The sequence below is a fragment of the Amycolatopsis sp. NPDC054798 genome (assembly GCF_053611505.1).
Window position 1 is genome coordinate 1 of record NZ_JBSHAM010000060.1, and the last position, 54,626, is coordinate 54,626.

At 68.3% G+C, this 54,626-nt stretch carries 51 protein-coding genes, 2 tRNA genes and 1 other RNA gene; 22 read left to right on the forward strand and 32 right to left on the reverse strand.

Features of this window, described 5'->3' with window-relative positions; all coding sequences use genetic code 11:
- Positions 1-124: 124 nt before the first annotated feature.
- From ACWGIC_RS30435 to ACWGIC_RS30460, 6 genes are all read right to left on the reverse strand, one after another.
- Positions 125-619: a YbaB/EbfC family nucleoid-associated protein gene (locus ACWGIC_RS30435; protein WP_452079352.1), complete on the reverse strand. Its 495-nt coding sequence runs from the start codon at positions 617-619 to the stop codon at positions 125-127.
- Positions 616-996, reverse strand: coding sequence for a YbaB/EbfC family DNA-binding protein (locus ACWGIC_RS30440; protein ID WP_452079353.1), 381 nt, complete (start codon positions 994-996; stop codon positions 616-618). Before ACWGIC_RS30440 ends, ACWGIC_RS30435 begins: the two co-directional genes overlap by 4 nt.
- The gene (locus tag ACWGIC_RS30445; protein WP_452079354.1) at positions 997-2,112 is read right to left on the reverse strand and encodes a C40 family peptidase; all 1,116 of its coding nucleotides are present in this window, start codon (positions 2,110-2,112) and stop codon (positions 997-999) included.
- Positions 2,109-2,423 carry a hypothetical protein gene (locus tag ACWGIC_RS30450; protein ID WP_452079355.1) on the reverse strand — a complete coding sequence of 105 codons (315 nt, stop codon included), beginning with the start codon at positions 2,421-2,423 and terminating at the stop codon, positions 2,109-2,111. The genes ACWGIC_RS30445 and ACWGIC_RS30450 overlap by 4 nt, the downstream gene beginning before the upstream one ends.
- A gap of 78 nt (positions 2,424-2,501) precedes the next feature.
- Positions 2,502-3,302: a DsbA family protein gene (locus ACWGIC_RS30455; protein ID WP_452079356.1), complete on the reverse strand. Its 801-nt coding sequence runs from the start codon at positions 3,300-3,302 to the stop codon at positions 2,502-2,504.
- A gap of 5 nt (positions 3,303-3,307) precedes the next feature.
- Positions 3,308-3,826: a MauE/DoxX family redox-associated membrane protein gene (locus ACWGIC_RS30460; RefSeq protein WP_452079394.1), complete on the reverse strand. Its 519-nt coding sequence runs from the start codon at positions 3,824-3,826 to the stop codon at positions 3,308-3,310.
- A 98-nt stretch (positions 3,827-3,924) separates the two neighbouring features.
- Between ACWGIC_RS30460 and ACWGIC_RS30465 the strand changes: the two genes are divergently transcribed.
- From ACWGIC_RS30465 to ACWGIC_RS30480, 4 genes are all read left to right on the forward strand, one after another.
- Positions 3,925-4,755, forward strand: a complete 831-nt coding sequence (locus ACWGIC_RS30465) for a glutamate ABC transporter substrate-binding protein (protein ID WP_452079357.1) — start codon at positions 3,925-3,927, stop codon at positions 4,753-4,755.
- Entirely contained in the window at positions 4,752-7,172 is a 2,421-nt protein-coding gene (gene hrpB / locus ACWGIC_RS30470; RefSeq protein WP_452079358.1) for an ATP-dependent helicase HrpB, read from the forward strand. Before ACWGIC_RS30465 ends, hrpB begins: the two co-directional genes overlap by 4 nt.
- A 77-nt stretch (positions 7,173-7,249) precedes the next feature.
- Entirely contained in the window at positions 7,250-8,164 is a 915-nt protein-coding gene (locus ACWGIC_RS30475; RefSeq protein ID WP_452079359.1) for an ATP-binding cassette domain-containing protein, read from the forward strand.
- Positions 8,161-8,919, forward strand: a complete 759-nt coding sequence (locus tag ACWGIC_RS30480) for an ABC transporter permease (RefSeq protein ID WP_452079360.1) — start codon at positions 8,161-8,163, stop codon at positions 8,917-8,919. The genes ACWGIC_RS30475 and ACWGIC_RS30480 overlap by 4 nt, the downstream gene beginning before the upstream one ends.
- Positions 8,920-8,990: 71 nt before the next feature.
- On the opposite strand, the gene ACWGIC_RS30485 is transcribed toward ACWGIC_RS30480, so the two are convergent.
- On the reverse strand, positions 8,991-9,485 hold the full coding sequence (locus tag ACWGIC_RS30485; protein WP_452079395.1) for a TetR/AcrR family transcriptional regulator: 495 nt from the start codon (positions 9,483-9,485) through the stop codon (positions 8,991-8,993).
- A gap of 108 nt (positions 9,486-9,593) precedes the next feature.
- Between ACWGIC_RS30485 and ACWGIC_RS30490 the strand changes: the two genes are divergently transcribed.
- Entirely contained in the window at positions 9,594-10,733 is a 1,140-nt protein-coding gene (locus ACWGIC_RS30490; RefSeq protein WP_452079361.1) for an FAD-dependent monooxygenase, read from the forward strand.
- Here ACWGIC_RS30490 and ACWGIC_RS30495 read toward each other — a convergent pair.
- Together ACWGIC_RS30495 and ACWGIC_RS30500 are read right to left on the reverse strand one after the other, a co-directional pair.
- Positions 10,705-11,352, reverse strand: a complete 648-nt coding sequence (locus ACWGIC_RS30495; protein WP_452079362.1) for a response regulator — start codon at positions 11,350-11,352, stop codon at positions 10,705-10,707. The two genes, ACWGIC_RS30490 and ACWGIC_RS30495, sit on opposite strands and share 29 nt — an antisense overlap.
- Complete coding sequence (locus ACWGIC_RS30500; RefSeq protein WP_452079363.1) at positions 11,349-12,896, reverse strand: sensor histidine kinase; 1,548 nt, start codon at positions 12,894-12,896, stop codon at positions 11,349-11,351. Before ACWGIC_RS30500 ends, ACWGIC_RS30495 begins: the two co-directional genes overlap by 4 nt.
- Before the next feature lie 81 nt (positions 12,897-12,977).
- On the opposite strand from ACWGIC_RS30500, the gene ACWGIC_RS30505 reads away from it, so the two are divergent.
- Positions 12,978-13,187, forward strand: coding sequence for a hypothetical protein (locus ACWGIC_RS30505; RefSeq protein WP_452079364.1), 210 nt, complete (start codon positions 12,978-12,980; stop codon positions 13,185-13,187).
- Entirely contained in the window at positions 13,184-13,912 is a 729-nt protein-coding gene (locus tag ACWGIC_RS30510) for a hypothetical protein (protein WP_452079365.1), read from the forward strand. The genes ACWGIC_RS30505 and ACWGIC_RS30510 overlap by 4 nt, the downstream gene beginning before the upstream one ends.
- Here the strand turns inward: ACWGIC_RS30510 and ACWGIC_RS30515 are convergent.
- The 3 genes from ACWGIC_RS30515 to ACWGIC_RS30525 all read right to left on the reverse strand — a co-directional run bounded on the left by ACWGIC_RS30515 (position 13,909) and on the right by ACWGIC_RS30525 (position 16,709).
- A complete protein-coding gene (locus ACWGIC_RS30515) occupies positions 13,909-14,130 on the reverse strand; it encodes a hypothetical protein (RefSeq protein ID WP_182895320.1) in 222 nt (73 codons plus the stop codon). The genes ACWGIC_RS30510 and ACWGIC_RS30515 overlap by 4 nt on opposite strands.
- A gap of 11 nt (positions 14,131-14,141) precedes the next feature.
- Positions 14,142-15,272: an anion permease gene (locus ACWGIC_RS30520; RefSeq protein WP_452079366.1), complete on the reverse strand. Its 1,131-nt coding sequence runs from the start codon at positions 15,270-15,272 to the stop codon at positions 14,142-14,144.
- Between the two features lie 240 nt (positions 15,273-15,512).
- Complete coding sequence (locus ACWGIC_RS30525) at positions 15,513-16,709, reverse strand: FAD-dependent oxidoreductase (RefSeq protein WP_452079367.1); 1,197 nt, start codon at positions 16,707-16,709, stop codon at positions 15,513-15,515.
- Positions 16,710-17,011: 302 nt separating this feature from the next.
- On the opposite strand from ACWGIC_RS30525, the gene ACWGIC_RS30530 reads away from it, so the two are divergent.
- On the forward strand, positions 17,012-18,436 hold the full coding sequence (locus ACWGIC_RS30530) for an acyltransferase (RefSeq protein ID WP_452079368.1): 1,425 nt from the start codon (positions 17,012-17,014) through the stop codon (positions 18,434-18,436).
- A gap of 217 nt (positions 18,437-18,653) precedes the next feature.
- Here ACWGIC_RS30530 and hutI read toward each other — a convergent pair whose 3' ends face one another.
- From hutI to hutH, 5 genes are read right to left on the reverse strand one after another with little or no spacing between them, the layout of a single operon-like run.
- The gene (gene hutI / locus ACWGIC_RS30535; RefSeq protein ID WP_452079369.1) at positions 18,654-19,799 is read right to left on the reverse strand and encodes an imidazolonepropionase; all 1,146 of its coding nucleotides are present in this window, start codon (positions 19,797-19,799) and stop codon (positions 18,654-18,656) included.
- The gene (locus ACWGIC_RS30540; RefSeq protein ID WP_452079370.1) at positions 19,787-21,091 is read right to left on the reverse strand and encodes a formimidoylglutamate deiminase; all 1,305 of its coding nucleotides are present in this window, start codon (positions 21,089-21,091) and stop codon (positions 19,787-19,789) included. Before ACWGIC_RS30540 ends, hutI begins: the two co-directional genes overlap by 13 nt.
- Entirely contained in the window at positions 21,088-22,284 is a 1,197-nt protein-coding gene (locus ACWGIC_RS30545; RefSeq protein ID WP_452079371.1) for an allantoate amidohydrolase, read from the reverse strand. The genes ACWGIC_RS30540 and ACWGIC_RS30545 overlap by 4 nt, the downstream gene beginning before the upstream one ends.
- The gene (gene hutU, locus ACWGIC_RS30550) at positions 22,281-23,942 is read right to left on the reverse strand and encodes a urocanate hydratase (protein WP_452079372.1); all 1,662 of its coding nucleotides are present in this window, start codon (positions 23,940-23,942) and stop codon (positions 22,281-22,283) included. The genes ACWGIC_RS30545 and hutU overlap by 4 nt, the downstream gene beginning before the upstream one ends.
- A gap of 2 nt (positions 23,943-23,944) precedes the next feature.
- A complete protein-coding gene (gene hutH / locus ACWGIC_RS30555; protein WP_452079373.1) occupies positions 23,945-25,471 on the reverse strand; it encodes a histidine ammonia-lyase in 1,527 nt (508 codons plus the stop codon).
- 170 nt (positions 25,472-25,641) lie between these two features.
- On the opposite strand from hutH, the gene ACWGIC_RS30560 reads away from it, so the two are divergent.
- The 3 genes from ACWGIC_RS30560 (at position 25,642) to ACWGIC_RS30570 (ending at position 27,952) form a co-directional block, all read left to right on the forward strand.
- Positions 25,642-26,427 (forward strand): IclR family transcriptional regulator, encoded by a 786-nt coding sequence (locus tag ACWGIC_RS30560; RefSeq protein ID WP_452079374.1) that lies wholly within the window; start codon positions 25,642-25,644, stop codon positions 26,425-26,427.
- A gap of 359 nt (positions 26,428-26,786) precedes the next feature.
- Positions 26,787-27,002: a hypothetical protein gene (locus ACWGIC_RS30565; protein WP_452079375.1), complete on the forward strand. Its 216-nt coding sequence runs from the start codon at positions 26,787-26,789 to the stop codon at positions 27,000-27,002.
- Positions 26,999-27,952, forward strand: a complete 954-nt coding sequence (locus tag ACWGIC_RS30570; RefSeq protein ID WP_452079376.1) for a hypothetical protein — start codon at positions 26,999-27,001, stop codon at positions 27,950-27,952. The genes ACWGIC_RS30565 and ACWGIC_RS30570 overlap by 4 nt, the downstream gene beginning before the upstream one ends.
- A 211-nt stretch (positions 27,953-28,163) precedes the next feature.
- Here the strand turns inward: ACWGIC_RS30570 and ACWGIC_RS30575 are convergent, their stop codons facing one another.
- A complete protein-coding gene (locus tag ACWGIC_RS30575; RefSeq protein WP_452079377.1) occupies positions 28,164-29,147 on the reverse strand; it encodes a zinc-dependent alcohol dehydrogenase in 984 nt (327 codons plus the stop codon).
- 44 nt (positions 29,148-29,191) lie between these two features.
- Here ACWGIC_RS30575 and ACWGIC_RS30580 point away from each other — a divergent pair, with 44 nt between their 5' ends.
- From ACWGIC_RS30580 to ACWGIC_RS30595, 4 genes are all read left to right on the forward strand, one after another.
- Entirely contained in the window at positions 29,192-31,789 is a 2,598-nt protein-coding gene (locus tag ACWGIC_RS30580; protein ID WP_452079378.1) for a LuxR C-terminal-related transcriptional regulator, read from the forward strand.
- 418 nt (positions 31,790-32,207) lie between these two features.
- Positions 32,208-33,815: a class I adenylate-forming enzyme family protein gene (locus ACWGIC_RS30585; RefSeq protein ID WP_452079379.1), complete on the forward strand. Its 1,608-nt coding sequence runs from the start codon at positions 32,208-32,210 to the stop codon at positions 33,813-33,815.
- Positions 33,812-34,489 (forward strand): tRNA-dependent cyclodipeptide synthase, encoded by a 678-nt coding sequence (locus tag ACWGIC_RS30590; RefSeq protein ID WP_452079380.1) that lies wholly within the window; start codon positions 33,812-33,814, stop codon positions 34,487-34,489. Before ACWGIC_RS30585 ends, ACWGIC_RS30590 begins: the two co-directional genes overlap by 4 nt.
- Before the next feature lie 15 nt (positions 34,490-34,504).
- Positions 34,505-35,236, forward strand: a complete 732-nt coding sequence (locus ACWGIC_RS30595; RefSeq protein WP_452079381.1) for a class I SAM-dependent methyltransferase — start codon at positions 34,505-34,507, stop codon at positions 35,234-35,236.
- A gap of 100 nt (positions 35,237-35,336) precedes the next feature.
- Here ACWGIC_RS30595 and ACWGIC_RS30600 read toward each other — a convergent pair whose 3' ends face one another.
- The 3 genes from ACWGIC_RS30600 to ssrA all read right to left on the reverse strand — a co-directional run bounded on the left by ACWGIC_RS30600 (position 35,337) and on the right by ssrA (position 37,721).
- Positions 35,337-36,134, reverse strand: coding sequence for a nucleotidyl transferase AbiEii/AbiGii toxin family protein (locus tag ACWGIC_RS30600; RefSeq protein WP_452079396.1), 798 nt, complete (start codon positions 36,132-36,134; stop codon positions 35,337-35,339).
- Positions 36,103-37,173, reverse strand: a complete 1,071-nt coding sequence (locus ACWGIC_RS30605; RefSeq protein WP_452079382.1) for a type IV toxin-antitoxin system AbiEi family antitoxin — start codon at positions 37,171-37,173, stop codon at positions 36,103-36,105. Before ACWGIC_RS30605 ends, ACWGIC_RS30600 begins: the two co-directional genes overlap by 32 nt.
- A gap of 173 nt (positions 37,174-37,346) precedes the next feature.
- Positions 37,347-37,721, reverse strand: a transfer-messenger RNA (tmRNA) gene (gene ssrA, locus ACWGIC_RS30610).
- Between the two features lie 177 nt (positions 37,722-37,898).
- Between ssrA and ACWGIC_RS30615 the strand changes: the two genes are divergently transcribed.
- From ACWGIC_RS30615 to ACWGIC_RS30635, 5 genes are all read left to right on the forward strand, one after another.
- Positions 37,899-38,591, forward strand: coding sequence for a sensor domain-containing protein (locus ACWGIC_RS30615; protein WP_452079383.1), 693 nt, complete (start codon positions 37,899-37,901; stop codon positions 38,589-38,591).
- Positions 38,588-39,721, forward strand: a complete 1,134-nt coding sequence (locus ACWGIC_RS30620; protein WP_452079384.1) for a sensor histidine kinase — start codon at positions 38,588-38,590, stop codon at positions 39,719-39,721. Before ACWGIC_RS30615 ends, ACWGIC_RS30620 begins: the two co-directional genes overlap by 4 nt.
- Positions 39,722-39,778: 57 nt before the next feature.
- Positions 39,779-40,420 carry a response regulator transcription factor gene (locus ACWGIC_RS30625; RefSeq protein ID WP_009073303.1) on the forward strand — a complete coding sequence of 214 codons (642 nt, stop codon included), beginning with the start codon at positions 39,779-39,781 and terminating at the stop codon, positions 40,418-40,420.
- 88 nt (positions 40,421-40,508) lie between these two features.
- Positions 40,509-40,727, forward strand: a complete 219-nt coding sequence (locus ACWGIC_RS30630) for a hypothetical protein (protein ID WP_009073301.1) — start codon at positions 40,509-40,511, stop codon at positions 40,725-40,727.
- Positions 40,728-40,844: 117 nt separating this feature from the next.
- Positions 40,845-42,146, forward strand: coding sequence for an acyltransferase family protein (locus tag ACWGIC_RS30635; protein ID WP_452079385.1), 1,302 nt, complete (start codon positions 40,845-40,847; stop codon positions 42,144-42,146).
- On the opposite strand, the gene ACWGIC_RS30640 is transcribed toward ACWGIC_RS30635, so the two are convergent.
- Genes ACWGIC_RS30640 through ACWGIC_RS30655 form a run of 4 tightly spaced genes read right to left on the reverse strand, consistent with a single transcriptional unit; the run spans position 42,136 to position 45,867 of the window.
- Positions 42,136-43,032 (reverse strand): amidohydrolase family protein, encoded by an 897-nt coding sequence (locus ACWGIC_RS30640; RefSeq protein ID WP_452079386.1) that lies wholly within the window; start codon positions 43,030-43,032, stop codon positions 42,136-42,138. The genes ACWGIC_RS30635 and ACWGIC_RS30640 overlap by 11 nt on opposite strands.
- A complete protein-coding gene (smpB, locus tag ACWGIC_RS30645; protein ID WP_037818295.1) occupies positions 43,029-43,511 on the reverse strand; it encodes an SsrA-binding protein SmpB in 483 nt (160 codons plus the stop codon). Before smpB ends, ACWGIC_RS30640 begins: the two co-directional genes overlap by 4 nt.
- Before the next feature lie 53 nt (positions 43,512-43,564).
- Positions 43,565-44,401: an oxidoreductase gene (locus ACWGIC_RS30650; protein WP_452079387.1), complete on the reverse strand. Its 837-nt coding sequence runs from the start codon at positions 44,399-44,401 to the stop codon at positions 43,565-43,567.
- Positions 44,398-45,867, reverse strand: a complete 1,470-nt coding sequence (locus ACWGIC_RS30655; protein ID WP_452079388.1) for an MFS transporter — start codon at positions 45,865-45,867, stop codon at positions 44,398-44,400. The genes ACWGIC_RS30650 and ACWGIC_RS30655 overlap by 4 nt, the downstream gene beginning before the upstream one ends.
- 136 nt (positions 45,868-46,003) lie before the next feature.
- On the opposite strand from ACWGIC_RS30655, the gene ACWGIC_RS30660 reads away from it, so the two are divergent.
- Positions 46,004-46,453 carry a MarR family winged helix-turn-helix transcriptional regulator gene (locus ACWGIC_RS30660; protein ID WP_452079389.1) on the forward strand — a complete coding sequence of 150 codons (450 nt, stop codon included), beginning with the start codon at positions 46,004-46,006 and terminating at the stop codon, positions 46,451-46,453.
- Between the two features lie 59 nt (positions 46,454-46,512).
- On the opposite strand, the gene ftsX is transcribed toward ACWGIC_RS30660, so the two are convergent.
- The 7 genes from ftsX to ACWGIC_RS30695 form a co-directional block, all read right to left on the reverse strand.
- Positions 46,513-47,406 carry a permease-like cell division protein FtsX gene (gene ftsX, locus ACWGIC_RS30665; RefSeq protein WP_452079390.1) on the reverse strand — a complete coding sequence of 298 codons (894 nt, stop codon included), beginning with the start codon at positions 47,404-47,406 and terminating at the stop codon, positions 46,513-46,515.
- Positions 47,407-47,451: 45 nt separating this feature from the next.
- On the reverse strand, positions 47,452-48,141 hold the full coding sequence (ftsE, locus tag ACWGIC_RS30670) for a cell division ATP-binding protein FtsE (RefSeq protein WP_009073292.1): 690 nt from the start codon (positions 48,139-48,141) through the stop codon (positions 47,452-47,454).
- 89 nt (positions 48,142-48,230) lie between these two features.
- Complete coding sequence (gene prfB / locus ACWGIC_RS30675; RefSeq protein ID WP_452079391.1) at positions 48,231-49,334, reverse strand: peptide chain release factor 2; 1,104 nt, start codon at positions 49,332-49,334, stop codon at positions 48,231-48,233.
- Positions 49,335-49,398: 64 nt separating this feature from the next.
- On the reverse strand, positions 49,399-49,899 hold the full coding sequence (locus tag ACWGIC_RS30680) for a PadR family transcriptional regulator (protein ID WP_116206874.1): 501 nt from the start codon (positions 49,897-49,899) through the stop codon (positions 49,399-49,401).
- A 239-nt stretch (positions 49,900-50,138) separates the two neighbouring features.
- Positions 50,139-50,212, reverse strand: a tRNA-Met gene (locus ACWGIC_RS30685).
- 535 nt (positions 50,213-50,747) lie between these two features.
- A tRNA-Met gene (locus ACWGIC_RS30690) sits at positions 50,748-50,821 on the reverse strand.
- Between the two features lie 67 nt (positions 50,822-50,888).
- Positions 50,889-53,876: a UPF0182 family protein gene (locus ACWGIC_RS30695; protein ID WP_452079392.1), complete on the reverse strand. Its 2,988-nt coding sequence runs from the start codon at positions 53,874-53,876 to the stop codon at positions 50,889-50,891.
- Between the two features lie 148 nt (positions 53,877-54,024).
- On the opposite strand from ACWGIC_RS30695, the gene ACWGIC_RS30700 reads away from it, so the two are divergent.
- A complete protein-coding gene (locus ACWGIC_RS30700; protein ID WP_452079393.1) occupies positions 54,025-54,579 on the forward strand; it encodes a PPA1309 family protein in 555 nt (184 codons plus the stop codon).
- Positions 54,580-54,626 lie beyond the last annotated feature (47 nt).

Below are 54,626 nucleotides of genomic sequence, written 5' to 3' on the forward strand. Positions count from 1 at the left end.
CTTGTCAAGGTATCTTTCCCGCCTTGACAAGCACCCGCCGTCCGTCGTCACAATCAGCTTCGGGGTGCCCCCAACTCACCGAGGCGCAATGTCGCCGCCAGGCGACGAGCCGCCGGCTGCACCCTCACCGATCCGACCGCAACGAAGCCGGATCAAAATCCTCCCACCCCTCATCCTCCACAGCAGACACACCCGAAGCAGGAGCAGAAAACCGCCTCTCCCCCACCCTCTCCGCCCGCAACCGCTGAAACTCCTCCACCGTCATCCCCGGATCATCCCCCGCCACCCGAGCCGGAGCCGCCCGCCCCGACAACGCCTCAACCAGCAACCCCGCCTCCTCCCCCAGCAACAACCCGACCCGGTTGTAACAATCCTGCTCAGCCTCAGCCATAGCAACCCGCACAACCTCAAGCACCAGCGCCGAAACCCGCGAAGGATCACCGTCCACAACAGACGGTGCCAGCCACAACCGCTTCAACGCCCCCAACGCGTCCACAGTCACTTGAACCGACCCATCCAACGCATGAGCCGACCCCCGCGCCTCCGTCATCACCGAAGCGACCTGCGCCAACGCCGCCTCCCGATCGCGCGCCAGCTCAATAAGCTCCCGGGTCTTCACAACACCACCGGCTCTTCGTCGTAAAAATCCGGATCATCCTCAGCCAACGCCGCATACCCCAACGCCGACACAGCCTCCGCCCCCAGCACCGGCGCCAAAACCTGATGCATCCGATCCCCAGCCCGCCGCTCAGCCCGCCGCGACAACTCCAGGATCTGCGAAGCCACCGCCTCCGACCCGCTCCGCAACGCAGCCCGCGTCAACGTCAACCCAGTCAACAAACCACCAGGCGCGACCTCGACCGAAACCCCACCGGCAGCAGCCTTCCCCACCACCGGCCCGGCCCGCTCGAACCGAGCCGCAGCCGCCTCCCCGGTCCGGGAAGCCTCCTCCATCACCCGCGCCACCGCGCGATCCATGTTGAATTCAGCCACCACTCACCCCGTCGGCCGGTAAAACCCAATGAACTGCTGCCCGGCGTTCGTCGTGCGGATCTTGCTGATCTGCACCGGATCCCCGGCCTCGACCATCTGCCCGTCGCCGATCACCATCGCGACGTGCCCGGACCACACCACCAAATCCCCCGGCAGCAACTGATCAATCGACGGCACCTCAGCCCCGACCGTCTGCTGCTTCGCGGTCCGCGGCAACTGCAACCCAGCGTCCTGATAGGACGTCATCGTCAACCCGCTGCAGTCGAGCCCCTGCCCGCGCGCGGTCCCGCCCCACACATACGGAACACCCAACTGAGACAACGCCGCCCGGACCGCTTTAGCCGCGGTCTCATTAGGCGCCATCACGGTTTTCCCGCCCGGCAGGTTGATCCCGACGCCACTGCCCGGCTGCGGCGGAACGGCCACCGGCAACCGCGGTTTCCCGGCGTACCCACCGCCGCCTCCACCGCCGCTGTCGCCACCGCCCCCGCCACCACCGTGGCTGACGTGCGAGCCGTTGTTGTTGAACGCCTGCGGCACCGAGGTCGTCGCGCTGCTCGCGGAAGTCGATTCGGATCCGCCCAGCCGCTGTCCCAGTCCGGTCAGCTTGCCGAGCGTCTCCTCGGTGAACGTCGCCGCCTGTCCGGTCAGCTCGCCGATCTTCGTCTGCAGCTGCAACAGGATCTGCCGGGCCGCGGCCGCCCGGCTCTCCGGCGGCTGGATCCCGTTGACCGCCGCCAGTGCCTTCATCGAAGACGCGATTTCCCGCAGAATCTGGTCCCGGACCTGATCGTTGCGGATCTCGCCGACGTGCAGCGTCTCCGCCGCCTCGGCGACCGCCCGCTCGATTTCCGCGCTCTCGTCGAGAAGGTCCTGGACTTCTTTCTCCAGATCCTTCGACGTCGCGACCGCACGCTCCGAGGTCGCCCCGGAACTGGCCTGCGCCAGGTTCACCCGCTGGCTGCCCGCGTGCTGATTGGCCTGGCCGACGGACGTCTGCAGCGCGGCATGCCCGTCGCGCGCGCCATGGATCGCCGACGGGTCGTGCTTCAGCTTGGCCGCGAACTGATTAGTGGTGTCCAGTCCGTTGCGGACCAGGTGGTCAACCGGAGCGTTCACGAAAGCCTGCGCAAAGCGTCGCCGTGTTCCTGCTCCACCGCGGCGTAATTGCCTTGGGTGCGCCGAGCGGCCTCGCCGACGTCATGCCAGCCGCCGCCGAGCGCGTGCATCCGTTCCTGCAACGCCCGCATCCGCGCGCCGTACGCGCCGGCGAACCCGGATTCGTCGCCGATCGCCGAGAACCCGTCGCCGGACAGCGTCACGTGCGGACCAAGATGCGCTTTCGCCGCGGCGCGCACCTCGTCGCCGAGTGGGTCGACCTGCTTCGCGTAGTTCTCGTACGCGCCGTCGTCGACATGAAAACCGGACACAACCCGCCCCTCCCCTGAACCCTGCGGCCCAGGTTAGCGGACGGGTTGTGCCCGGACAGGCGAATTGACCGGATCAGGTCAGCCGTTGAGAATCTTCGTCAGCCAGTCCCCGGAAGCCCGGACAGCCTTGCCGTCGACCGCGATCGTCGGCGTGCCGAAACCGACCTGGCCGTTGCCGAAGTCCTGCTGCAGTTTCGGGTCGTTCTGGATCTGCTGGAAGTCCGCCTGCAGCTGCTGGTCGTAGGTGCCGGCGTTGACCGTCTGCGCGAACTTCGCGTCGGTGATCCCGAGGTCCTGGCCGAGCTTGATCAGCTGGGCCTTGTCGTACCCGCGACCGCCTTCCGGCGGCTGGTTCTTGAACAGCGCGTCGTGGAACGCGGTGAACTTCTGCTGGTCGGCGGCGGCGAGCGCGGCGTTCGCCGAGTCGAGCGAGTAGCCCGGCGGGTCCGAGTTCTTGTTGAGCAGGATCACCATGTGGTAGCGCACGGTGAGCTGGCCGTCGTTGATCGCCTTCTCCATCCGCGGCCCGAAGTCCTGCTGCAGTTTGGCGCAGTACGGGCACAGGAAGTCGGCGTACAGGTCGATCGTCTTCGGCGCGCCCGGTTTGCCGACCGACACCGCGGTCCCCTCGCGCTTCTCGACCACGCCCTGCCCGAGCGACGGCGTCGCGCCCGGCTGGATCGCGCTGTCCTGTGTGGCGTTCTTGCTCGAGTTGATCCAGAGCACGCCGCCGATCACGAGCGCGGCGACCACCACGACGGCGACCACCACCGCGATGATCTTGTTCCGGTCGCTCCCCGAGCCCCGCGCCTGGGCGACCGACCTCGCGGCCGCCGCCTGCTGCCGGCTTTTCCGCGCGTTGCGCGCAGCTCCACCCACTGTTCCTAATTCCCTTCCGCGATGCTCTTGGGGTAGTCGTCCGGGGCCTCGGCCGGGTTCCCGGCGTTCCCGGAATCCCTGCCCTTGCCCCAGCCGAGCCAGCCGTCGACCGAGAACCACGTGCGCGGCCGGACGAGCAGCCACACCGCGAGCAGGGCGAAGCCGGTGTCCCGCAGGATCTCCTGCGGGTACTCGGTCTGCCCGGCATTCACGCGCCCGCCGCCGCCGAAGCAGCCGCAGTCGATGCTCAGCCCGCGCGCCCACGACTGCGCGATGCCCGCGACGAGCACGGCCAGCAGCAGCAGCGAGGCTCCCGCGATCCAGCGCGTGGCCAGCCCGGCGAGCAGCAGCAGCCCGAGCACCAGCTCCAGCAGCGGCAGCCCGGTGGCGACCGGGCGCACCAGCGCGTGCGGGAGCACGTCGTAGGCCTGCACGGCGATGTACGTCTGCCCCGGGTCGGCGATCTTCAGGCCGCCGGATACGAGCCATACGGCAGCCAGCCCGAGCCGGGCGAGCGTGCCGATGGTGTCGAGTACAGGTTGGGGCAGTCGGCGCACGCGCTTAGGCTAGCCGTCTGACCTGAGAACTATGTGAGCAGCCAACCGGCGAAGCGGAGGCACCGATGCGGTTACGCGCTGTGCTCGCCACCGCGTTTCTGCTGGTCAGCTGCATCTCTTGCGGATCGTCGACGGTATCGAAGGACGATCCGCTTCCCACCCGGGCGCGTGACGGCAACCACCTGACCATCGGAATCCGGTTCGACGCGCCGGGTCTTTCGCAGCGGACCGTCGACGGCAGGCTCGCCGGTTTCGACGTCGATGTCGCTACTTTCGTCGCACGCGAGCTGGGTGTCGAACCCGACCGCATCACCTGGCACGAGACCACCCCGGCCCGCCGCGAAACCGACCTCACCTCGGGCGCGGTCGACCTGGTCGTGGCCACCTATTCGATCACCGACAAGCGCAAACAGCGGGTGAGTTTCGCCGGCCCGTACTTCAGCACCGGCCAGGACCTGCTGGTACGGCTCACCTCGCCGGACATCACCGGCCCGGAAAGCCTCAACGGCAAGCGGCTCTGCTCGGTCACCGGCTCGACGTCCGCGCAGATGGTGAGGGACAAGTTCGCGCAGATGGTGAAGCTGGTCGAGTATCCGCGCTATCCGGACTGCGTCACCGCGCTGCTGGCCAACCAGGTCGACGCGATGACCACGGACGCGGTGATCCTCGCCGGGTACGCCGCGCAGAACCCGGAGCTGCTGAAGGTGGTCGGCCGCCCGTTCTCCACTGAGCGGTACGGCATCGGCCTGCGCAAGGGCGACACCGAGGGCCAGCACGCGGTGGACGACGCCATCCGGAAGATGGTGTCGACCGGGGCCTGGCGGAAGTCGCTGGAGACGAACATCGGGCCGTCGAACTATCCGTTGCCGAATCCACCGGAGATCACCGAGCAGTGACCGACCTCGCCTCGCTGCCGGACCTGCCTGTCCGCGCGGTGCTGCCGTCCGTGCTGAGCGCGCTCGACGACCACGGCGCCGCGGTGCTGGTCGCCCCGCCCGGCACCGGCAAGACCACGCTCGTGCCGCTCGCGCTGAACCGCGGCGAAGGACGCGTCGTGGTCGCCGAACCGCGTCGGCTGGCTGCTCGGGCCGCGGCCGGGCGGATGGCCGCATTGCTGGGCGAACCGGTCGGCGAGACGGTTGGGTACGCCGTGCGCGGCGACCGGAAGGTGTCGTCGCGCACGCGGATCGAGGTGGTCACGTCGGGGCTGCTCGTGCGGCGGGTGCAGCACGATCCCGAGCTGGCCGGGGTGTCGACGGTGCTGCTGGACGAATGCCACGAACGCCATCTCGACGCCGATCTGCTGCTCGCGTTGCTCCTCGACGTCCGAGCTGGGTTGCGCGACGACCTCCGGCTGCTCGCGACCTCGGCGACGGTCGCGTCCGGACGGCTGGCCGAGCTGCTCGGCGACGCTCCGGTGATCACCGCACACGCCCGCACGTACCCGGTCGAGCTGAGTTATCGCGCTCCGGCACGTGGGGAACGTCCGGAAGCCTCGGTCGCTTCGGCAGTCCGGAAAGCACTGTCCGAAGGAGACGGTGATGTGCTCGCGTTTCTCCCTGGCGCGGGAGAAATCGCGCGTACGTCGGCGTTGCTGAGTTCGCTGGACGCCGATGTCCTGCCGCTGCACGGGCGGCTTTCCGCTGCCCGGCAAGACGAAGCGTTGCGACCTCGCGACCGGCGCCGGGTGGTTCTCGCGACCGCCGTCGCCGAGTCGAGCCTGACCGTGCCTGGTGTCCGCGCAGTGGTGGATTCGGGTCTCGCGCGTGTCCCCCGGGTCGATCACCGGCGCGGTCTCGCCGGGCTCGCCACGGTGCGGGTTTCGGCCGCAGTGGCGGAACAACGCGCCGGTCGAGCGGGCCGTGAAGCGCCGGGCCGCGCGTACCGCTGCTGGCCGGAGCACGAGCAAGCGACACTGCCCGCGTACCCGGAACCGGAAATCCGCACCGCGGAACTGGCGCGGTTCGCGTTGGAACTCGCCTGCTGGTCCACACCGGACGGAACCGGGCTCGCCTGGTGGGACCCACCCGGCGAAGGCGCGCTTGCTGCCGCGCGAAGCCTGCTCCGCACGCTCGGCGCGACGACGTCTGACGGCACTGTCACGCCGCGCGGGCAGAAGATGGCCGACCTCGGCTTGCATCCCAGGCTGGCGCGCGCGTTGCTGGACGGCGCTGAGGTCGTCGGAGCCCGCGCTGCCGCGGAAGTCGTTGCGCTGCTTGATTCCGGAGCGACGCTGACCGATGTCGAAGCCGAACTGCGACGGCTCCGTTCCGCGCACGACGACGCGGCCCGCCGATGGCAGCGGGACGCGAAACGGTTGGCGGCCTTGGTCAATTCGCCGTCGAAAACTTCCCCGGACGCCGCCTTAGTCGTCGCCCTCGCGCATCCGGAACGCTTGGCGCGGCGGCGCACTGGGTCAGCACCGGTGTATCTGATGGCCAGCGGCACCGCGGCCGAACTGCCCAGCGGCAGCGGACTGGGCGACGCCGAATGGCTGGCCGTCGCCGAAGCCACCCGCGACCCGGGCCGCGTGCACGGCACCATCCGGCTCGCCGCGACCGCCGACGAAGCGCTGGCGATTCAAGCCGCGCCAGCTTTGGTGTCCGAAGTGGACGAAGTGCATTGGGATGGCGATGTCGTCGCCCGGCACGTCCGCCGCCTGGGTGCGATTGTGTTGTCGGAGAAGCCTTTGCGCAACCCAGATCCACAGCTCGTCCACGACGCGGTGGTTGCCGGGCTCCGCGCTGAAGGTCTTGGCTTGCTGCGCTGGAGCCAAGACGGAACCCGGCTCCGCGAACGTCTGGCCTTCCTGCACCGCGTGCTGGGCGAACCGTGGCCGTCAGTGTCCGACGAATCTCTTCTGTCCGATGTAGACACTTGGCTGGATCTCTCGCGAGTCCGCCGCCGGGCCGATCTGGCGAACGTCGACGCCGGAACCGCCTTGCGCGGCCTGCTCCCCTGGCCCGAGGCGGCGAGGCTCGACGAACTCGCCCCGGACCGGCTCGAAGTCCCGTCCGGTTCGCACTACCGCGTGGACTACCGAGGCGACCAGCCAGTGCTCGCGGTGAAGCTGCAGGAAACGTTCGGCTGGACCAAGACACCATCGCTCGCCGACGGCCGAGTGCCGGTGGTGCTGCACCTGCTGTCGCCCGCCGGCCGTCCGGCCGCGGTCACCGCCGATCTCGAATCCTTCTGGCGCACCGGGTATGCCGCGGTGCGCGCCGACCTCCGCGGCCGCTACCCGAAGCACCCGTGGCCGGAGGACCCCGCCACCGCCAAGCCGACCAGGCACACCGCCCGCAGGTCACGCTGACCCCTGCCTAAAGTCGGGGTTGGTCCGGGACGGTCGGCCGATGCCCGCGCACCCCGCCCGGGCGCAGACTTCGCCCTATGATCACGTTTCGCGGATTGACGAAGCGCTACGGCCAGAAAACGGTGGTCGACGGCCTCACCTCGGTCATCGAGACAGGCACGGTGACCGGGTTCCTCGGCCCGAACGGCGCGGGCAAGTCCACCACCATGCGGATGACCGTCGGCCTCGACCGCCCGGACGCCGGCGATGCCCTGATCCGCGGCAAACCGTATGCGGAACTGCGGTTTCCGCTGCGGGAGGTCGGGGCGTTGCTGGACGCGAAGGCCGTACATCCCGGACGCACCGCGGGCAAACACCTGCTCGCGATGGCGCGCAGCAACGGAATCGCCTCGAGCCGCGTCGAGGAAGTACTCGCGACGGTCGGGTTGAGCGACGTCGCGGGCAAGCGCACCGGAACGTTCTCGCTCGGCATGAGCCAGCGGCTCGGCATCGCCGGCGCGCTGCTCGGCGACCCCGGTGTGCTGATGTTCGACGAGCCAGTCAACGGCCTCGACCCGGACGGCGTCCGCTGGGTGCGCCAGCTGATGCGTTCACTCGCCGCCGAAGGGCGCACGGTGTTCGTGTCCAGCCATCTGATGAGCGAGATGCAGCTGACCGCGGACCGGTTGCTGGTCATCGGCAAGGGCTCGATCCTCGCCGACTCGGCGATCAGCGACTTCATCGCGGGCAATTCGAGCCGTTCGGTCGCGGTGCGCGTGCCGGATCCGGCCGAGCAGGCGAAACTCGCGGATCGGCTTCGGGGGAACGGCTGGTCGGTGCTGCCCGGGGAGGGCAGCGAATTGATCGTCGCCGACGCGACCGTGGCCGAGGTCGGGGATCTGGCTCACGAACTGGGTGTTCGGCTGCACGGGCTCGCGGAACGGACCGCTTCGCTTGAGCAGGCGTACATGGAACTGACTGCCGGATCGGTGGAATACGGGGTTACGGCATGACCAAGCTGGCTATTTCCGCGGAGTGGACCAAATTCTGGTCGGTGCGGGCGACGTGGTTGTCGTTGATCGGCGGAGTGCTGCTGATGGCGTTCTACTCCGTTGTCACCGGGATCTCCCAGCACGTCGGCGACGATCGGCAGCAGTCCGCGCACGGCATTGTCAACTCCGGGGCGATCTATCTGGTCGAGTTCTGCGTGCTCGCAGTCGCGACGCTGTTCGTGACCAGCGAGTACACCAGCGGATCGATTCGTTCGACGCTGCAATGGGTTCCGGTGCGGGCCCGGGTCACCGCGGCCAAGGCAGCGGTGCTGGTGCCGGTGCTGTTCGTTTACGGCGTGGTGGTCGCGGCGGTGGGCATGGGTGTCGCCGCGGTGCTGATGCGTGGGGCTGGGGGTTCCACGTCGCTGTCACAGGGGGCGATCACCGCACTGGGCATGGGAGCGTACTTCGCGTTGCTCGGCGTGCTGTGCCTCGGCATTTCGTTCGTGCTGCGCAGTGCGGCGGGGACGTTGGTGGTCGTGATCGTGCTGCTGCTGCCGTTGCCGATGCTGATGTCGTCGTACGTGTTTCCGGAGGCGATGAATTACTTCCCGGCCTTCGCCGGAATGAACGCGATGGTGCCGCCGGGAGACCTGAACCCGCTGCTCAACACCCTGCCGCCGTACGGGCCGTGGGTGGGCGTGCTGGTCTGCCTCGCCTGGGCGATCGCCGGGATCGCCGCTGGCACCACCCTGCTGAACCGCCGCGACGCCTGATCCGGGGCAGTGGTCCGTGAAGGACTCCTTGAGGGAATTAGATTCCCTCAAGGAGTCCTTCACGGACTTTGTCAGGCACCGGGGAGGCCGAGTCCGGCGAGCACGGCACGGGCTCCGGCAACCAGTTCGGCTTCGGTCGGCGGGTTGACGGAGCCCGTGCCTGCCAGTGCGTCGAAGATCGATCCGTCGAGCCACCCGATCAGCACCCGGGTGTGGTCCTCCGGTCTCGGAGAACCGGCGGCGGCAAGCACTTCCGCGCACCGCCGGCGCAATTCCAGCCCGCCGGCGTCGTAGCGGGCCCGCAACTCCGGCCGTCGGGTCGATTCGAGCGCGAACTCGTAGCGCGCGAGCATTCGGGTGCGGCCGGCAGTGATCGACCGGTGCACCATCGAGCCCAGGAACTCCGCGAGTTTCCCTTCCGGCGGGACGACCTCGGCCTGATCGAGCGCGATCATCCGGTCCGCAGCCAGTTCCAGCAGCGCGGCGCGGGTGCGCGCGTAGTACGACGTCGAGCCGGCGGGCAGTCCGGCCGCTCGGTCGACGGCGCGGTGAGTCAGCCCGCGCATGCCCTCGGCCGCGATGACCTCGACGGCTGCGTCGCCAATCACAGCTATCCGTTCCACCCCCGGCACACTACAGGTGTAGAGTCCTCTACAGACGTAGAGGAGGTCGGCATGGCTTCGCGAAGCGCGGTCGTGGTCGGGGGCGGCATCGGCGGACTGGCGGCGGCGATCGGGTTGCGCCGGGTCGGGTGGGAGGTCACGGTGCTCGAACGGGCACCGGAGTTCACCGCGATCGGCGCGGGGATCTCGTTGTGGCCCAACGCCCAGCGGGCACTGGCCGAACTGGGTGTCGAACCGCGGATCTCGGCCCAGCGCGGCGGCGGACTGGTCGACTGGCGCGGGCGTCGGCTGGCCAGCTGGGACGCTGAGCTCTTCGTGCGCAGCCACGGGTTGCCGCTCGGCGCGATCCACCGGGCGAACCTGATCGAAACCCTGCGGTCAGCGCTGCCGGACGAATGCCTGAGGACCGGCGTCGAGGTGACGAGCGTCGAGCAAAACGGGGTGGTGCACCACGATTCCGGCTCGACCGAGGCTGACGTGATCGTAGCGGCCGACGGGATCAACAGCCCGATCCGGCAAGCGCTATTCCCTGGCGCGCGAACAACTTACAGCGGTGGCGCGGCGTTTCGCGGCATCGCCAAGTTGCCGCTGAAGCAGGCGTTGAGCACGACGTGGGCGGCGGGGATCGAAGTCGGCGTCCTGCCGCTGCTGGACGACGAGGTCTACTGGTGGGTCTCCGAAGCCCGCCCAGCCGGAATCCGGCACGACGACATCCGTGCGTACCTGAGCGCGAAGTACGGACGCTGGCACGACCCGATCCCGCAACTCATCGACGCCACACCGGAAATCCTGCTACACGACACGCACCACCTGGCGACACCGCTGCCCAGCTACATCCGTGGCCGCATCGCGCTCCTCGGGGACGCCGCGCACGCGATGCCGCCGTTCCTCGGGCAAGGCGGTTGCCAAGCGCTGGAGGACGCGGTGGTCCTGGCTGCACACCTCAGTACGTCCACAGTGGACGAAGCACTCCGTCGTTACGACGCCGAACGCCGCCCTCGCACGCAGAAGGTCGTGCGGGAGTCGATTCAGGCCGGGGCCGCCGGGCCACTCCTCCGCAACCCGGTGGCGGTTGCGCTCCGGGCGGCCGTCACCCGGCTGCTGCCCGCGGCGGTCACCACCCGGGTCGGGGCCAGCATCAGCCGCTGGCAGCCGCCGAAGCTCACACCAGCCCAGCCTCGAACGCCGTAATCGCCGCCTGCACCCGGTTCCGCACGTCCAACCGGGTCAGGATCGTGCTGACGTGCGCCTTCACCGTGCCCTCCACCACGAACATCCGCGCCGCGATGTCCGCATTGGACAGTCCTTCGGCCAGCAGCACCAGCACTTCCCGCTCCCGGTTCGTCAAGACGCCCACCCGTTCGCGGGCGGTCGCCGCCCGGCTGAACCGGCTGCCGGACAACCGCGTGATCACCCGGTGCGCGACCTTCGGCGACAGGAAGGCCGCGCCGTCGGCGACCGCGTGCACTCCGGCCAGCAGTTCGCGCGGATCGCCCGCCTTGAGCAGGAATCCGCTCGCGCCGAGACCGAGGGCGCGTTCGATGTACTCGTCCTCCCCGAACGTCGTCAGCATCAGGACGCCAGTGTCCGGCAGCAGCTTGCGGATTTCCTCGGCCGCGGCGAGTCCGTCGAGGCCGGGCATGCGGATGTCGAGCAGCGCGACGTCCGGCCGGTTCGCGCGCGCCAGTTCGACCGCCGCGCGGCCGTCCCCGGCTTCGGCCACCACTTCGATTTCCTTGTCCGAAGCCAGAATCGCGGCGACGCCGGCGCGGATCATCGCTTCGTCGTCGGCCAGCAGTACGCGGATCACGGTTCGTCCTCACTGTAAAGGTCTTTGCTCGCCACTCGGCCGTCCACAAAGCACAGCCGGTAGACGGCGTAGTTGAAGTTGAGCCAGCTCCGGCCGGCTCCGTAGTACTCGCAGACGCTTTGATAAGGCTGCGGCGGCACGTTGATCGACGGCAGCGTCGTGCGCTGGCGAGCGGGAAGCATCGATTCGACGGCCGAATGCGGCATGCCGAGCTGGATCCGCGCGTACGAATCCGGCGGCAGCTCCGACGACGACCACTGCACCAGGAACGTCACCCCGGCCCCGCCGACGACCACCCCGAACAGGCCCAGCGGCACCACGATCGCCTGCACCAGGCTCGACCGGACCGCGTGCCGGGCGCGTTCCAGCTCGCGCGCGGCCTGCCCGATCACCTCGTCGTCCTGCTCCGGCGCGGGCGCCGCGTCGTGCGGCAGGCTGGCCGCCACCTCGAATCCGCCGTCCGCCGGGCCCGCGGTCAGGCTCCCGCCGACCAGCCGCACTCGCTCGTGCAGGCCGATCAACCCGCGCTGCCCGGACCGTCCGGGCAGCGGCCCGGCGGGCGGCGGCGCGTTCCGCACCCGGACGTCGGTCGCCTCGGCGGTGCTGGTCACGACCACCGTGACGGCCGCGCCGGGCGCGTACTTCGCCGCGTTCGTGAGCCCCTCCTGCACCACGCGGTAGACCGCCCGAGCGACCATCGGAGGCGCGCCGTCCAGGTTGTCGATCCGCGCCCCGATCTCGATCCCCGACGCACGCGCGCGGTCGATCAACTCCCCCAGGTCGCCCTGCACCGGTTCGACCGGCGCGGCGTCCTCGCGCAGCACGCCGATGATCTCGCGCAGCCGTTCCGTCGCTGTGGCCGCACCGGCCCGGAGCTGTCCGGCGGCCTCGCGCTGTTCGTCGCCCAGCGCGCTGTCGACCTCCAAAGCCGCCGCCCGCACCGCGATCAGGCTCAGTTCGTGGCCGAGCGAATCGTGCATGTCGCTGGCGATCCGGGCCCGTTCCCGCAGCCGTGCTTCCTGCGCGACCAGCCGGTGCCTGCTCTCCATCTCCTCCGCGCGACGCCACCCGTCCTGCGCGAGTTCTCGCCGCAGCCGCACATGCCGCCCGAGCAGGCATGGCGCGACCCCGGCGAACGCGAGCGTGCCGAGGACCGCGCCCCACGCGTCGAATCCTGTGTTCGGCAGGAAGGCCAGCGGGATCCCGGCCACCGCGATGGCGAAAAAACAGATCATCGCCACGCGCGCCCTGGCGAGCCGCAGACCGGCCAGGTACGAGATCACGACGATCAGGAAGAACTCCCACACCGCGACCCGGCCGCCCCAGCCGAACGCGATGACGAGCGCCGTCGCCATGGCCACCGCCAGCGCGAACGCCGGGTAGACGCGGGCGGTGGCCATCGCGAGGGTGACCGACACCAGGCCGTAGACGAGTTCCCAGACGTTCGGGTCGAGCGGCCCGTCGAGCACGACGAACCCGCACAACGCGGCCCAGAGCAGCACGTCGAACGCCACGCGCCAGCGGAACCGCGTTGCCTCCTTCATTCCGGTGACGCTACAAGGGCCGCCCGATTCGTCACCACTGCCGAAAGTCAAGGGCGCGATCGTGCGGCATGATGGGTCACCATGGCTGAACGCACCCTGGCCGAACAGCTCGGCGCTCCACTGCCTGACGGCATCGAAAGCTTGTCTGAGCAGCATAAACAGGATCTGGCAGCGGCGTTGCGGGACGCCCGGCACCGGCAAGCACACGCGCTCGCCCGCGCGGGTGAGGAAAGCCTGAAGTACGTGCCCGCGCTGCTGCGCGGCGCGGTGCGGAAAGCGGTCGGCCTGTGAACCCGGAGATCCTCAAGCTCGCCCGGGTGCTCGACGTCGACCCCGCCCGGCTCGACTACCTCGCCGACGTCGACCAGGGCGAGGTGCGGCTGCTGCGCGAGCAGGTGACGACCACGCTGTTCGACGCGAACCTCGTCGTCCTGGAGCGGATGGCGCTGGCCAGCAGGCTGCTTCCGGCGGCGGTGACCGCGAAGATCGCCGAGAAGGTGTTCGGCCCGCTGTTGTGCGCGCGGATCGCCGGGCTGGTCGACGTGTCGCGCGGGGTGGACGTCGCGAAGCGGCTGTCGCCGAAGTTCCTCGCCTCGGTCGCCGCGGAGCTGGACCCGCGACGCGCGACCTCGATCATCACGCGGATTCCGGTGGCGACGGTCGTGGCCGTCGCCGAAGAACTGACCCGCCGCGAGGACTGGATCACGCTGGGCCGGTTCGTCGGCCACCTGCCGGACGACACGGTGCGCCGCTGCGTCGGCCTGCTGGGCGACGCCGGTCTCCTGCACACGGCGTACGTGCTGGACGACCGGAGCCGGATCGACCACGTGCTCAGCCTGCTCGGCGACGACCGGCTGCCCGCGCTGGTCCGCACGGCCGCCGCGGACGAGTCGCTGTGGGTGCCGACGCTGGACGTGCTGGCCCACCTGAACGAAGCTCGCCGGGCAACGGTGCGACCGCTGCTCGACGAGCTTCCGGAAGAACTGCGAGCCCGCGCGGAGGCGGCGCTCGCCTAGGCCACGATCAGATAGATCCCGTACCCGATCACCGCGGCACAGATCGCGAAACACACGACCGCACCGGTCAGCTGAACCGTGCCGCTGCCGCCGTGCGCCCGGGCTGTCACGCGTTCGGACAGGCCGCGCACCCCGTACGCGAACAGCCCGGTGAGCACGACCACCGCGGCCAGCGCCACCACGAAAACGATGCCGAGGGCACCCCAGTTGATCGCCATGTCGTGCTCCTTCAGACCGCGACCGGGGCGGCGTCGGCAGCCTCCGGCTCGTTGTTGACGGTGGCCGGCGTGACCGGATTGCGCCGCGACACGAGCCAGATGCCCAGCGCGAGCAGCACCCCGACCCCGCCGACGAGGACGGTGCCCCAGCTGCCGCGCGTGGAGACCGCGGCGGCGATGGCTCCGACGATCGCGGCGGCGGGCAGCGTGAGCGCCCAGGCGATCACCATCTTGCCCGCGACGCCCCAGCGGACCTCGGCGAGCTTGCGGCCGAGCCCGGAGCCGATGATGCCGCCCGAGGTGACGTGCGTGGTCGACAGCGCGAAGCCGAGGTGCGACGAGGCCAGGATGACCGCCGCGGAACTCGTCTCGGCGGCAAACCCTTGCGGCGTCTGGATTTCGGTGAGCTTCTTGCCCATCGTCTGGATGATCCGCCAGCCGCCGAAGTAGGTGCCGAGCGCGATCGCCGCGCCGGAGGCGAGGATGACCCAGACCGGCGGGTTCGACCCCGGCGCGAGCGAACCGCCCGCGATCAGCGCGAGCGTGATGACACCCATCGTCTTCTGCGCGTCGTTGGTGCCGTGCGCGAGCGAAACCAGGCTGGCCGAAAGCACCTGGCCGGTCTTGAACCCCTTGCCGACGACGTCCTGACGAGACTTGGCGGTGATCCGGTAGACGAGGAACGTGCCGACGATCGCGACGATTCCCGCCACCACCGGCGACGCGATGGCCGGGATCAGCACCTTTTCGACGACCTTGGCGAAGTGCACCGCGTCCGCGCCGGACGCGATCCAGGTCGCCCCGATCAGCCCGCCGAACAAAGCGTGCGACGAACTCGACGGCAGCCCGACCAGCCACGTGACGAGATTCCAGACGATCGCCCCGACCAATCCGGCGAAAATCACCACCGGCGTGACCTTGGCGTCGTCGACGATCCCGCCGGAAATGGTCTTCGCGACCTCGATCGAAAGAAACGCGCCGACGAGATTCAGCACCGCCGAGATCGCGACCGCGACCCGGGGTTTCAGCGCGCCGGTGGCGATGGAAGTGGCCATCGCGTTGGCCGTGTCGTGGAACCCGTTGGTGAAGTCGAAGGCCAGCGCCGCGACGATCACCACCAGGACGATGAGAGAAAAGTCCATGCCCGCTCTCCACTTCGGAGTGTCCTGCGGGAGTGACGGTACCGACGCCAGGGGTGTCCCCAGATCCCTCAGCGAGTGGCCAGTAGTTGAACTCTGAATGAACGCGATCTTGCCGCCGTCGCCGGTTTTCCGCCGTTCACCTGCTGGTCCGTATTCATCGTCGCGCGAGCGGTTCGGGATCGCGCGCAGGGTCGGGCGCGGGGGCAGGAACTCTGCCCCCGCGCACTTCCTTCACCTGTTTCAGAAAACGGGCACCGAAGACATTTCCGGCAATGGGTTCTGCCCGAGGTGCTGCGCCCCATTCGCCGCGGATTCGCGCACCGCGGCAAATCCGTACCGGCGCATTTCCGCCTCGTATTCCCCGATCGCGTCCGGTTTGCCGCTGCTCAGCGCGGCGGCGAGCGCGGCGCCGTCGCGCATCGCGGTGTTCGCCCCGGCTCCGGCGGCCGGGCTCATCGCGTGGATCGCGTCGCCGACCAGGCTCACCTGCGACGGCTCCCACGGCCCGATGGGCACGCTGGTCCGGATCGAGAGGAGGAATACCGTTTCCGGGACCCAGCTTTCGACGATCCGGCGCACTTTCGGATGCCAGTCGGCGACCCGGTCGAGCACGAGCTTGTGCATCTCGTCCCCGGACAGCGCGCGGAGTTCGTCGTCGGTCCGCCCGAAAATTTCCTGGCGCGCACCGAAAGCGCAGGTCATGTACGGCTCGTCGGGGCTGAGCCGGACGCCGGGCGCGAGCCGCGCGCAGGCGTCGGGGATCGGCTCCGGATAGTCGACCGGCGCGACTCCGATCATCTGTTTCGCCGGTCCGGAAATAATGTTGAACACCGAGAACATGGCCGGGTCGAACAACTCCCGGTTCGCCGCGGTGAGCGGGATCTTCCCGTACAGCTGGCGCAATCCGGTGTCGACGACCGGCGCGTGCGGAAGATACTGGCGGCGCACCGGCGAATTCACGCCGTCCGCGCCGACAAGCACCGCGCCGCGTGCCTGCGTCCCGTCAGCGAAGTGCGCGATCACGCCGCCGTCGCGCTTTTCGTACCGGACGAACTCTTTGCCGAAGTGGACGTTCTCGAGGCCCTCGAACAGAATCTCCCGGAGCGTGAACCGGTTGACATTGCGCTGGACCTCGCCCTGGTCCAGCACGAACTCGGTGACCGGTGTCAGCTGGCTGTCGTAAATCGTGGTGGCGTTGCGCGGCCGGCCCGAGGTGGCCAGGAACAGCTCGTGCAGATGCGGCGGCAGAACGTCCCGCAACGCCTGGTCGCCGCTGGAATCGATGTGCAGCCGGTAGCCTTGCCTGCGCGCGTCCAGCGCGGGATCGCGTTCGTAGACCGCATACGGGATCCCGGCTTTGCGCAGCCCCTGGGCGAGGCACAACCCGCCGAGTCCCGCTCCGATCACGAGCACAGTGTGGTCAGTATTGTCCGCCATCAGCGAAGTCCCTTCCGTACCAACGTTCTGGTTCGAGAGGGACGCACTGGGCTGGCCCGCTTGCGCTGGGCACTCGGAAACAGAGCGAATAGGTCGTCCAGCCTAACCCATACCGGACAATGGTCTTTCGCGCGTCCTGTTCCCTTTCACGGTAGCGCAGCCGCCGACTCCGTCGCCACCTTTTTGCCGGCGGTAGGGCGGCCCCCACCCCGAATCCGGTGGCAGAGCCCAGTGCCCGTCCGCCGTTTCGCGGCGAGCATGGATTCCCGCAGACAACAGCCACCCGCGAGGAGACGATCGGCATGCCGCTCCACTCCGGATCCCGCCCGCTGGTCTGGGCCAGTGCCGCAGCGCTGGTCTCCGGCGTTCTCTTCCACTTCGGGCTGGGGCTCGAGCCGATCGCGCCGCTGGCGTGGCTCGCACCGCTGCCGGTCCTGCTGATCGCACCGCGAGTCAACGCCTGGGTGGCCGCCGCGACGGCATTCCTCGCCTGCTTCGGCGGCAGCGCCGGAAGCTGGTCCTACTTCCTGCACTCCCAAGCGATCCCGCTGCCCGGGGCGCTTTCGATCCTGCTCGGCACCCCGCTGCTGTTCGCCGCGACAGTCGCGCTGTTCCGCCGGCTGGCCCGAGCCGCCCGTCCTGTCCTCGCCGCCTTCGCGCCGCCCGCGCTGTGGACATCCGTCCTGTACGGATTCAGTCTCGCCAGCCCGACCGGAGTTCTGGGCACTTTCATGACCAGCCAAGCCGACCACCCCGCGGTGCTGCACCTGGTCACGGTGACCGGCGGCTGGGGTGTCGAGTACCTCGTCCTCCTTGCCCCTGCTTCGCTCGCCGCGGCGCTCGCACCAGGCACCGCGAAAATCACCCGCGCCGCGATCACCCTGACCGTCGCCGTACTGGTCGGCGGCGCTCTCGTCTGGGGCGCAACGTCTCCTCTGCCCACCGGCGACCGAGTCCGCGTCGCCGTAGTCGCCCGCAGTACGCCGAACTGGGCTCCAAACCCGGCCACTCCCCCTGGCCGCCAGGTCCTGCAGTCCTATGTGGACGCTCTGTCCGGCCTGCCCGCCGGCACCCGCATCGCGGTGCTCCCCGAAGCCGCGTTCGGTGCCACCCGGGCGCGCCTGGCGAACATCACTGATCCGCTCGCGGCCATCGCTCGCACGAAGAATCTGCACATCGTCACCGGTGCGATCATCGACGGTGCGAACACCGCGCTCGACGTGCCACCGGCTGGGCCGATAGTCGAATACCGCAAGTGGCGCACCGGTTCCGCGCCGGCTACCCCGGCCCCTGCCCTCGCGCACCTCACCGGGCACCGCATCGGTCTCGAAGTCTGCATGGACGTCAACGGCCAGTCGCCGACCCGCGACTACGGGCAGGCCGGAACCGGCTTGGTCCTCGTCCCGGCCTCCGACGAAGACGTCGATGGCTGGCAACACAGCCGCACCGCACTCCTCCGCGGTGCCGAAAACGGTGTCTCAGTCGCCTGGAGCGCCGCCCGCGGAGCCCCGATGCTGAGCGACGCCAGCGGTCACGTGCTCGCCGAAACCCGCACCGGCTCCGCACCGGTGGCCGTCGCGATCGCCGACGTTCCGCTCGGATCGGGCGACACGCCCTACCGCCGCTTTGGCGACTGGTTTGCCTGGCTGTGCGGCCTCACAGCGCTAGTCAGCCTCACCCGGTTGCGCTCCGGTGACCAGGAAACCAGGCAAGCGACAGCGCCGTGATGCAGGAGCCGAGCACGACCGTGCTCGGCGGGTTCGATCAAGGACAGGACCTGGTGCTCCTCGACCGTCGCTGTCGAGATGTCGGCGATCGAACGTCAGCAGGTCGCAGGCGCTCGTCGCGAGAGGAGAGCCGCTGGGCGTGGAGGAGGCGCTGCCTGCCCAGTTTTCATCGACAGGAGCGCTCCTCACGAGGAGTTCGCTCAGGTCCCCGTCCAGCTCACCGAATCTGTTCTCCCTTCCGCCACACCGCGTGGGTCAGCGGGACACCGGGCCGATAAGCGAGATGCGTAGTGGACGGAGCGTCGAGTACATGCAAATCCGCCCGAGCACCCGGCCGCAGATATCCGACGTCGTCGCGGCGAAGCGCCCGCGCGCCACCGGCGGTCGCCGACCACACGGCTTCGTCCACGGTCATCCGCATCTGCAGCACGGCCGTCGTCACGCAGAACGCCATCGACGTGGTGTACGAACTGCCCGGGTTCGCGTTGCTGGCCAACGCGACCGTCGCACCAGCGTCGAGCAGCCGGCGCGCCGGAGCGAGCGACTGCCTCGTGGACAAATCGCAGGCAGGCAGCACTGTCGCGACCGTATTGGACGACGCCAGCGCCTCGGCATCGGCATCGCTCAGGTACGTGCAGTGGTCGACGCTCGCCGCGTCCAGCTCCACCGCGAGCCGCACGCCCGGGCCCTCGCCGAGCTGATTGCCGTGCACCCGCAACCCAAGCCCGCGTTCCGCCGCCGCCTTGAGCACCCGCGCCGACTGCGCCTCGTCGAACGCTCCGGTCTCGCAGAACACGTCGGCCCACCGCACGTGCGGCGCGACCGCGTCCAGCATCTCGCCGCAGACCAAGTCCACATAGGACTCCGCGTCCGCGCCCGGCGGCACGAGGTGCGCCCCGAGGAAGGTCACCTCGTCGGCGACCTCGCCGGCGATCCGCGCCGACCGTGCCTCGTCGGCGACGGTAAGGCCGTAGCCGGTCTTCGTCTCCAAGCAGGTGGTGCCCTGCGCAGCCGCCTCCTCGACGTGTCGGCGAAGGTTCGCCGCCAGCTGCTCATCCGAAGCCGCCCGCGTGGCATCGACGGTGACCGCGATTCCGCCTGCCGCGTAAGCCTGTCCGGCCATCCGCGCCTCGAACTCGGCGGTGCGGTCGCCCGCGAACACCAGGTGGGTGTGGCTGTCCACCCACCCCGGCAGCACCGCCCGGCCCTCGACGTCGACGCGCTCGTCGGCGTCCGGAGCCTGTCCGGACGGACCGGCCCACACGACGGTCTCGCCGTCGAGCACCAGTGCGGCGTCGCGGAGCTTGCCCAGCTCCGGGTCGTTCGTGGTGAGTTCGCCGATTCCGGTGATCAGAACTGCCACAGCGCCTCGATCTCCTTGGCCAGTAAGGTTTCCGGTCGTTCGATCAGTACGTGCGCGCCGTCGCGCACCACTTCCCGCCCGGCCACCACCACGGTACGGACGTCCGCGGCCGCGGCGGCGAACAGCACGCCGGACGGCTCGATCCCGGCCGTGCGCACCGTATCCGTCGCCACCGTCACCAAGTCCGCCCCGGCACCGGCCGCGAGGGTGCCGGTCTCCGGCCAGCCAGCGGAGCTGTGCTCCGTCCCGGCGGCCAGCAGTTCCTCGGCGGTGAACCGGCCGCGTTCCTCGCTGGCGAGCCGGTCGTCCAGCTCCAGCGCTCTGGTCTCCTCGAACGCGTCGACCACCGCGTTGCTGTCGCTGCCGATGCTGAGCCGCACGCCCGCGTCAAGCAGGCTTCGCGCCGGTCCGATGCCGTCGCCGAGGTCGCGTTCAGTGGTCGGGCAGAAGCACGCGCCGCTCCGGGATTCGCCCAGCCACTTGACGTCCTGCTCGGTCAGGTGCGTGGCATGCACCGCGGTGAGCCGCTCGCTGAGCACGCCGTAGTCCCACAGCAGCCCGGTCGGAGTCCAGCGGTAGGCGGCCTCGCACTGCTCGTTCTCCGCGCGCTGTTCGGAGAGGTGGATGTGCAACGGCCGGTCCTCCGGCACGGCGTCGGCCACCTTCGGCAGCTCGTACTCCGGCACCGCACGCACCGAGTGGATCGCCCCGCCGACACGGAACAGGTCGTCCTCTTTCAGCAGCGTGACGCGTTCCGCCCAGTTCTCGGCGGAACCGTCCGAGAACCGCTTCTGCACCTCGTCCGGCGGCACGCCGATGCCGCCGGCAAGGTAGCAGGTGTCGAGCAGGGTCATCCGGATCCCGGCGTCCCGCGCGGCCTGCCGCAACGCGTCGCCCATGGCGTTGGGCGACGCGTAGGGCTTGCCGCCCGGCCCGTGGTGCAGATAGTGGAACTCGGCGACGCTCGTGTAGCCCGCCAGCACCATCTCCGCGTACACGCCACGGGCGAGCCGGTAGTACGAATCCGGATCGAGCCGGGCGGCGAGCGAGTACATCCGCTCCCGCCAGGTCCAGAACGTGCCCCGCTCGTGGTGCGTCCGGCCTCGCAGCGCGCGGTGGAACGCGTGCGAATGCCCGTTGGCGAACCCGGGCAGAGTCAGTCCATTAAGGACTATTCCGGCCTTCTCTGCGCCGGTAGCCACCGAGACGATCCGGCCGTCGGCGATTTCGACCCGGACCGCGTCCGCGACCCCTTCGGGCAGCCAGGCCCGTTCACACCAGTAAGTGGTCATCTCGCGAGCCGCTCCAGCACCTCAGCCAGCGCCCTGGCCCCGGCCTCGACGTCGTCTTCCTCGGCGAATTCCTCCGGTGCATGGCTGATCCCGGTCGGATTGCGGACGTACAGCATCCCGGACGGCACGAATCCCGCCAGGATCGCCGCGTCGTGCCCGGCACCGGTGGGCAGCTCGGGCGGAGTGCCCAGCCACTCTCCCAGCGACCGCCGCAGCGACTCGTCGAACACCACGTCGTCGGAGTACGACTCGCGGGTGACCGCCAGCTCGCACCCTTCCGCCTCGGCGGCCGCCCGCGCCTCCCGAGTGATCTCCTCGACCAGCTCCGGCGTGGCAGTGCCCGGCACCCGCGCGTCCACCCATAAGTCCACAGTGGACGCAATTACGTTCGTTCCGCCCGGCGTGGGCACCAGGCGTCCCACCGTCGCCCGCGCGTCCGGCAGCTTCCGCGCCAACCGTCGCACCGCCACCACGGTCTCGGCGGCGGGCACCATCGGGTCCACCCGGTCCGCGAGCAACGTCGCGCCCGCGTGATTTCCCTGTCCGGCGAAGGAGAACCGCCACCGGCCGTGCGCGATCACCGTGTTGCCGACCGCCACCGGCGATCCGAGGTCGATCAGCCCCCTGCCCTGTTCGACATGCAGCTCCAGGAACTGCCCGATCAGCCCGAGCCGGTCCGGATCCGCGCCGACGCGGTCGACATCCAGCCCCGCCTTCGCCGCGGCCTCGGCGAACGTGACCCCGGCCGGATCCCGCAGCGCCCGGGCCCGGTCCGCGTCGATCGTCCCGGTGAGCAGCCGCGAACCGAGACACGGCACGCCGAAGCGCCCGCCCTCCTCCTCGGCGAAGACCACCACCGCGAACGGTTTATTCGGACGGAAACCCTTGGCCTGCAACGCTTCCACCGCAGCCAGCGCACTTACGACGCCGAGCGGGCCGTCGAACGCGCCGCCGCCCGGCACCGAGTCCAGGTGGCTGCCGGTGACGACCGCGTTCGCGCCGGGAGCGCCCCACCACGCCCACAGGTTGCCGTTGCGGTCGGTCTCGACGTCGAGGCTCAGCTGCTGCGCCCGTTCGACGAACCACGTGCGCAGGTCGTGTTCCGGCGAATCGAACGCGTGCCGCGAGTAGCCGCCGCGCCGGGCGTCGCGTCCGACGTCGGCGATCTCGCCGAGCAGCCCGGATGCGGTCACGCCTGCTCCCGCATCGGAATCCGCACGCCGCGCTCGTCGGCGACCTCGGCCGCGCGGTCGTACCCGGCGTCGACGTGCCGGATGACGCCCATGCCCGGGTCGTTCGTGAGCACCCGCTCCAGCTTCTGCGCCGCCAGCGGCGTGCCGTCCGCGACGCTCACCTGCCCGGCGTGGATGGACCGGCCCATGCCGACCCCGCCGCCGTGGTGGATGGACACCCAGCTCGCGCCGGAGGAGGTGTTGACCAGCGCGTTGAGCAGCGGCCAGTCGGCGATCGCGTCGGAGCCGTCGGCCATGCCCTCGGTCTCGCGGTACGGCGAGGCGACACTGCCCGAGTCGAGGTGGTCGCGACCGATCACGACCGGGGCCTTCAGCTCGCCGCTGGCCACCATCTCGTTGAAGCGCAGGCCGGCCAGGTGCCGTTCGCCGTAGCCGAGCCAGCAGATCCGGGCGGGCAGACCCTGGAACGCGACCCGCTCGCCGGCCATCTTGATCCAGCGGGCCAGCGATTCGTTCTCCGGGAACAGTTCGAGCATCGCCCGGTCGGTCGCGGCGATGTCCTCCGGGTCGCCGGAAAGCGCGGCCCAGCGGAACGGCCCGTTGCCCTCGCAGAACAGCGGCCGGATGTAGGCGGGCACGAAACCGGGGAAGTCGAACGCGCGCTCGCAGCCGCCGAGTTTCGCCTCGCCGCGCAGGGAGTTGCCGTAGTCGAATACCTCGGCACCGCGGTCGAGGAATCCGAGCATCGCGTCGACGTGGTCCGCCATCGACTCGCGCGCCCGGTCGGTGAACTCGTCCGGCTTCTTCGCCGCGTAGTCCTGCCAGTCGTCCACGCTGATGCCCTTGGGCAGGTAGGACAGCGGGTCGTGCGCCGAGGTCTGGTCGGTGACGATGTCCACCTCGACCTCGCGGCGCAGCAGCTCCGGCAGCACCTCGGCGGCGTTGCCGACGACGCCTACCGACAGCGGCCGCCGTTCCTTCTTCGCCGCGGTGACCCGGCGGATCGCGTCGTCCAGGTCGTCCGCCACCTCGTCGAGATAGCGGTGCTCGACCCGGCGGTGCGCGCGCTGGGCGTCGACCTCGATGCACAACGCCACACCGTCGTTCATCGTGACCGCCAGCGGCTGCGCGCCGCCCATGCCGCCGAGCCCGGCGGTGACGGTGAGGGTGCCGCGCAGCGTTCCGCCGAACCGCTTCTTCGCCACCGCGGCGAACGTTTCGTAGGTGCCCTGCAGAATGCCTTGCGTGCCAATGTAAATCCACGAGCCCGCGGTCATCTGGCCGTACATGGTCAGGCCCTGCTGCTCCAGCCGGCGGAACTCCGGCCAGGTCGCCCAGTCGCCCACCAGGTTCGAGTTCGCGATCAGCACCCGCGGAGCCCACTCGTGCGTGCGGAACACGCCGACCGGCTTGCCGGACTGGACCAGCAGCGTTTCGTCCTGCTCCAGCGCGGTCAGCTCGCGGGTGATCGCGTCGAAGCTCGCCCAGTTGCGCGCGGCGCGGCCGGTGCCGCCGTAGACCACCAGGTCCTCGGGCCGCTCGGCGACCTCGGGGTCGAGGTTGTTGTGGAACATCCGCAGCGCGGCCTCGGTCTGCCAGTTCTTCGCGGTGAGCGAGGTCCCCCGGGCGGCGCGGACGGTACGGGCGGTGCTTGTCATGCTCAGGCCTCCAGTTCGGCCGCGGCCAGGACAGCGCCCGACCGCACGAGTTCTTCGGCGGCCGCGATCTCGGGCGCCAGGTGACGATCGGGGCCGGGACCCTCGACCTTGGTGCGCAACAGGTCCCGGACGCGTCCGGTGACCGGCGAGGGTTGCAGCGGCGCGCGGAAATCGAGCGCGCGGGCCGCGGTGAGCAGTTCGACAGCGAGCACGGTGGTCAGGCCGTCGACCGCCTTGCGCAGCTTGCGCGCGGCGGACCAGCCCATGGACACGTGGTCTTCCTGCATCGCGCTGCTCGGGATCGAGTCCACCGAGGCGGGGACCGCGAGCCGCTTCAGCTCACTGACCACCGCGGCCTGGGTGTACTGCGCGATCATGTGCCCGGAGTCGACGCCGGGGTCGTGCGCGAGGAACGGCGGCAGCCCGTGCGACCGCGCCTGGTCGAGCATCCGGTCGGTGCGGCGTTCGGCGATGCTCGCCACGTCCGCCACCGGGACCGCGAGGAAGTCGAGCACGTACGCGACCGGCGCCCCGTGGAAGTTGCCGTTCGACTCCACCCGGCCGTCGGCCAGCACCACCGGATTGTCCACAGCGGACTGAAGCTCCCGGTCCGCGACCAGTTCCGCGTGCGTCAGCGTGTCCCGCGCGGCACCGTGCACCTGAGGCGCGCACCGCAGCGAGTACGCGTCCTGCACACGGTTGCAATCCGGACCGCGGTGGCTTTCCACGATCTTCGACCCCTGCAGCGCCGCGAACATCCGCGCCGCGCTGGTCGCCTGTCCCGGGTGCGGCCGGAGCGCCTGCAGGTCCGCCGCGAACGCGCGGTCAGTGCCCAGCAGCGCCTCGACGCTCATCGCCGCGGTGATGTCCGCGACGTCCAGCAGCCGGTGCAGGTCAGCGGCGGCGAGCAGCAGCATGCCGAGCATGCCGTCGGTACCGTTGGTGAGCGCGAGGCCCTCCTTTTCGGCCAGCACGACCGGCGTGATCCCCGCCGCCCGCAAAGCGTCCGCGGCGGGCTTTCGCTCACCCGCGTGGAACACCTCGCCCTCGCCCATCAACGCCAGCGCGACCGCGGCCAGCGGCGCGAGGTCACCGGAGCAGCCGAGCGAGCCGTACTCGTGCACGACCGGCGTGATGTCCGCGTTGAGCAGCGCCGCAAGCGTTTGCGCCGTCTGCGGCCGGACGCCGGTGTAGCCACTGGCCAGCGTGCGCAGGCGCAGCAGCATCAAGGCGCGCACCACCTCCGGCTCCACCGCGGGCCCGGCGCCCGCGGCGTGCGAGCGGATCAGGCTGCGCTGCAGCGCGGTGCGGCTCTCGACGGGGATGTGGCGCGTGGCGAGCGCGCCGAACCCGGTCGAGACCCCGTAGGTCGGCGTCGTGGCGTCGGCGAGGTCTTCGATGTGCTGGCGAGTGGCGGCGAGGTTCTTCTCGACCGACTCGGCGAGCCCGACGTGCGCGTGCCCGCGGACGATGTCGACGACCTGCGCCGCGGTCATCGGGTTCGAGCTCAGGAGGACTGGTTCCGGCATGCCGCCATTGCACCTTCCGGCGAGCCGGAGCGACAGTGCGGAGTTCGCGGTAGTGTCTGGCATCCAAGACAATACGTGGCGAGAGCCTCGACCGCCGGTGCGAAGGGACCCCTCATACTCCGTTCGGGCGGCCCGAGGGGTCCCCTCGCACCCTTCGAGAGGACGTGACCGTGAGCAGTTCCGACGTTCCCGCCCTGCGCAACGGCCTCTCGGTGCTGCGCCTGCTCGCCGGGCACGCCGGACCGGTCTCGGCCGCGGCCATCGCCCGCGACCTGGAACTGCCCCGGTCGACGACGTATCACCTGCTCAACGAGCTGACCGCGGCCGGTTTCGTCACCCACCTGCCCGCCGAACGCCGCTACGGCCTCGGCATCGCCGCCTTCGAACTCGGCTCGGCCTACCTGCGCCACGACCCGCTGGAGCGGCTTGCCGGACCGCTGCTGCGCAAACTGGTCGACCGCATCGGCCACACCGCGCACCTCGGCGTCCTGCACGGCAACGAATCGCTGTACCTGATCAAGGAACGCCCAGCGCGCCCGGAAACGCTGGTCACCGACGTCGGCGTACGCCTGCCCGCGCACCTGACCGCCTCCGGCCGCGCGATGCTGCAACACCTGCCAGCCGCACACGTCCGCGCCCTGTTCCCGGCCGCCGCGTCGTTCGTCCTGCGCACTCCGCGCGGGCCTAATTCGCTGGCCGCCCTACGCCGCATCTTGGCCGCCGAGCGCCGCCTGGGCTGGTCGGTGGAAGATGGCCACGTGACAGCCGGCTTCGCATCTGTCGCGGCTCCGGTGTTCGACCACGGCTCCCGCCCGATGGCCGCGATCAGCGTGACCCTCCGGCATCTCTGCCCAGAGGACGGTCCCTGCGAAGAGACGTTCCCCGACCTAGCCGAAGCCGTCGCCGCGACAGCAGCCACGCTCACCACGCACATCGGCGGCAACCGGCCGGCGTGAGATCAGGGTTCGAGAACCACCTTGATCGCCCCGGCCGCACGGTCGCGCGCGACGCGAAACGCCCGAGGACATCAGCTGTCACGATGACTAAAGGCACAGCCCATGGGCGCAAGCCATTGATCAAGTCGCAGACTGGCGTTACGAAACAAAAAGTTTTCTGGTTTCAGCCATCGAACCACCCCTGATCAGCAAAAACTCCCCATCGAACCCTCCCCGTGGGGCAAAGAATCCATCTGCTAGAGTCAGTTCCGCAGGGCACTTCTGTGTCCGCAAGCCCATCAGCAACCGCTGGTCGGGCTTTTTTGTTTTTCAGGGCCTTCGCGTTTCACTGCGGAGGCCCGTTTTCATGAGGAGACCCGATGCACTCGATCACCAACACCACCGCAGTCTTCGCCGCCATGGCGATGTGCACGTGGTGTGCCAGCGTCGCAGTCGCGATGCGTACCATCCGAACCATCGCCACCACCGCGATCAACCGGGCAAACCCCTGCGACCTCGCAGCCGTACTTGGTGCACTGCCTGAGATGGCGAGCGGAATCAGCCGCATCCGGGTCATCGCAAGAGGGCTCGCATGAGCCAGTCCGACCCGACAGCCAAAGCCGCTATCCACTCGAGCGACAACGACCCACTTGGCTCCGCGCTCGCCCAAATGAAGGCTTATGTCGCAGACTTTGTTGTCCTGCGCGATGCCTTTGAGGTTCCCGTCACGATTCTAGTCCGCCTATTCAAGGCACGCGTCGCTCGAGTACTTCCAGACTACGATTACCTGGGCCGCATGCATGGCATCCTCCGCTCAGGACGAAGACAGCTCCGCCAGTTACTCCAAGAAAACGGAATTTCCAATGAAGAACTGGACTGGCACAGCTCTCCAGCGGTGCGCAAAATCGGCTCACGCCACGGCGTTGACGGTGTTCTCATTTGCCAGCACTGCCGCCAGCCAAAGATCCCTGTTTTAGGGAAACCAACCGGCAGACCACGCGAATACTGCTCGTCTTCCTGCAGGCAGGCCGCCTACCGAGAGCGTCGAGCAAACCCGGCGACAGTCACAGCAAGACTCAACGACCCAAAACATGGCATGGCACCATGCTTTGCCGGAATAGAAAGACGGATTCCCATCGAAGTCCGCTTCGGACTCATAGAGCTGACCAGAAGCAAAACAATCCGCATGGAACAGATCCTGCTTAATGACGTCGCCGCCAGTCTGGAAGCCGAGCGCTACATAGCGCGTCGCTGGCATAATACAAGCCCCTTGCTCCGCGCCGCGCGTGCCGGTTTGGCTTATACAGAAAGATGTGGAGCCGACCTGCGTGAGATATTTCTGCACGGCAGGGACATCCGAGAACAGATGACCCCATACTCCGTCTGCTTCGACGGTCGCTACCTGCGCGCAATGCCACGGATCTTCACCGAATTCGGCTGCACAGAGTGGATCGAGATACCCCGACCGTCGCTCACCGGAAGATTGGTGGCTCTAAAGATCAATCTCTTGAACCGTGACCGCCTAGCAAGCTTCCGCTGGAAGTAGCAACACCACCTACCCTGCGCAACCTAACGCGGCGTTCAGGGCGAGGCTCCGAGCGAGGAGCAGAGGTACGGCCCACAAAACACAACCGGCTCGCGCTCTTCACGAGCGCGAGCCGGCCATGTAGTGGAAGCCGCTGGGAATTACGCACTGGTCCTCTAGCGCCTCGCCATGGCCTCACCACGCACATCGGCGGCAACCGGCCGGCGTGAGATCAGGGTTCGAGAACCACCTTGATCGCCCCCGCCGCACGGTCGCCCGCGACACGGAACGCCTCGTGCGCGTCCGCGAGCGGATACCGATGGGTGATGATCGTCCGCGCGAGTTCGGGATTCCCGGCCAGCATGCCCGCGACCTCCTCGACCTCCCGGACCCCGTCGTGACGGCCGTAAGCGATGCTGCTGACGTAGGTCAACTCCTTGACCTGGCTCACCGCACTGCCCGGCACCGGCATCCGGTCCAGATAGACGCCCAGCGGAACGATCCGCCCGCCCGGCCGGGCGGCTTCCGCGGCCCGATCGAGGCTGGTCGCGCTCCCCGCCGCGTCGATCACCACGTCGTACGAGCCGCTCGGCCGGGCGAACCCCAGTCGTTCGGCGGCCTCCAGCTGCGCCGGGTGCCGGGCTTCCAGATCGGCTTCGAACCCTTGGCTGCGCGCGGCCGCGGCAGCCAGCAACCCGATCGAACCGCCGCCGACCACGAGAATCCGTTCGCCCTCGCGAGGCTGCGCGCGCCGGACCGCGTGCCAGGCCACCGAGCCGGGCTCGATCAGGCACGCGTCCCGGACGGACAGCTCCGGCGGCAACGCCAGCAAGGTGTACTCGGGCACGACGATCTGCTCAGTCATCCCGCCGTCGCTGAACACCCCGAGGTTGCCGTGGCCTTCTTCAGTGCACCGCTGCGGATGGCCGGCGCGGCACTCGTCGCAAGCTCCGCCGTAGACGGTCGGCTCGACGAAGTAGGCCTGCCCGGTGTCGTCCACTCCGGCGAACTCGTGGCCGTAGACGAAGCCCATCACGCCAGCACTGGCGAACAGCACATCCGTCCCGCAGATCCCCGCGGAGGCGACGGAAATCCGCACCCCCGGCTCGTCCGGTTCGTCGACCTGGACGACGCGGATTCCTTCGTCGGTGTTCACGACTGCCTGCACGTACTTCTCCCCTTGTCCGATCGGTTCCTCCTCAGCCTGTGGGAGCACGAGGTGAGCGGCCCTCACCCCATCGGGGTGATTTGATCGACGCCATGAAAGTCGTGCGGCGGCCGGCGCTGTTCGAACGGCTCACCGCGGCAGCGCGCGTGACGGTGGTGTCCGCGCCCGCGGGCAGCGGGAAAAGCATGCTGGTCCGGTCGTGGATCGAGGACGCGAACCTGACCGAGCGCGCGGCCTGGGTCGGCTCCCGCGAGAAGTTCTGGCCAGCGGTGCTCGACGCGCTCCGGGGCACCGGTCCGGGCGCGCCGCTGGTGCGAGCGCTCACCCCAGCTCCGGATCTCGACGCCCTCGCGATGGTGGAACGGCTGCTCGCGGACGTCGCACCGCTGACGGTACGGCTCTGGCTGGTAATCGACGACGTGCACGAGTTGAGTACCGCCGAGACCCGGCAGCTCGAACTCCTCACCCTGCGCGCCCCAGCGCGATTGCGGCTCGTCCTGGTCACGCGGCACGAGATCCGGGGCCTGCACCGCGTGCGGCTGGACGGCGAGCTGACCGAAATCCGCGCGTCCGATCTCCGGTTCACCCTCGACGATGCGAGGCAACTGCTTGATCTAGCCGGGGTGACAGTGTCTGAGGACGCGCTAGCGTCGCTGCTGGACCGCACCGAGGGCTGGGTCGCCGGGTTGCGGCTAGCGGCCCTTTCCCTTGCCGGGCACCCCGATCCGGAACGGTTCGTCGCCCAATTCTCCGGCAGCGAGCGGACGGTAGCCGAGTACCTGCTGGCGGAAGTGCTGGAGCAGCAGACCGGCGAAGTGCGGGAACTGCTGCTGCGCACTTCGATCCTCGAGCACGTCAACGGCGAACTGGCCGACTTGCTCACCGGCGGAGCCGGAGGAGAGCGGATCCTCCAGGATCTGGAGCGGGCGAACGCTTTCGTGCACTCCCTCGACACCGGCCGGACGTGGTTCCGCTACCACCGGTTGTTCGCCGGTCTCCTGCGCCTGGAACTGCGTCGCACCGCGACAGAGGAAACCGCGTTGCACCGGACCGCCGCCGGATGGCTCGCCCGCAACGGCCGCGTAACCGAGGCGATCCGGCACGCCCAAGCCGCGCGGGATTGGCCGCTCGCCACGCGGCTGCTCGCCGACCACTGGCCGGTCCTGCAGCTCGACGGCCGATCCGCCACCGCACACGATCTGCTCACCGGGTTTCCCGCAGAAATTGTTGCGACACAAGCGGAACTCGCGACTCTCCGCGCCGCGGACGAACTGGCGCACGGCTCGGTCGAGGCGGCACAGCAGTATCTGGACCAGGCAGAGCGGAATGCGGTAGCCGAAGAGCGTCGCGAACAGGCGGCATTCGTACGCGACCTCGTCCGGCTGATGCTGGCTCGTCGGCTCGGAGATCTGTCCGCAGTGACCGGTTTGGCCCAGCGGCTGCCCACGCTGAACGAAGACCTGCGTGCGCTAGCGCTGATCAGCCTCGACAGCCCGGAATACTGGACAGCGAACTTCGCCGACGCACGACGTCACCTGGAACGCGGCCGCACCCGCGCACAACGGCCGTACCTGGAGTTCAGCAGCCTCGCCTATCAGGCGGCGAACGAGTTCTTCCTGTCCTTCGGCCAGGCGACCGACCACGGTGGACAAGCCGTCGCGCTGGCCGAACGGCACGGCTGGACCGACGAACCGGCCGCCGGGGTCGCGTACATGACACTCGGCGCGGTCCATGCCTGGCAAGGACTTCTCGACGAATCGCAGCAATGGGTCCACCGTGCCGAACGGACGATCCGCCCCGAAGCCCAGCCGCTGGCCGGAATGGGGATCGCGCACGTCCGCGCGACACTGGCGATGGCACGCGGCCGAAACGCCGAAGCGGTGGCCGCTTTCAGCGTCGCCGACCGGCTCGCCCGGCTGCTCACCGCGCCGAACCCGATGACGCTCGCCATGCGCGGTTTCCAACTGCAGGCCCTGGTCCGGCTCGGCGAAACCGAGCACGTCGAACGGGTCATCGCCAGCTTCGACCACCGCTATCGCGACCACGGCGAGGTGCGGATCGTGCGGGCGATGCTGCACCTCGCCGACGGCGATCCGCTCGCCGCGTCGGCCGCGCTCGCCACGGTGCTGGACCTGTCCGCACCAGTGCTGTGGCCCACCTGGCGAACCCAGGCGTACCTGCTGGAAGCCGTCGCCAGGGACGCGCTCGGACACCGCAGTACCGCCGGGCACGCCCTCGAACGCGCACTCGACCTGGCCGAACCGGACGGTGCGCTGGTCTGGTTCCTGTTGCATCCGACGCCGGACCTGCTGGCCCGCCACGCCGCGCACCGCACCCGGCACGCCGGGCTCATCGCCAGCATCCGCGGCCTCCTGGCCGGCCGGGCTCCCTCGGCGCCTCATCTCGCACCGCCGCTGGATCCGTTGAGTGAAGCCGAAATCCGCGTGCTGCGCTACCTGCCGACCAATCTGTCGATCCCGGAAATCGCCGACGCGCTCACCGTCTCGCGGAACACGGTCAAGACGCACGTCCGGAATCTCTACCGGAAACTCGGCGCGCACCGCCGAGCCGAAGCGGTCGAACGAGCCCGCTCGACCGGGCTGCTCGCGCCCTCGCTGATCGAAACCCACCTCCCGGCAATTCCCCCAGAAACAAAACACTCGCCCCAGAACGTCCGCAGCATACCTTAACCGAAGCGTTCAACTGCGGATACATTCCAGCCTCGACAAAACCGACACAACGACGCTCTCGGGCCATGCGCGATGTCCCCCACTTGTCGCAGTCCCCGCATTGATCACTACCAACGGACCATTGACAGTCACTATCCGCCCAGGTATAGCTCTAATGGGGCACAAAGCGAAACTCAAAACATCAGGGGGCTTGAGTGGATTCGCTTCCATACGTTTCTGCTTGTTTGCTTACCGGCTACCGGTAGGCCATCTTCACTGATCCGGGCATCGCGGGGGCGGTGCCCGGATCAGCGTTGCTCTGCCATCTGAACATTCCCGCCAGCGATTCGAGCGCCATTCGACTCGCTGCGCTTCCCCTTGCCCGAATTCGGGCCCGGCCTCGCGCTGCCGCATTCCACCGCATAGGAGCACCTCACCGATGAAACCGAACTGGGCCTTCAGCCTGGGCGAACTGTTCGATCACCGAAGCAGTTCGGGCAAGCCCATGACGTTCCACCTGTCCCGGCCGCTCGACATCGACCGGGAGAACCGGTCGACGCTCGACCTTCCCGCGCTGGCGTCCTTGGTCCGGGATACCGCGGGGGTGCTGAGTAAAGCCGGCGTGAAACCCGGCGACCGGGTGGTCGTATACAAAGCCAATCATTTCGACTGCATTCTGCTGGCCGCCGCGATCGCCCGGATCGGCGGGGTCGCCGTGATGCTGTCCGGCCTGCTGGGAAAGGAAGCCGTACAAAGCCTGATCCGCCGCGCGGAAGCCTCGGCGATCGTCACCGACGCCGAACGCATCGAACGCGCGGAAATCTCGCCCGCGGCGTTCCCCGCTCTCGAAGGAAAGATCTTCAGCGTCGACGGGGACTCGCCGCACGCACAGACCTACGCCGATCTCAAAGCAGAGCCGCACCTGCACGCCGTCCCCCGCCGGGACGACGAACTCCTGATGCTCACCCACACCTCAGGCACGACCGGCATCCCCAAGCTGATCATCTTCCCGCCGGCCACCATCCAGAAACAAATGGCACGGCTGGAATGCCGCCATTTCCCGCCCTTGACGTTCCGCCGCAACGACGTGGTCGCGATGTTCACGCCCTACGTGCACGCCCGCGCCTTCACCTGGATCTATTCGGTGCTGACCCTCTCCCCCGCCACTGTGCTGGCGATGGACGACAGCTCCCCCGAGACAGTCGACCGGATATTCCGCAAATACCGGCCGACCTTCATGGAAGCCCTGCCCATCGACTATTCGGCGATGGCCCCGCTGATCCGCACCGGCGCGGACAACCCGTTCTCCCGCATCCGCCTGTTCGCCGGCAATTTCGACGCGATCCGCTGGCCGGTCATTCGCCGCTTCCTGAACGCGTCCCGGCACCCGTTCCCGCTCTGGCGCGACGGTTACGGCCAGTCGGAAACCGGCGGCATGGGCATGACCGTGATCTCGCGCCGCTCCGCCAACCGCGCACGCGACCACAAACCCGGCCCGCGCGTCGTAGGCCGCCCCATGCCCGGTTTCGTCACCCTCAAGATCGTCGACCCGGCAACCTTCGAACCAGTCGAACGCGGCCGCCCCGGCCTGGTCCTGGCCAAAACCAAGGCCCGCTGCGCCGGCTACTACGGCGAACCCGAGCGCTGGAAAGAGAAACTGGTCGGCGACTGGTGGAACACCGGCGACATCGGCATCCTCACCCCGACCGGAGCGTTGAAGATCGTGGACCGCGAGGTCAACGTCTCCTCCGGCATCGGCTACCTGGAATTCGAAGACACCCTGGTAGACCGCCTGCCAGAAGGCTCCGACGTAGCCATCCTCCCGCGCGAAAACGCCCTGCCCCTCCCCGTCGTCGCCACCCGGGACGGCCGCTTGGACGAAACCGACTGGTCCGTAGCCCGCACCGGCCTCCCCGCTTTGGCCGACCCAGTGGTCATCAAGACGACGGACATGCCAAGGACCGCAACCGGAAAAATCGTCCGGGAAGAACTGCGCCGCACCCATCTGGACACCGTGGCCACCCCCGGCACCGGACGCTGGACATGATCAGCAACGGCTTCAGCGTGGAACCTTTGACCACGTCGTGCAGCGAAGTCTGGGAATCCCGCCGCCACGCCGTCTTCGGCGTGAGCCCCGGCAACAGCTACTTCAACGTAGAGCGGATTCGCTTGACGCTGGACTGGCTGCAAACAGAATTCAAGCAAATCGACGTCATCATTCCCGACAGCGCCCTGCAACACACCTACACCGCCTTGGGCTACGACGAAACCAAGGCCGCGAAGAAGGCCCGGTCGGAAACCAACGTCCTGCGCAACCGAGTAATCCGAGCCTGGGACGACCTGGGCGGCCCCAGAGCAACCGACGGCCTGCACCGGATGTCCGAACTCTCGGAAAACCCGACCTACACCGAGACTCTGGCACACTGCGCCCACCTCACGGCCACCGACCCAGCCCTGTCGACCGCGAGCACAGAAATGACCAAAGAAGTACTGGCCGCCAAAGGCTTAGCGAACACCCCCACCCCCGCACAAATCGCCGAAGCGAAAAACTACCTCATCGCCGAACTGCCTTTCTTCGTCTCTTCGTGCAGAATCTTCGAAGTAGACGCCTCCCTGAACTTCTACCACCAGCCCCTCCCGCTGGCGAACGTAATCTTCTCTGACACCTCGGCCCTGAAACCAGACCCCGGCCAGGGTTACGCCACAATCCGCCCCGCCTGACCACGGAGACCCCTCATGACCGACCAGTACGATCAAGTAGCCACCACTTTCGCCGACGTGGAAGCGGTAATCAGCTTCGTCCGGGAAAACCTGGAATGGCCGTCCTTCAAAGAACTCCTAGGCGACCTGCACGGCCTGCGAGTCCTGGACGTCGGCTGCGGCGAAGGCAGCTTTACCCGCCGCATCAAACAACTGGGCGCCGCACAAGTGGTAGGCACCGACCTGTCCCCCGGCATGATCGCCCTGGCACAGCAAGCTGAAGGGCGGGACCCGCAAGGCATCGCCTACCAAGTCCAAGACCTGGCAGCAATGCCGCTCCAAGGCGAGTTCGACGTGGTAACGGCCATCCATGTCCTGCACTACGCGGACTCCCGGGAAACCATGCAGACCATGGCGAACACCATGCACGCCAACCTAAAACCCGGCGGCAAGCTGGTCATCCTGAGCGCGAACGCCGACTCCAGCGAAGAATCCGAATCCGCGGCCGGCTTCCGCACCTACCGCCCGGCCGACCCGAAGGAAGGCGACAAGTTCAAGGTCGCTGTCCTGACCAACCCGCCCACGGAGATCGAAGTACACCACTGGCCCACGGCGACAATCGTGGATGTCCTGCAAACCGCAGGCTTCGCCAACATCGACTGGTCCCCGGTGAAACCCTCCGCGACGGTCGCGCCAGCGGATCAGGAGCGGGCCGCTCGCTGCGCGAAGAATCCGACGAGCTTGACGCTTACCGCGACAAAGCCGTAGCCCCTCCACTCCAACTTCGGGGTGAGCGAAGAACCTGCCTTCGACCAGGTGCCCGGCGACCCAGCTTCTCCGGGCACCTGGCCTCAGGTGCGAATTTCCACTAGAGACACGTCTCCCGGATGCCTGCAGCCAGTGACGAAACAAGTTCTGGCCCTCGGGTGAGGCGAACATCGCCGGTTAGGCGAGCCAGTACATCTTCGTCGTCGACGATGCCGCGCAGCACCGCGACGCCCTCGGCATCGAGAAGACCGGACATGTGCGAACCCAAGAGCCAGGCTCCTGCGAGTGCGGGGTCGAAATCGTGCCGTTCAAGGACTTCGAGTTCGTCATCGTAAAGCCGTTCCCAATACGGCCCTGACGAGTAGCAGTCGATCATCGTCCCGAGGTCGACGGCGTCGCGCGTAGTCACCGAGCGCCGGTCCCACCAGGTCAGGAGCTTAAGCAGAGCCAACGCGGGCACCGCGGGAACCTTGACAACAAGTCCGCCGGGCAAGATCACCTGCTCAGCCGACGCCACAGCTTCGCTCAGCCCGCGAACGTTCATCCGGTGGTCGTCGGGCCAAAGAATGGTCCGGCCTTCCTCCTCGATGCCGCCATAAGGCACCACGTCGACCTCGATGCCCTCTACGAGGAACGAATGCACGCTGTTGCCATGCCGCTGCAACTGGCCTGCGAACCGTGCGAAATCATCCCACGTGCCCATCGCTGCGGCGATGTCGATGTCCCGGGTGGCTCTGTCGGGCGGTTTGCCCGTCAGCCCGACCGACAGAATTGTCCGGGCCGTGGCCCCGACCACGAGGTAGTCGATTTTTACTGCACGAGCGACGACCTCCACCCGGCGCAGCACCTTTGCCGCGAGAAGAAGATCAGGTTCGGTCGATGCGCTTAAGTCGATCATCAGCACTCCGGATCCGGTCGCCGTGTTCGCGCTGGCGCGGGTCCCCGGAAGCCAGCAGGTCTGCGTAGATCAAAGGGGACGGAACGATCCAGGACTTCTGCGACGGCTCCGGCCAAGGTGTCCGCCAGAAGCGGGTTCGGATGTGTACATTGCCGTCTTTTTCCGCTCTTGCCAGGCGATGCCTGCCGATGAGGCGGGTCGGCAGCCGGTCGGCATAAAGCGTGAGCGAAGCTGGCCGCAGATGCGGGTCGATGAGGCTTGCTCCGGCTTCCCCGCCTACTTGAACGTCCAGGGAAAGCAGATCGGTTTCCGAGTTCCGCCACCACGAGAGGTCGGCCGCAGCGAACTCGCCGAGGACCAGCGTGGCGTCCAGGGTGATCGAATACGCCTCGGTCCATCGGTCGAGCAGCTCGGCTCCGCGGGCAAGCCGTCGTTCGTCCCTCCGCTTGTACAGGTAACCGGCACTGGTGAGCTCATCGATGACCGTCTTCACCGTGCCGAGGGACGCACCGCTCAGCTCAGCCAGCCGACGGTAAGGAAAGTCAGCAGTCTCCGGCCAGCTGAGCAGGATGAACAGGACTTGAAGACCGGCCCGGCCAAAGGCGCCCGCGCCTCGCGGTGAAGCTCGCCCGACGCGCGCAGCGGGCTTGGCTCGGCCCCGGATGTCGATCAAGACGTCATCCCAGGAAAGGTAGGCGTTGCCCGCAGTGTCCACGTAGTCGATCCCCCGCGCGCGTAGCCGCTCGGCGACTGATTCACCGAGATACGTGGAGAAGAGCAACGGCGGAAGGTTCGCCGTGAAATGGACCGCCGTGGCCAGTTCTGCGGTCATCCGCCGCTTGAACTCGACCCCATACGTACGAGCGGCACCGGATGCCGTGGTGAGCCTCATGACGGCATCTGTCCGGGAATCACCAGGTTCCGGCGCTCCCGTGCCCAGCAGTTCGACCTGGAAGCCCAACTCCTTCAGCCGGGAGCGCACCTCGGCGGACCAGCCAGGCGCGTTCAGTGAACCATCATGTTCATTCATACTGAACATGCCACTATTTTGAACACGCGGAGGTCCTCGCCGCAACCCCGAGTACTCGGTCGAGAGATCCGCTTCCTGACCGTCCGAGACTCCTGAACGCCTGCTCGACCGCCGATCAAAGGCGCGTCCGTCCTCTCAGAACAGAAATGGCGAGCACTCGTTATGAGTGCTCGCCATTCACGAGGTGGAGGTGCCGGGAATTGAACCCGGGTCCTCTAGCGCATCCTCAAGGCTTCTCCGTGCGCAGTCCGCTGTGTCTCTGCTTGGCCCCTTCAGTCACGCGAACAAGCTGAAGTGACGAGCCCAGCCACTGTTTGCTTCCCTGCCAGGCCCCGTGGCCGGGACTGGAGGTAAGCCTCCTAGCTGATGCCGGCGACCGGGTCGGAGGCGACCCCGGGCCGACAGACTTGCTCTACTGCGATCAGGCAGCGAGAGCGAAGTCGCGCTGGCTATTGGCCTTGGCGCTTATTAGGTTGCGATGACGCTTACGGTGGTCTCTCGCCTGCACCGGCACGCTTCCCTTGATTCAACGTCCAGAGTCGAAACCGTTCACCCCCTTGTAGGTGCTTGTAACCTCACCATCATAACGCCCCCGGCAACCCGATAATTCCGGCCTCGGCCAGCAGCTGGGGTAGGGCTGTCCCCACCTCGAAGATGCCCGTCCGCCCCCTGGTTGCCCGGTGCCGGTCCGGCCATGCTGAGCAGGTCAGTTTCCGCAGTGAGGGAGCCCCGCCATGGTCACCGTGCCCGCCGGTCGCAGTTTTGGGCGCCGCACTCCGCCGTTGGGCGGGGCGCTGGCGTATCTCCTGCTCAACCTGCCTATCGGCATCCTCTCGTTCACGCTGATCGTGACGCTGGGGTCGGCCGGGCTGGGGACGATCGTCGTGTGGCTGGGCGTTCCGCTGATCGGGCTGCTCGTCCTGTTCGCGCGGACCGCCGGCCGGGTCGAGCGGGGGCGGCTCTTCGCCCTGCTGGACGTGTATGTCGACGATCCGTATCTGCCATTGCCGCCCTCCGGGCAGAAGCAGCGCTGGCTCACCCGGCTGAAGGACCCGGCGACCTGGCGCGACCTGTCCTACCTCTTCCTGCTCTTCCCGCTCGGCCTGGTGGAGTTCGTGCTGGTCGTGACGGTGTGGGCGGTCAGTCTGGGCCTGGTGACGCTGCCGATCTACTACCGCTTCCTTCCGGACGGCCTCTACGCCTTCCCGAGCTACGATGTGCAGTGGTTCGTCGTCGACTCGACGGTGACCGCGCTGCCTTGGGCGGCGCTGGGGGTGCTCTTCGCCGCGATCGCCGTGGCCCTGACCAAGGGGCTCGCGGCGGTGCACGCGGCAGTCGCGGCCGGGCTGCTGCGGCCCACGGTCGCCCAGCGGCGGCGCATGGAGCGCTCGTGGAACGAGATCGACGGGATCACGGTGGCCGGATGACTTCGCAAGACCCGCCTCCGGAGCACCCTCGTCCGCATCCGGCCCGCACGATCGCGTACATGATCCCGTCGTTCGTGCTGCGCCTGCTGCAGTTCATTCTCATCGTGGCCGGCGGGACCATCGGCACGGCGACGCTCATCATCTGGATCGGCTTCCCCATCCTGCTGGGCGTCACCGGGTTCATCCGCTGGTCCGGCGACGTAGAGCGGCGCTGGGCCCGCCGGATGCTCGGCACCCCGCTGGTCCCGGTCGAGCGGCTGCCGCTCGACGGGCAGCCGATGACCCGCCGCTGGCTGACCCGGCTGTCGGACCCGACGACCTGGCGCGATCTGGCTTACCTGATGGTCGCGTTCCCGCTGGCGATCATCGAGCTGCCGATCGCGCTCGCGTCGATCGTGCTGCTGCCGATGGCGATCTGGGTGACGCCGTTGCTGGGCCTGCTGCACGGGAACCTGGCGTTGTCGCTGCTGGGGCCGAACCGCACGAAGAAGCTCGAAAAGAAGGCTGAGCACCTGCAGGCGTCGCGGGCTCGTGGCGTGGACGCCGCCGAGGCCGAGCGCCGCCGGATCGAGCGGGACCTGCACGACGGCGCTCAGCAGCGGCTCGTGGCGGTCGCGATGAGCCTCGGCCGGGCGAAGTCGAAGTTCGACCACGACCCGAACGCGGTGCGCGATTTGATCGACGAAGCGCATTCGGACGCCAAGCTCGCCGTCTCCGAACTGCGCGACCTCGCCCGCGGCATCTACCCCGCCGTGCTGGGCGACCGGGGTCTCGACGCGGCGCTGTCCGCGCAGGCCGCGAAGTCGCCGATCCCGGTGGACGTGCACGTCGACGTCGAACCGAGGCCGCCGGCCGCGGTCGAGACGACGGCGTACTTCATCGTCGGCGAGACCCTCACCAACATCGCCAAGCACTCCGGCGCGACCGAGGCGGCGGTGAAGGTCTGGCGTTCGGACACGCACGTCATCACTGAGATCACCGACAACGGTCACGGCGGCGCGGAGGTTCGTCCTGGCGGCGGGCTCGCCGGGCTGGCCGACCGAGCGGCGACCATCGACGGCGTCATCACGGTGGTGAGCCCGGTCGGCGGACCGACGGTCATCAGAGCGGACCTGCCGTGTCAATGGTGACCCGTTCGTGAGTGAATAGCCCCCGGGAGCTTTTCACTCACGGACCTGGGGGCCTTGATGCGGGTAGTGATCGCCGAAGACGCCGTGCTGCTTCGGGCCGGGGTCACCCGGTTGCTCGCCGACGAGGGCATCGAGACCGTCGCCGCGGTCGACAACGGCGACGATCTGCTCGGCGCGATCACCGAACACCGTCCTGACCTGGCGATTGTCGACGTCCGGATGCCGCCGACGTTCACCGACGAGGGCTTGCGCGCGGCGCTGGCGGCCCGCAAGGAGATCGCTGGCCTGCCGGTGCTCGTGCTGTCCCAGTACGTCGAGGAGAGCTACGCGGTCGAGCTGCTGTCCGGCGGTGCCGGAGGCGTCGGTTACCTGCTGAAAGAGCGCGTCGCCGACGTGGACGAGTTCCTGGACGCGGTCCGTCGCGTCGCGGACGGCGGCACCGCCATCGACCCGGACGTCATCGCCCAGCTGATGGCCCGCGGCCGCCGCAACCCGCTGGATTCGCTCACCGCGCGCGAATCCGAGGTGCTCGGCCTGATGGCGCAGGGCCTGTCCAACAACGCCATCGCGAACTCGCTGGTGGTGTCGCACGGGGCGGTCGAAAAGCACATCGGCAACATCTTCTCGAAGCTCGGTCTCGAGGCCAGTTCCGAAGAACATCGCCGGGTTCGCGCGGTGCTGACTTACCTCGGACGCTGAACACCCTCACTCGAACTGACGGCAGCCTCGCCCGCGGTCCCTCGCCTACCATGGACTGATGCCGCCCGAACCGAGCGAGGAGAACCCGATGTCCGACCGCAGCGTCCGCTTCTTCGGCGGCCCGCTCGACGGCCGGGTGCAGGAACTCGCCGACGAGGAACCGGTTCCGGGCACCGTGGTGCGGCACATCCACCTGCACGGCGGCCCGAAAATCGAGACGCGGTACGAACTCGGCCTCACCGAGAACGGCTGGGCCTACCGGGTTCAGGCGCACGAATCCGAACCGGAGCCGGACACTCTCTCGTGAGAGACCGCGAGAACCGGCGGTAGGGCAAACCCCACCCCGCTCCCCCTGCTGACCCGACCCCCTTTTCGGTGGCCTGCACCGCTGTTTCCGCGCCCGGGAACCGACAGGCTCTTGAGCATGACGACGAGCCAGCTGCAGACCCGCGGCACCAGGGCGACCCGGGACAAATTTCTGGACGTAGTGCGCGCCGGAGCGATCCTCGCGGTGGTCGCGCAGCACTGGACGATGCCGGTGCTTTCCTTCTCCGGCAACACTCTCGCCACCGGCAACGCCCTCGCGACGCCGGGCTGGTGGATCATCACCTGGGCTTCGCAGGTCATGCCCCTCGTCTTCTTCGCCGGCGGCGCGGCGAACTTGATCTCCTTGCGCCGCGCGGAATCCACCCGCGCCTGGTTCGCCGGCCGCGTGCGTCGGCTTCTCGTTCCGGTACTTCCGCTGATGGCGGTGTGGCTCGTCGTACCGGATCTGTTGCACGGCATGGGAGTTCCGTCGCAACCGGTCCAGGTGGCCAGCGCGATCGCCGCGCAACTGCTGTGGTTCCTCTCGGTCTACCTGCTCACCGTGCTGCTCACGCCGCTGATGGTCGCAGCGCACCGGCGCTGGGGTCTCGCGGTGCCCGCGGTACTAGCCGGATTGGGCGTTCTCGTTGACGTAGCAAGGTTTTCCGACCTCGGCATGATCGGCTACGCCAACGCCGTCATCGTCTGGGTCGCGGTGCACCAGCTCGGTTTCCACTACGTCGAAGGCCGTCTCGGCTCGCTCAGCCGCCGCGCCGCGCTCGCTGTGTCCGCCGCTGGTTTCGGGGTGACGGCGCTGCTGGTCGCGTTCGGTCCGTACCCGGCGAGCATGATCGGCATGCCGGGCGCGCCGGTGTCCAACATGAGCCCGCCCACCGTTTTGCTGCTGTTCCTCGCGCTCGGCCAGATCGGGTTCCTGCTGGCGTTCCGCGAGAAGCTTGTCTCGCTCCCCCGCGTCACGGCGGCACTCAGCTGGCTCAGCCCGCGGTTCATGTCGGTCTACCTCTGGCACATGCCGGCGCTGGTCGTGGTTTCCGGTGTCACCGTGTTCGGCCTCGGCTACTCGACGCCGACCCCGGGTTCGTCGATGTGGTTCCTGATGGCACCCGCCTGGTTCGCCGTGTGCGGCGCAGTGCTGCTGGGCCTGCTGCGCCTGTTCGAGCGCTTCGAAATGCAGCCGGACGGCCTGGTCGTCACTGCACGGACGCCGCAGCTGGTACTGGCCGGTCTGCTCGCCTCCGGCGGCCTCCTCGGCCTGGCCGCGCACGGGTTCGCACCGCTGAGCGACGGCCTGCTGACCGGCCCGCTTCCGTGGGTGGCGCTGGTCGCAGTCGGGTTCACCCTCGCCGGACGTCAGGTGACGCTGCCGCGAAGCCGGGCCCTCGTGACGGTCAAACGCTGAGCAGCTTCGCGGGGGTGTCGTGCAGCACCGCCCGCAGGAACGGCTCGCCAAGGCGATCGTCGGCCGCCCAGCCGGCGATCGCCTGCAGCTGCGTGGCGTAGGAGTACGGGATGTTCGGGAAGTCGGTTCCGAGCACCACGCGGTCGGCGACCTCGGCCAACCGGACCGTCCAGTCCGGCGGCAGCGGCGACATCGCCTCCGCGAACGGCACGCCGACCATGGTGGTGTCCAGGTGCACCCGCGGGTAACGGGCCATCAGCTCGAACGCGGTGGTGAACTGGGGCATCGCCGCGTGCGCGAGGACGGCGGTGAGGCGCGGATGCCGTTGCAGAACTTCCTCGAACACCTCGAGCCCGGTGAAGTCGCCGCGCAACGGGCCGTGTCCGCAGTGGATCACCACCGGCACGCCCGCGTCGGTCAGCGAGCCCCACACCGGGTCGAGCAGCTCGTCCCTCGGGTCGTATGCCCCGACCTGCACGTGCGCCTTGAAACACCGGGCTCCCGCACGCAACGCACTGTCCACTGAGGACGCTGCTTGCGGCTCCGGGTAGAACGTGCCGGTGGGCACCGCTTCCGGCACCTGCTCGGCGAAGTCCAGCACCCACGACGTGAGCCACTCCGCCATGCCCGGCTTGTGCGGGTACACCAGCGGCGCGAAGGTTTTCACGCCCAGCGCGCGCAGGGTTTCGATCCGCTCCGCCTCAGGCGTGCGGTAGTGGATCGGCCACGGCGTGCCGTAATGCCGCTCGGCGCGGTCGAAATACGCCCACACCTTGTCCAGCACGGGCTTCGGCAGGAAGTGGACGTGCAGGTCGACGATCCCGTCGAGGCCGAGCCCGGCGATCCAGCCAGGGACGTCGGCGTCGGTGGCCGGACCCGCCGTCACTCCGTGAACCGGCCCTTCAACGCCCGCCCCATCGCGCGGCTGATGTCCTTCTGCGCGTCGCGCTTGGCGAGCGACTGCCGCTTGTCGTAGGCCTTCTTGCCCTTGGCCAGCGCGATCTCGACCTTGACCTTGCCGTCCTTGAAGTACATCGACAGCGGCACCAGCGACAGACCGCTCTCCTTGGTCTTGCCGATGAGCCGTTCGATCTCACGCCGGTGCAGCAGCAGCTTCCGCGTGCGCCGCGGCATGTGGTTGGTCCAGGTGCCCTGGGTGTACTCCGGGATGTGGACGTTGCGCAGCCACACCTCGCCGTCGTCCACCGTCGCGAACGCGTCCACAAGCGACGCTTTGCCGGCCCGCAGGCTCTTGACCTCGGTGCCCTGCAGGACCATCCCGGCCTCATAGGTGTCCAGGATGGAGTAGTCGTGCCGAGCCTTGCGGTTCGACGCGATGACCTTCTGTCCGCGTTCCTTGGGCATACCGGCCAGTTTACGTGCCGCCCAGGTGATCAAGCACGCCGGTTTACGGCCGGTCACCCAGCGAAGTCAGTGCTCCTGGCGACCTTTTCCCACGCCGCGAGTTCGGTCTGCCCGCGTTCGTAGCTGGCCGCGACGTTGTCCGCCGCGTCTGTGCCCAGCGCGAGCCGCAGCGGCGGGCGATCGGCGGCCAGCGCGGCGAGGATCGCCTCGGCGGCTTTGACCGGATCACCCGGCTGACGGCCGGCCACGTTGGCCAACGCGGAGCGGATGGGGCCGAGCTGCTCGCGGTACGCCTCGCCCTCTTCGGTGAACAGCAGCACTCCCGGCTCGTTGAACGCCGTGCGGAACGCGCCCGGCTCGACGATCAGCACGTGCACGCCCCACGGCGCGAGTTCCTCCGCCAGCGCCTCCGACCAGCCTTCGAGCGCGAACTTGCTCGAGGCGTACGCGCTGACGCCGCCGAACGCGAACCGCCCGGCCTGGCTGCTCATCTGCACGATCGCGCCGCTGCCCCGCTCCCGCAGGTGCGGCAGCACGGCCTTGGTCAAGGCGACCGGGCCGAAGAAGTTCAGGTCCATCAAGCCCCGCAGCTCGGCGGCGGTGGTTTCCTCGGCCGCCCCGATGAGGCCCCGGCCCGCGTTGTTGACCAGCACGTCGATCCGGCCGTGCCGGTCGAGCACCTCAGCGACCGCGCCCTCGATCCGAGCCTCGTCAGTCATGTCGAGCGACACGGCCGAAACCCGGTCCGGTGCACTCGCGACCAGGTCAGCGACAGATTCCGGACGCCGTACCGCCGCTGCGACGGCATCCCCGGCGGCCAGCGCGGCGACCGCCAGCTCCCGGCCGAAACCCGACGAAGCCCCCGTGATCAGCCAAACCCGTGCACTCATTCCGTTTCCCCTTCCCTGGTGAGCAGCCCGACCGCGATCGCGCCGAGCGTCGATACCGCGGCGATGGTCCAAAGCCCGACGTGCAGCGCACTCGTATACGCCGACGCCGCCACCTCACCGCCAGTCCTTTCCCCTTGCAGCAGCTTCGCGGTGACCGCGCCCGCCCGGGCCGGCCCCAGCTCGGAAGTGAGACGGGACTGGGTCACCGCGGCGAGCAGCGAGCCCAGCACGGCGATCGACACCGATTCCCCGCCCAGCCGCATCGTGTTGAACACCCCCGCCGCCATCCCGGCCCTGGCCGGTTCCACCGACGACACCGCGGCCCCGTCGAGAATCGCCAGCGAAACGCCGAACCCGGCCCCGACGCACAGCAGTGGCCCGGCGATCTCGCCCGCCTCGGAGCCCGGACGCACCACCATCAGCCAGGCCGCCCCGACCGCGACGAGCACCAGGGTCGCCACCAGCAGCAGCCGCTGCGACACCCGGTGCGCGATTGAACTGACCACCACCGGCACGACCAGCGTCGGCCCGGTGAGCAGCACCAGCAACAGTCCGGCGGCGAGCGCGCTCATGCCGTCCACCGCCATGAAGTACGCCGGAAGCGCGATCAGCAGCGCCACGAAACCGAAGGCCAGCAGCACCAGCATCGCGCAAATCGCCAGAAACCGCCGCTGCGCGAGCAGCGACACGTCGATCATCGGGTGTTCCGCGCGGCGTTCGATCGCCACGAACGCCGACAGCAGGACCGCGAACCCCGCGAACGCGGACAGCACCAGCGGGCTGTCCCAGCCGAGTTCCGGGCCTTCGATCAGCGCGAGCACGAACAGCGACAGCCCGAGGGTGAAGGTGAGCGCGCCGGGCCAGTCCGGACCGGCCGGATGCGCGTCCTTCGATTCGGCGAGCTTTGGCACCACGGCCAGCAACGGCAGCAGAACCACCGCGGCGACGCCGAAGAACACCCGCCAGCCGCCCAGCGACGTCACCAGCACTCCAGCGGCCAGCGGACCGAACGCCAGGCCGAGCCCGATCGCCGTGCCGAACAGACCGAACGCCCGCGTGCGAGCGGCCCCGTCGAAGGCGTGCGCGAGCAGCGCGCTGCCGCCGGTGATCACACAGGCCGCGCCGGTCCCGGCGACCACCCTGGCGGCGATCAGCACCCCGATCGACGGCGCGCACGCCGCCACCAGCATCGCGGCGCAGAACAGGCCGATGCCGGCGGCGAACATCCGCCGTCGTCCGGTCAGATCGGCCAGCGAACCGGTGATCGCCATGAAGCTGGCGAAGGTCAGGAAGAACGCGTTCACCACCCACTGCGCGGACGAGAGGCTGGTGGCGAGGCTGCCGCTGATGTCGGGCAGTGCGAGCGAAGCACCGGTCGCCGTGACCGGGACCAGCACGATCGCCGCGCATACCGCGAACAAGGTGAGACCTGGCTTGGTACGCCGCGGCGCGGCGATGACCCCCATGAACATCCCTTCGCCCAAACCATTCGAACCCTGATAGATAACAAGGATCGAATCAGCATTCACACACTGATGTCAAGTCTCAGGGTCCGAGGCGATGTTCGAAGGCTGATAGCTTGAGGGCAGCCAAGGAGGTCGCATGGGTGTGGAAGAGCGGATCGCGGAGCAACTGGACCCGCGGCTCGGCAATCACCTCAAGCGCGCCGAAGTGGCCTTGATGGCGGAGAAGGGCCGTGTCCTCAAGCCGTTCGGGCTGTCGGTTCCGCAGTACGCGGCGATGCACGCGTTGTCGGTCGCACCGCTGTCCGGGGCGCAGCTGGCCCGGGTGTGCTGCGTGACGCCGCAGAGCATGACGTCCCTGCTGTCCACTTTGGAGTCGAAGAACCTGGTCGAGCGCACCCCTTCGGAGGTGCACGCTCAGGTGCTCATCGCCCGCCTGACTCGGTCCGGGCACGCGATCTTCCGCAAGGCCAACGAAGCCGCGCTCGCCGTGGAGGCGCGGTTGTCCGCGGAGTTCGAACCGGAAGAGGAAAAGCTGCTGCGCGCGCTCTTGCGGCGCGCGGTCGCCGTGCTGGACGAAGGCAGCTGAAACGCACGAACCGCCCGGCGAAAACGTTCGCCGGGCGGTTCGGATGCGAAGAAGAGCGGTTAGTGCCGCACGTACAGGCGCAGCGTGACGTACCCGGTGATCGCCGAGATCACGATCGACACCGCCAGCAGGATCGGCGCGACCGGGAACAGCACCTCGAGCGTGGTGATCTGCGGGAACACTTCGCCGGTGAAGACCGTGTCGAGGAAGGACAGCTTCGTCAGAAGCAGGAACACCACCCCGAGCACGGCACCGACCGTGCCGGCGACCACCGCCTCCAGGAGGAACGGCAGCTGGGTATACCACCGTGTCGCGCCCACCAGGCGCATGATGCCGACTTCCGTCCGCCTCGTGAACGCCGAAACCTGAATGGTGTTCGCGATCAGCAGCAGTGCGGCGACGGCCATGATGAGCGCCATCACGAACGCGATGTTCCGGACGCCGTTGAAGACGTTGAACACGCGGTCGAGGAACTTCTTCTGGTCGTCGACCTTCTTGACGCCGGGCTGGCCGGTGTACTGCTTGATGATCGCGTCGGACCGGTCCGGGTCCTTCAGCTTCACCTGCAGCGCCGCGGGCAGCGCCTCGGGACCGGTCAGCTCGAGCAGTTCGGGCTGGCTCGAGAAGATCTTCTTGAACCGGTCGTAGGCCTGTTCGCGGTTCTCGTAGACGACCGATTCGACGCCGGGGTTGTTCTGCAGCGACTGGCGGAGCCCGTTGCAGAGCGCCTGCGTGCAGTTCTTGTCGTTCGCGCTCACGTCGTCGACCAGCGTGACCGAAACTTCGACTTCGGCGAGGAAGTTCGCCTTCATCTTGTCGATCGTGCGCACGGCGAGCAGACCGCCGCCGAGCATGGCGAGCGAGACCGCGGTGGTGAGGATCATCGCGATGGTCATCGTGACGTTCCGGCGCAACCCGGTGACGACCTCGCTGAAGACGAAACTGGCTCGCATCGCTCTCGTAATTCCTTGGGTCGGGGCGGAAAAGGGCGGGGTGCGTCAGCGGCCGATGCCGTAGACGCCGCGGGCGTCGTCGCGGATCACGCGACCGAGCTGCAGCTCGACGACCCGCCGCCGCATCGAGTCCACGATGGAATGGTCGTGCGTGGCCATCAGCACGGTGGTGCCGGTGCGGTTGATCCGCTCCAGCAGCAGCATGATGTCCTGGCTGGTGTCCGGGTCGAGGTTCCCGGTGGGCTCGTCGGCGAGCAGCACGAGCGGGCGGTTCACGAACGCGCGCGCGATGGCGACGCGCTGCTGCTCGCCGCCGGAGAGTTCGTTGGGCAGCCGGTCGGCTTTGCCGTCGAGGCCGACGAGTTCGAGCACCTCGGGCACGACCTTGCGGATCGTGGGCCGCGGTTTCCCGATGACCTCGAGCGCGAACGCCACGTTTTCCGCGACGGTTTTGTTGGCCAGCAGCCGGAAGTCCTGGAACACGCAGCCGATGGTCTGGCGCAGGCGGGGGACCCGGCGCCGGGCGAGTTTGGCGACGTCGAAGTTCGACACCATGACCCGCCCCTTGGAGGGCACCTCTTCCCGCAGCAGCAGCCGCAGGAACGTCGACTTCCCGGAGCCGGACGGGCCGATGAGGAAGACGAACTCACCCTTGTCGATCTCGACCGACACCCGTTCGAGGGCGGGACGGGTCGAGGTCTTGTAGACCTTGGAAACCTCTTCGAGCCGGATCACGGTTCGGCATACTACCCATGGGCCCCGTTAAGCCCGGGTTGCCGGTGCCTTGGGTGACCCGCGCCTCGTCCCGGCGCTGCTCGGGGAGGTCAGGCCGCGTTCGCCTGCTTGCGCCAGCGGATCCCGGCCTCCAGGAAGCCGTCGATGTCGCCGTCGAGGACCGCGGTGGGGTTGCCGACCTCGAATTCGGTGCGGAGGTCCTTCACCATCTGGTACGGGTGCAGCACGTAGGAGCGCATCTGGTTGCCCCAGCTGGAGCCGCCGTCCTTGAGCGCGTCCATTTCGGCCCGTTCCTCCTCTTTTTTGCGCTGCAGCAGGCGCGCCTGGAGGACCTTCATCGCGGCCGCCTTGTTCTGCAGCTGCGATTTCTCGTTCTGGCAGGAGACGACGATGCCGGTCGGGATGTGGGTGAGGCGGACCGCGGAGTCGGTGGTGTTGACGCTCTGCCCGCCGGGGCCGGACGAGCGGTACACGTCGACGCGGATGTCCTTTTCCGGGATGTCGACGTGGTCGACTTCCTCGACCTCGGGCAGGACCTCGACGTGCGCGAAGGACGTCTGCCGCCGGCTCTGGTTGTCGAACGGCGAGATCCGCACGAGGCGGTGGGTGCCTTGTTCGACCGAGAGGGTGCCGTAGACGTACGGGGCGGTCACCTTGAAGGTGGCGGACTTGATGCCCGCTTCTTCGGCGTAGGAGATGTCGAAGACGTCCGTCGGGTAGCCGTGGCGTTCCGCCCAGCGCAGGTACATCCGGAGCAGCATTTCGGCGAAGTCGGCCGCGTCGACGCCGCCCGCTTCGGAGCGGATGTTGACGACGGCGTTGCGGTCGTCGTATTCGCCGGACAGCAGGGTGCGGACTTCGAGCGCGTCGATGTCCTTCGCGAGGTCGGTCAGGTCGCCCTCGGCCTCGGTCATGCTGCCGCTGTCGCCTTCGTCGGCGGCCAGCTCGTAGAGGACGCCGAGGTCGTCGAGGCGCTGGCGCAGCTCGGAGACGCGGCGCAGCTCGGCCTGCCGGTGGGAAAGCTGGCTGGTGACCTTCTGGGCTTCCTCGACGTTGTCCCAGAGGTTCGGGCTGGACGCCTGTTCCTCGAGTTCGGCGACCTGCGCGCGCAGCGCTTCGAGGTCCATCACCGACTCGATCTGCGTCAGCTTGCCGGTCAGGTCCTTCAGTGCCGCATCGAACTCATCGCTCACGTCGGACAAGGTTACGGCAAAACCCACGACCGGTCGCGAACCGGTCGTGGGGCCGGGGCTGCGCTCAGGCCTGCGGGATCGAGTCGAGCAGCTTCAGGGCGGCCTTGGCCTGCGCCTGGGCGAACTCGGCGACTGCCTTGGCGTAGGGGCCATCGGCGGTCTTGGTGGCGTTCTTGGCCTCTTCGAGCTGCGCCTGGTAGGTGGTGCGGGCGCTGTCGAGCAGGGCGGTGCGCTGTTTGGCCGTCAGGGAGCCGGCGTGCACGAGCCGCAGGATGAGCGGGCTGCGCAGGTGGTCGGGTCCGGCCTCGGACGTGAGCCACGTCTTGAAGGCCTTCTTGCCTGCCGCGGTGAGCACGTACTGCTGGCTCGAACGGGGCCCCTGCTTGCCGAGCCGGACGAGACCCTCTTTCGAGAGCGCCGGGAGCTCGCGGTAGACCTGGCTGCGGGTGACACTGAAGAAGGCGCCGAAACGCTCGTCGGCGCCCGAGACCAGCTGCCCGCCCGTGGCGGGGCCGTCGTGGAGCAGACCGAGCAGAGCGGCGGCGGTTGCATTCAATTCGGACACCCCTCTACGGTCCCACTTATCCGCCGCTGTGTCCACAGTGGTCACCAATGAGTCCATTGTGGCCAGCGGCAACCCCTCTAACAGCCCAGTCCGCAGGTATGTCCACAATAGACTCTGCCACGCTGTGCAACCACCGCCGAAACGATCACCGCACCGCAACCACCACCCGAGCGACGGCCAAATGGCGCACAAAAAAACCGGGGCCCGTGCATCTGCACGAGCCCCGGCTTCGTTCCAAGTAGCGGGGACAGGATTTGAACCTGCGACCTCTGGGTTATGAGCCCAGCGAGCTACCGAGCTGCTCCACCCCGCGTCGTTGTAAAAACAACAATACACCCCGCAAAAACCCCCTCAACACCACCCCCACAAACACCCTCTCACCAGCAAAAACACCACACATCCCCCCTCCCCCCTCGCAACCCTCTCTCCCCTCCACCCCTCACACACGACCGCTCCGACCCGAAGTCTTGCCCCCAGAGCAACTTCGAGCACACCACCGCTTTCGAGAGGTTCAGACCTCTCCCCAGTCCCATTTAGAGAGTCAAAAACCCTTGCGGCACTGGAATATTCCACCACCAACACCCACGGCACCCCCCAGCTGATACGAAAGCCGTGGCACTACCCCCCACCACCCAACGACTTCCGCCGCACCCCGCCAAGCTCGCTCCGCGAGCACAGGCACGCCCAAACTCGCCCAGAGCGCAAACGTGAGCCCCACACCCCACGCGCCCCAGCCGGGGGTCCAGGGGGCTCGCCCCCTGGCGGGGGCCTGGGGGTCCGACCCCCAGAAGACACAACGAAAGAGACCCACCTTCGCGCTTTTCGCGAAGATGGGTCTCCCATCTCTGTAGCGGGGACAGGATTTGAACCTGCGACCTCTGGGTTATGAGCCCAGCGAGCTACCGAGCTGCTCCACCCCGCGTCGTAGGACCTACCTTACGCCCTGGTTTCCCGAGGGTGCAAAGCAGGTGCCTATTACGTAACCGAGGTCACCCGCCGGGCTGGGACGTGGGCCCGTTGCTGGCGGGCGGGGCGGTCGGTTTGGCGGAGTTGTATTCCTTGGTGGCCGCGTCGAGCGCTTGCAGTGCGGCGCCTTGGTCGGCGAAGTTTCCGGATTGCTGTGCCGCCTTCAGCTTGGCGAGCGCGGCTTGGATGTCGCCGACGGCCTTGTCCATGGCCGGGTTGCTGCCGCCGGTGCTGGGCGGCGGCGTGCCGGTGGTGGACGTCGGCGGGGTCGTGGTGGTGCCGGGTTCGCCTTCCTTGGGCGTGGTGGCCGCTGCGCCGGTGCCCTTGCCGAACACCTGGTCCAGTGCCTCGTTGAGGGTGGAGGCGAAGCCGATCTTGGCGCCGTAGGAGACGAGCACGCGGGCCAGCTGCGGGTAGCTGAGCTGGTTGCGCTGGCGGATGTAGACGGGTTCGACGTAGAGGAATCCGTCGGCGACCGGCAGCGTGATCAGGTTGCCGTAGATGGGGATGACGTTGGGGTTGTTCAGCAGTGTCCGGTCTTGGGCGACGCGGGGGTCGCTCTGGAATCGGTTTTGCACCTGGACGGGTCCGTCGACCTGGTTCGCTCCGCTGGCCGGGGGCAATCGCAGGACGCGGATGGTGCCGTAGTCCTGCGGGTCGGACGAGATGGACATCCAGGCGGACAGGTATTGCCGTTGCAGACCGGTGAGCGCACTGGTCAGCTGGAACGTCGGCCTGCCTTCGCCCGCCGCGTTGGCGAGGACGTAGTACCCGGGCTGGTTGGCGACGTTCGAGCCGGCCGTGGTGGAGCTGCCGTCCTCGGTCGGGTCCTGCGGGACGCTCCAGAACGCCTGCTGCGCGTAGAACTCCTGCGGGCTGTCCACGTGGTAGCGGGCGAGCAGTTCGCGCTGGATTTTGAACAGGTCCTCGGGGTAGCGGAAGTGCGAACGCAGTTCCGGCGAAATCTCCGAGCTGGGCTTGACGATGCCCGGGAACACGTTCTCCCACGCCTTGAGGACGGGTTCGTTGTCGTCGATCGAATACAGCGTGACGGTGCCGTCGAACGCGTCGACGGTCGCCTTCACCGAGTTGCGGATGTAGTTGATCGTGTTGTTCGCCTGTTTGGTGACGCCGTTGAGCGAGTCGTTCGTCGCTTCGCCGAGCTGCGTCTGCTGGGCGTACGGGTAGTTGTCGAGCGTGGTGTAGCCGTCGACGATCCACTGGATGCGGCCGTTGACCACCGCGGGGTACGGGTCTCCGTCGAGGGTGAGCCACGGGGCGACCTTCGCGACGCGGTCGCGCGGTTCGCGGTTGTACATGATCTTCGAGCCATCGCCGATGGCGTCGGAGAAGAGGATCTTCGGCTCGCGGTATTCGGCGGCGAACATCAGCCGGTTGAACCAGTTGTCGAGCGAGACGCCGCCCTTGCCCTGGTAGAGGTAGCCGCGCTGGGCGTCGGTGTCGTATTCGCCGGGGGCCTTGCCCGGGGTGCCGCCGACGATCGCGTAGTCGGACTGGTTGGTGAGCTCGCCGTAGTAGATCCGCGGCTGGTCGACCCTGATCCCCGGCTGGCCGTTCACCGAGCCCGCCCCGGTGGGGTTGCTCGTGTCGCTCGTGGTGGCGATCGGGTAGCCGCCGTCGGAGTTCGAGTCCTTCACCGCACGGTCGATGGTGTTGGCGGGCGCGGCGACGAAACCGTTGCCGTGCGTGTAGACCATGTGCTTGTTGATCCAGTTGGTCTGGTTGCCGCTCAGCCCGTCGGTCTTCATTTCCTTGGCAGCCACGATGTAGTCCTGCGTGGTGCCGCCGATGGTGTAGCGGTCGATGTCCAGCTTGGACGGGAAGCCGTAGAAGTTCTCGCGGCCGACGCGCTGGGTGAAGGTGTCGCTGAGGATGTTCGGGTCGAGCAACCGGATGTTGGACACCGTGCCGGTGTCGGACTTCACCGCTTCCGCGGTGGTTTCGGTCTTGCCCGGGTACTGCTCGTACTTCACGTTGGTGAGGCCGTACGCCGAGCGCGTCGCGTCCATGTTGCGCTGGATCGACGTCGCTTCCTTTTCGTTGGCGTTCGGCTTGACCGAGAACTGGTCGAGAATCGCCGGCCAGGCGACGCCGACCAGCACGCTGGAGAGGATCAGCAGCACGAGCGAAATCGCCGGCAGCTGCAGATTCCGCAGGAACGCGCCCGCGAAGAACGCGATCGCGCAGATCACCGAAATGCACAGCAGGATCAGCTTCGCCGGGAGCACCGCGTTGAGGTCGGTGTAGGTGGCGCCGTTGAACAGCGGCATGTTCCGGTCGGACAGCAGCAGGTTGTACCGGTCGAAGAAGTACTCGACCGCCTTCAGCAGCACGAAAAGCCCGACGGTGATGGCGAGCTGCGCGCGCGTCGGGCCGGCCAGCTGCCCGCCGCGGCCGGCGAGCCGGATGCCGCCGAAGATGTAGTGCGCGATCAGCGCGCCGAAGAACGAAACGACAATGGTGACGAACAGCCAGCCGAGCAGCCAGTTCACGAACGGCAGGGTGAAGGCGTAGAAACCGAGGTCGATTTTGAACTCGGGGTCCGTCTGGCCGAACGAGGTGCCGTTGAGGAACAGCTGGATAGTCTGCCAGTCCCCGGTCGCCGACGCGCCGGAGATGACGCCGGTGAGCACCGGGATGCCGATGCCGAACAGCCGGATCCGGCTGACGATCACCGAGCGGTAGCGCGACAGCGGATCGTCGCGGCCGGACACCGGCACGAACACCGGGCGGGTCCGGTAGGCGATCAGCAGGCTGACCGCCAGCGCCCCGCCGACCAGCAGCCCTACCGCGAGGAAGAGCACGATCCGGGTGACCAGCTCGGTGGTGAACACCGAACGGGCCTGCAGTTCGCCGAACCACAGCCAGTCCACGTAGGTGTCAAGCAACCGGACGCCGGCCAGCAGGGCCAGCACGATCACCGCGGCGATGATGAGAAGGATCCGGCTGCGCCGGGACAGCTTCAGGCTCACCGGGGGCCGAGTCGCCACGGCAATGCTCCTGTCTTCGTGAACACGTTCGCCGGGGACAGCTGTGTCCCCGTGACCTCTAACTCTACGGACGGTGCCGTGAGTTCCCGGGACCACCCAAACCGGGCACGCGCGGCGCGTCGCGAGGACGCCTGACACGATGGTCGCCATGCCACCGAGTGAGCCGTCTGCCGCCCACCCTGTCGCCGGGCTGGCCCGGGAAGTCGAAGAGTTCGTCGCCGCCGCGGGCTGGAACCAGCCGCCGCAGTTGTTCGCGCTGGTGCCGACCGCCGCGCTGCTGGACGAACAGCCCGAACTGGCCGGTCAGCTCGACCGGGCGAACCCGCTGACGCCGGTGGCCCAGGAGGCGCTGCCGGACGGCGATCTCGCCGAATCGCTCGGCCGGATCGCGTGGCCTGAGATCGTCGTCGGGTGCGCGCTGGCGCAGGAGATCATCGTGCTGCCCCCGGACGTGGAGGCGGAACTCGAAGGAATCGCCGAGGCGGACGCCGAAAGCCTCCGCCGCGCCGCCGCGGACCACCCGCGGCGCACCGAAGCCCGGCTCGTGGCCGCCGTCCTGCGCGAAGGCGACTCGGCTTGCGTGATGCGGCTGCGCGGCGTCCAGCCGGGCGACGAGGACGAGACCGCGGTCGATGAGCTGGTGGAAAGCCCGGACCTCGCGCCGAATCTGGTCGAAGCGTTGAAGACGACCCTGCAGCCCTGATCCACCGGCTGCCTTTTCCGTTAAGTCCGTGAAGGGCCCCTTGAGGG

Excerpts from the sequence above, each read along its gene's own strand:
- ACWGIC_RS30605 (WP_452079382.1), bottom strand. The coding sequence starts at position 37,173 with ATGTTCAGTATGAATGAACATGATGGTTCACTGAACGCGCCTGGCTGG.
- hutU (WP_452079372.1), bottom strand. The coding sequence starts at position 23,942 with ATGACAAGCACCGCCCGTACCGTCCGCGCCGCCCGGGGGACCTCGCTC.
- ACWGIC_RS30565 (WP_452079375.1), top strand. The coding sequence starts at position 26,787 with ATGCACTCGATCACCAACACCACCGCAGTCTTCGCCGCCATGGCGATG.
- ACWGIC_RS30590 (WP_452079380.1), top strand. The coding sequence starts at position 33,812 with ATGATCAGCAACGGCTTCAGCGTGGAACCTTTGACCACGTCGTGCAGC.
- ACWGIC_RS30635 (WP_452079385.1), top strand. The coding sequence starts at position 40,845 with ATGACGACGAGCCAGCTGCAGACCCGCGGCACCAGGGCGACCCGGGAC.
- ACWGIC_RS30600 (WP_452079396.1), bottom strand. The coding sequence starts at position 36,134 with ATGATCGACTTAAGCGCATCGACCGAACCTGATCTTCTTCTCGCGGCA.
- smpB (WP_037818295.1), bottom strand. The coding sequence starts at position 43,511 with ATGCCCAAGGAACGCGGACAGAAGGTCATCGCGTCGAACCGCAAGGCT.
- ACWGIC_RS30630 (WP_009073301.1), top strand. The coding sequence starts at position 40,509 with ATGTCCGACCGCAGCGTCCGCTTCTTCGGCGGCCCGCTCGACGGCCGG.
- ftsX (WP_452079390.1), bottom strand. The coding sequence starts at position 47,406 with ATGCGAGCCAGTTTCGTCTTCAGCGAGGTCGTCACCGGGTTGCGCCGG.
- ACWGIC_RS30625 (WP_009073303.1), top strand. The coding sequence starts at position 39,779 with ATGCGGGTAGTGATCGCCGAAGACGCCGTGCTGCTTCGGGCCGGGGTC.
- ACWGIC_RS30615 (WP_452079383.1), top strand. The coding sequence starts at position 37,899 with ATGGTCACCGTGCCCGCCGGTCGCAGTTTTGGGCGCCGCACTCCGCCG.
- ACWGIC_RS30700 (WP_452079393.1), top strand. The coding sequence starts at position 54,025 with ATGCCACCGAGTGAGCCGTCTGCCGCCCACCCTGTCGCCGGGCTGGCC.
- ACWGIC_RS30650 (WP_452079387.1), bottom strand. The coding sequence starts at position 44,401 with ATGAGTGCACGGGTTTGGCTGATCACGGGGGCTTCGTCGGGTTTCGGC.
- ACWGIC_RS30475 (WP_452079359.1), top strand. The coding sequence starts at position 7,250 with ATGATCACGTTTCGCGGATTGACGAAGCGCTACGGCCAGAAAACGGTG.
- ACWGIC_RS30655 (WP_452079388.1), bottom strand. The coding sequence starts at position 45,867 with ATGGGGGTCATCGCCGCGCCGCGGCGTACCAAGCCAGGTCTCACCTTG.
- ACWGIC_RS30620 (WP_452079384.1), top strand. The coding sequence starts at position 38,588 with ATGACTTCGCAAGACCCGCCTCCGGAGCACCCTCGTCCGCATCCGGCC.
- ACWGIC_RS30540 (WP_452079370.1), bottom strand. The coding sequence starts at position 21,091 with ATGACCACTTACTGGTGTGAACGGGCCTGGCTGCCCGAAGGGGTCGCG.
- ACWGIC_RS30485 (WP_452079395.1), bottom strand. The coding sequence starts at position 9,485 with ATGCGCGGGCTGACTCACCGCGCCGTCGACCGAGCGGCCGGACTGCCC.
- ACWGIC_RS30490 (WP_452079361.1), top strand. The coding sequence starts at position 9,594 with ATGGCTTCGCGAAGCGCGGTCGTGGTCGGGGGCGGCATCGGCGGACTG.
- ACWGIC_RS30480 (WP_452079360.1), top strand. The coding sequence starts at position 8,161 with ATGACCAAGCTGGCTATTTCCGCGGAGTGGACCAAATTCTGGTCGGTG.
- ACWGIC_RS30505 (WP_452079364.1), top strand. The coding sequence starts at position 12,978 with ATGGCTGAACGCACCCTGGCCGAACAGCTCGGCGCTCCACTGCCTGAC.
- ACWGIC_RS30570 (WP_452079376.1), top strand. The coding sequence starts at position 26,999 with ATGAGCCAGTCCGACCCGACAGCCAAAGCCGCTATCCACTCGAGCGAC.
- ACWGIC_RS30525 (WP_452079367.1), bottom strand. The coding sequence starts at position 16,709 with ATGGCGGACAATACTGACCACACTGTGCTCGTGATCGGAGCGGGACTC.
- ACWGIC_RS30595 (WP_452079381.1), top strand. The coding sequence starts at position 34,505 with ATGACCGACCAGTACGATCAAGTAGCCACCACTTTCGCCGACGTGGAA.
- ACWGIC_RS30660 (WP_452079389.1), top strand. The coding sequence starts at position 46,004 with ATGGGTGTGGAAGAGCGGATCGCGGAGCAACTGGACCCGCGGCTCGGC.
- ACWGIC_RS30465 (WP_452079357.1), top strand. The coding sequence starts at position 3,925 with ATGCGGTTACGCGCTGTGCTCGCCACCGCGTTTCTGCTGGTCAGCTGC.
- ACWGIC_RS30500 (WP_452079363.1), bottom strand. The coding sequence starts at position 12,896 with ATGAAGGAGGCAACGCGGTTCCGCTGGCGCGTGGCGTTCGACGTGCTG.
- ACWGIC_RS30515 (WP_182895320.1), bottom strand. The coding sequence starts at position 14,130 with ATGGCGATCAACTGGGGTGCCCTCGGCATCGTTTTCGTGGTGGCGCTG.
- ACWGIC_RS30520 (WP_452079366.1), bottom strand. The coding sequence starts at position 15,272 with ATGGACTTTTCTCTCATCGTCCTGGTGGTGATCGTCGCGGCGCTGGCC.
- ACWGIC_RS30530 (WP_452079368.1), top strand. The coding sequence starts at position 17,012 with ATGCCGCTCCACTCCGGATCCCGCCCGCTGGTCTGGGCCAGTGCCGCA.
- hutH (WP_452079373.1), bottom strand. The coding sequence starts at position 25,471 with ATGCCGGAACCAGTCCTCCTGAGCTCGAACCCGATGACCGCGGCGCAG.
- ACWGIC_RS30580 (WP_452079378.1), top strand. The coding sequence starts at position 29,192 with ATGAAAGTCGTGCGGCGGCCGGCGCTGTTCGAACGGCTCACCGCGGCA.
- ACWGIC_RS30585 (WP_452079379.1), top strand. The coding sequence starts at position 32,208 with ATGAAACCGAACTGGGCCTTCAGCCTGGGCGAACTGTTCGATCACCGA.